At 71.2% G+C, this 57,671-nt stretch carries 43 protein-coding genes and 2 pseudogenes (1 of these 45 running past the window's edge); 25 read left to right on the plus strand and 20 right to left on the minus strand.

Features of this window, described 5'->3' with window-relative positions:
* Window positions 1–343: 343 nt before the first annotated feature.
* From ACFVYL_RS21950 to ACFVYL_RS21960, 3 genes are all read left to right on the plus strand, one after another.
* Complete coding sequence (locus tag ACFVYL_RS21950; RefSeq protein WP_389718652.1) at window positions 344–2,842, plus strand: beta-glucosidase; 2,499 nt, start codon at window positions 344–346, stop codon at window positions 2,840–2,842.
* Window positions 2,839–4,521: a carboxylesterase/lipase family protein gene (locus ACFVYL_RS21955; protein ID WP_389718654.1), complete on the plus strand. Its 1,683-nt coding sequence runs from the start codon at window positions 2,839–2,841 to the stop codon at window positions 4,519–4,521. Before ACFVYL_RS21950 ends, ACFVYL_RS21955 begins: the two co-directional genes overlap by 4 nt.
* Window positions 4,522–4,609: 88 nt before the next feature.
* Entirely contained in the window at window positions 4,610–5,293 is a 684-nt protein-coding gene (locus tag ACFVYL_RS21960; protein ID WP_389718657.1) for a DedA family protein, read from the plus strand.
* Window positions 5,294–5,302: 9 nt separating this feature from the next.
* On the opposite strand, the gene ACFVYL_RS21965 is transcribed toward ACFVYL_RS21960, so the two are convergent.
* Entirely contained in the window at window positions 5,303–5,836 is a 534-nt protein-coding gene (locus ACFVYL_RS21965; protein ID WP_389718659.1) for a gamma carbonic anhydrase family protein, read from the minus strand.
* Between the two features lie 142 nt (window positions 5,837–5,978).
* On the opposite strand from ACFVYL_RS21965, the gene ACFVYL_RS21970 reads away from it, so the two are divergent.
* Together ACFVYL_RS21970 and ACFVYL_RS21975 are read left to right on the plus strand one after the other, a co-directional pair.
* Window positions 5,979–6,716, plus strand: coding sequence for an acyltransferase (locus tag ACFVYL_RS21970; RefSeq protein ID WP_389718662.1), 738 nt, complete (start codon window positions 5,979–5,981; stop codon window positions 6,714–6,716).
* Window positions 6,717–6,874: 158 nt separating this feature from the next.
* Window positions 6,875–7,459 (plus strand): helix-turn-helix domain-containing protein, encoded by a 585-nt coding sequence (locus ACFVYL_RS21975; protein WP_389718665.1) that lies wholly within the window; start codon window positions 6,875–6,877, stop codon window positions 7,457–7,459.
* A 43-nt stretch (window positions 7,460–7,502) separates the two neighbouring features.
* On the opposite strand, the gene ACFVYL_RS21980 is transcribed toward ACFVYL_RS21975, so the two are convergent.
* From ACFVYL_RS21980 to ACFVYL_RS21990, 3 genes are all read right to left on the minus strand, one after another.
* Window positions 7,503–8,675, minus strand: a complete 1,173-nt coding sequence (locus ACFVYL_RS21980; RefSeq protein WP_389718667.1) for an acyl-CoA dehydrogenase family protein — start codon at window positions 8,673–8,675, stop codon at window positions 7,503–7,505.
* Window positions 8,672–9,871: a CaiB/BaiF CoA transferase family protein gene (locus ACFVYL_RS21985; protein WP_389718670.1), complete on the minus strand. Its 1,200-nt coding sequence runs from the start codon at window positions 9,869–9,871 to the stop codon at window positions 8,672–8,674. The genes ACFVYL_RS21980 and ACFVYL_RS21985 overlap by 4 nt, the downstream gene beginning before the upstream one ends.
* Before the next feature lie 122 nt (window positions 9,872–9,993).
* Entirely contained in the window at window positions 9,994–11,019 is a 1,026-nt protein-coding gene (locus ACFVYL_RS21990) for a LacI family DNA-binding transcriptional regulator (protein ID WP_389718672.1), read from the minus strand.
* Between the two features lie 361 nt (window positions 11,020–11,380).
* Between ACFVYL_RS21990 and ACFVYL_RS21995 the strand changes: the two genes are divergently transcribed.
* From ACFVYL_RS21995 to pulA, 7 genes and pseudogenes are all read left to right on the plus strand, one after another.
* The gene (locus ACFVYL_RS21995; protein ID WP_389718675.1) at window positions 11,381–12,652 is read left to right on the plus strand and encodes an extracellular solute-binding protein; all 1,272 of its coding nucleotides are present in this window, start codon (window positions 11,381–11,383) and stop codon (window positions 12,650–12,652) included.
* A gap of 35 nt (window positions 12,653–12,687) precedes the next feature.
* A complete protein-coding gene (locus ACFVYL_RS22000; RefSeq protein ID WP_389718678.1) occupies window positions 12,688–13,698 on the plus strand; it encodes a carbohydrate ABC transporter permease in 1,011 nt (336 codons plus the stop codon).
* Window positions 13,695–14,570 carry a sugar ABC transporter permease gene (locus ACFVYL_RS22005; RefSeq protein ID WP_389718680.1) on the plus strand — a complete coding sequence of 292 codons (876 nt, stop codon included), beginning with the start codon at window positions 13,695–13,697 and terminating at the stop codon, window positions 14,568–14,570. Before ACFVYL_RS22000 ends, ACFVYL_RS22005 begins: the two co-directional genes overlap by 4 nt.
* Before the next feature lie 125 nt (window positions 14,571–14,695).
* The gene (locus tag ACFVYL_RS22010) at window positions 14,696–16,399 is read left to right on the plus strand and encodes a glycoside hydrolase family 13 protein (RefSeq protein WP_389718682.1); all 1,704 of its coding nucleotides are present in this window, start codon (window positions 14,696–14,698) and stop codon (window positions 16,397–16,399) included.
* The gene (locus tag ACFVYL_RS22015; protein ID WP_389718684.1) at window positions 16,387–17,460 is read left to right on the plus strand and encodes a LacI family DNA-binding transcriptional regulator; all 1,074 of its coding nucleotides are present in this window, start codon (window positions 16,387–16,389) and stop codon (window positions 17,458–17,460) included. Before ACFVYL_RS22010 ends, ACFVYL_RS22015 begins: the two co-directional genes overlap by 13 nt.
* A 99-nt stretch (window positions 17,461–17,559) precedes the next feature.
* A pseudogene (locus ACFVYL_RS22020) lies at window positions 17,560–18,957 on the plus strand (alpha-amylase family protein); the annotation flags it as partial.
* Window positions 18,958–19,075: 118 nt separating this feature from the next.
* Window positions 19,076–21,796 carry a pullulanase-type alpha-1,6-glucosidase gene (gene pulA, locus ACFVYL_RS22025; protein ID WP_389718687.1) on the plus strand — a complete coding sequence of 907 codons (2,721 nt, stop codon included), beginning with the start codon at window positions 19,076–19,078 and terminating at the stop codon, window positions 21,794–21,796.
* Here pulA and ACFVYL_RS22030 read toward each other — a convergent pair.
* A complete protein-coding gene (locus ACFVYL_RS22030; RefSeq protein WP_389718690.1) occupies window positions 21,786–22,838 on the minus strand; it encodes a chitinase in 1,053 nt (350 codons plus the stop codon). The genes pulA and ACFVYL_RS22030 overlap by 11 nt on opposite strands.
* Before the next feature lie 208 nt (window positions 22,839–23,046).
* Window positions 23,047–23,502: an Lrp/AsnC family transcriptional regulator gene (locus ACFVYL_RS22035; RefSeq protein WP_389718695.1), complete on the minus strand. Its 456-nt coding sequence runs from the start codon at window positions 23,500–23,502 to the stop codon at window positions 23,047–23,049.
* A 141-nt stretch (window positions 23,503–23,643) separates the two neighbouring features.
* Between ACFVYL_RS22035 and ACFVYL_RS22040 the strand changes: the two genes are divergently transcribed.
* Together ACFVYL_RS22040 and aspA are read left to right on the plus strand one after the other, a co-directional pair.
* On the plus strand, window positions 23,644–24,681 hold the full coding sequence (locus ACFVYL_RS22040; protein ID WP_389718697.1) for an asparaginase: 1,038 nt from the start codon (window positions 23,644–23,646) through the stop codon (window positions 24,679–24,681).
* 271 nt (window positions 24,682–24,952) lie between these two features.
* Window positions 24,953–26,368, plus strand: a complete 1,416-nt coding sequence (aspA, locus tag ACFVYL_RS22045) for an aspartate ammonia-lyase (protein ID WP_389718700.1) — start codon at window positions 24,953–24,955, stop codon at window positions 26,366–26,368.
* A 124-nt stretch (window positions 26,369–26,492) separates the two neighbouring features.
* Here the strand turns inward: aspA and ACFVYL_RS22050 are convergent, their stop codons facing one another.
* Both ACFVYL_RS22050 and ACFVYL_RS22055 read right to left on the minus strand, forming a co-directional pair.
* Window positions 26,493–27,176, minus strand: a complete 684-nt coding sequence (locus ACFVYL_RS22050) for an HAD family hydrolase (RefSeq protein ID WP_389718702.1) — start codon at window positions 27,174–27,176, stop codon at window positions 26,493–26,495.
* Between the two features lie 26 nt (window positions 27,177–27,202).
* Window positions 27,203–27,685, minus strand: coding sequence for an Lrp/AsnC family transcriptional regulator (locus ACFVYL_RS22055; RefSeq protein ID WP_389718704.1), 483 nt, complete (start codon window positions 27,683–27,685; stop codon window positions 27,203–27,205).
* A 104-nt stretch (window positions 27,686–27,789) separates the two neighbouring features.
* Here ACFVYL_RS22055 and ACFVYL_RS22060 point away from each other — a divergent pair, with 104 nt between their 5' ends.
* A complete protein-coding gene (locus tag ACFVYL_RS22060; RefSeq protein WP_389718706.1) occupies window positions 27,790–28,329 on the plus strand; it encodes a hypothetical protein in 540 nt (179 codons plus the stop codon).
* Window positions 28,330–28,334: 5 nt separating this feature from the next.
* On the opposite strand, the gene ACFVYL_RS22065 is transcribed toward ACFVYL_RS22060, so the two are convergent.
* The 3 genes from ACFVYL_RS22065 to ACFVYL_RS22075 form a co-directional block, all read right to left on the minus strand.
* Window positions 28,335–29,675 (minus strand): ricin-type beta-trefoil lectin domain protein, encoded by a 1,341-nt coding sequence (locus ACFVYL_RS22065; protein WP_389718709.1) that lies wholly within the window; start codon window positions 29,673–29,675, stop codon window positions 28,335–28,337.
* Between the two features lie 104 nt (window positions 29,676–29,779).
* Window positions 29,780–30,790: a LacI family DNA-binding transcriptional regulator gene (locus ACFVYL_RS22070; RefSeq protein WP_389718712.1), complete on the minus strand. Its 1,011-nt coding sequence runs from the start codon at window positions 30,788–30,790 to the stop codon at window positions 29,780–29,782.
* 192 nt (window positions 30,791–30,982) lie between these two features.
* A complete protein-coding gene (locus ACFVYL_RS22075) occupies window positions 30,983–35,326 on the minus strand; it encodes a discoidin domain-containing protein (RefSeq protein WP_389718715.1) in 4,344 nt (1,447 codons plus the stop codon).
* 409 nt (window positions 35,327–35,735) lie between these two features.
* Between ACFVYL_RS22075 and ACFVYL_RS22080 the strand changes: the two genes are divergently transcribed.
* The 4 genes from ACFVYL_RS22080 (at window position 35,736) to ACFVYL_RS22095 (ending at window position 40,632) form a co-directional block, all read left to right on the plus strand.
* The gene (locus tag ACFVYL_RS22080) at window positions 35,736–37,103 is read left to right on the plus strand and encodes an ABC transporter substrate-binding protein (RefSeq protein WP_389718718.1); all 1,368 of its coding nucleotides are present in this window, start codon (window positions 35,736–35,738) and stop codon (window positions 37,101–37,103) included.
* Window positions 37,103–38,053, plus strand: coding sequence for a carbohydrate ABC transporter permease (locus tag ACFVYL_RS22085; protein WP_389718721.1), 951 nt, complete (start codon window positions 37,103–37,105; stop codon window positions 38,051–38,053). The genes ACFVYL_RS22080 and ACFVYL_RS22085 overlap by 1 nt, the downstream gene beginning before the upstream one ends.
* 4 nt (window positions 38,054–38,057) lie before the next feature.
* Complete coding sequence (locus tag ACFVYL_RS22090; RefSeq protein WP_389718723.1) at window positions 38,058–38,939, plus strand: carbohydrate ABC transporter permease; 882 nt, start codon at window positions 38,058–38,060, stop codon at window positions 38,937–38,939.
* A gap of 73 nt (window positions 38,940–39,012) precedes the next feature.
* Window positions 39,013–40,632 (plus strand): alpha-amylase family glycosyl hydrolase, encoded by a 1,620-nt coding sequence (locus tag ACFVYL_RS22095; protein WP_389718726.1) that lies wholly within the window; start codon window positions 39,013–39,015, stop codon window positions 40,630–40,632.
* A gap of 13 nt (window positions 40,633–40,645) precedes the next feature.
* On the opposite strand, the gene ACFVYL_RS22100 is transcribed toward ACFVYL_RS22095, so the two are convergent.
* Together ACFVYL_RS22100 and ACFVYL_RS22105 are read right to left on the minus strand one after the other, a co-directional pair.
* A complete protein-coding gene (locus tag ACFVYL_RS22100; RefSeq protein WP_389718729.1) occupies window positions 40,646–42,166 on the minus strand; it encodes an MFS transporter in 1,521 nt (506 codons plus the stop codon).
* 101 nt (window positions 42,167–42,267) lie between these two features.
* Window positions 42,268–43,443 carry an alpha-hydroxy-acid oxidizing protein gene (locus ACFVYL_RS22105; RefSeq protein WP_389718731.1) on the minus strand — a complete coding sequence of 392 codons (1,176 nt, stop codon included), beginning with the start codon at window positions 43,441–43,443 and terminating at the stop codon, window positions 42,268–42,270.
* A gap of 249 nt (window positions 43,444–43,692) precedes the next feature.
* On the opposite strand from ACFVYL_RS22105, the gene ACFVYL_RS22110 reads away from it, so the two are divergent.
* Complete coding sequence (locus tag ACFVYL_RS22110) at window positions 43,693–44,109, plus strand: ATP-binding protein (protein WP_389718733.1); 417 nt, start codon at window positions 43,693–43,695, stop codon at window positions 44,107–44,109.
* Between the two features lie 256 nt (window positions 44,110–44,365).
* On the plus strand, window positions 44,366–45,319 hold the full coding sequence (locus ACFVYL_RS22115; protein ID WP_389718736.1) for a GNAT family N-acetyltransferase: 954 nt from the start codon (window positions 44,366–44,368) through the stop codon (window positions 45,317–45,319).
* A gap of 40 nt (window positions 45,320–45,359) precedes the next feature.
* On the opposite strand, the pseudogene ACFVYL_RS22120 reads toward ACFVYL_RS22115, so the two are convergent.
* The 6 genes and pseudogenes from ACFVYL_RS22120 to ACFVYL_RS22145 form a co-directional block, all read right to left on the minus strand.
* Window positions 45,360–46,055, minus strand: a pseudogene (locus tag ACFVYL_RS22120) (dioxygenase); the annotation flags it as partial.
* A gap of 51 nt (window positions 46,056–46,106) precedes the next feature.
* The gene (locus ACFVYL_RS22125) at window positions 46,107–47,093 is read right to left on the minus strand and encodes an AraC family transcriptional regulator (RefSeq protein ID WP_389718738.1); all 987 of its coding nucleotides are present in this window, start codon (window positions 47,091–47,093) and stop codon (window positions 46,107–46,109) included.
* Window positions 47,094–47,265: 172 nt separating this feature from the next.
* The gene (gene narI / locus ACFVYL_RS22130) at window positions 47,266–47,979 is read right to left on the minus strand and encodes a respiratory nitrate reductase subunit gamma (protein WP_389718740.1); all 714 of its coding nucleotides are present in this window, start codon (window positions 47,977–47,979) and stop codon (window positions 47,266–47,268) included.
* Window positions 47,976–48,614: a nitrate reductase molybdenum cofactor assembly chaperone gene (gene narJ / locus ACFVYL_RS22135; protein WP_389718743.1), complete on the minus strand. Its 639-nt coding sequence runs from the start codon at window positions 48,612–48,614 to the stop codon at window positions 47,976–47,978. The genes narI and narJ overlap by 4 nt, the downstream gene beginning before the upstream one ends.
* Complete coding sequence (gene narH, locus ACFVYL_RS22140; protein WP_389718746.1) at window positions 48,611–50,263, minus strand: nitrate reductase subunit beta; 1,653 nt, start codon at window positions 50,261–50,263, stop codon at window positions 48,611–48,613. The genes narJ and narH overlap by 4 nt, the downstream gene beginning before the upstream one ends.
* A complete protein-coding gene (locus ACFVYL_RS22145; RefSeq protein WP_389718749.1) occupies window positions 50,263–53,922 on the minus strand; it encodes a nitrate reductase subunit alpha in 3,660 nt (1,219 codons plus the stop codon). The genes narH and ACFVYL_RS22145 overlap by 1 nt, the downstream gene beginning before the upstream one ends.
* A gap of 264 nt (window positions 53,923–54,186) precedes the next feature.
* On the opposite strand from ACFVYL_RS22145, the gene ACFVYL_RS22150 reads away from it, so the two are divergent.
* Window positions 54,187–54,981 (plus strand): thioesterase family protein, encoded by a 795-nt coding sequence (locus ACFVYL_RS22150; RefSeq protein WP_389718752.1) that lies wholly within the window; start codon window positions 54,187–54,189, stop codon window positions 54,979–54,981.
* Between the two features lie 7 nt (window positions 54,982–54,988).
* On the opposite strand, the gene ACFVYL_RS22155 is transcribed toward ACFVYL_RS22150, so the two are convergent.
* Window positions 54,989–55,537 (minus strand): cupin domain-containing protein, encoded by a 549-nt coding sequence (locus ACFVYL_RS22155; protein WP_389718755.1) that lies wholly within the window; start codon window positions 55,535–55,537, stop codon window positions 54,989–54,991.
* Window positions 55,538–55,617: 80 nt separating this feature from the next.
* Here ACFVYL_RS22155 and ACFVYL_RS22160 point away from each other — a divergent pair, with 80 nt between their 5' ends.
* The 3 genes from ACFVYL_RS22160 to ligD form a co-directional block, all read left to right on the plus strand.
* Window positions 55,618–56,469, plus strand: coding sequence for a LysR substrate-binding domain-containing protein (locus tag ACFVYL_RS22160; protein WP_389718757.1), 852 nt, complete (start codon window positions 55,618–55,620; stop codon window positions 56,467–56,469).
* 271 nt (window positions 56,470–56,740) lie between these two features.
* Window positions 56,741–57,427 carry an HAD family hydrolase gene (locus ACFVYL_RS22165; RefSeq protein WP_389718759.1) on the plus strand — a complete coding sequence of 229 codons (687 nt, stop codon included), beginning with the start codon at window positions 56,741–56,743 and terminating at the stop codon, window positions 57,425–57,427.
* A 45-nt stretch (window positions 57,428–57,472) separates the two neighbouring features.
* A protein-coding gene (gene ligD / locus ACFVYL_RS22170; protein ID WP_389718762.1) for a non-homologous end-joining DNA ligase crosses the window boundary here: on the plus strand, window positions 57,473–57,671 show its 5' end (the start). 746 nt of this gene lie beyond the right edge of the window; 199 of the gene's 945 nt are visible here — the first part of the coding sequence; it begins with the start codon at window positions 57,473–57,475; the stop codon falls past the right edge of the window.

The following is a 57,671-nucleotide window of genomic DNA, read 5'->3' on the forward strand; positions in this document are numbered from 1 at the left end:
CTGGGCCGGCCCGCGGCCCCCCACCCCCCGCCTCTAAACGGGCCCCGGCCCCCCGGGGCACCCCCCTTGCGCGGCGGGGGGGCCGGCGGCGGGGCCGGCGCCCCCGCCCCCGGGCCTCTTGCCGTGCGCCGCTCGTGCGCCGCGCTGCGCTTCTTGTTCAACTCATTGACACGAGTCATCTCCGGTCATAGTTTTCCCGCCGCCACACGTGGTGCCTAACGGGGTGTCAAGTCGGTTCTGCCGCATAGTGCGTTCAAAGGCCGAACAGCGACCCGCCGTTGGCACGTGTACACGCTTCACACAGTCGTGTTCGCGCATCAGGCACAGAAGGAAGTGACGGCTCATGTCCGACTCCGTGTCCCGCTCCGTGTCCCGGCGGTCAGCCCTCGGGCTGGCCGCCGGTGCGATCACCGTGGCAGCCGCGGCCACCGCCGGCGTGGCGGTGCCCTCGCACGCGGCCGCCCGCACCAGACAGGGCCCCGGCGCGGGCCCGCGCGTCGAATCCCTCATCGGCAAGCTCACGCTCGACGAGAAGATCTCCCTGCTGCACGGCGCCACCGACCCCAAGAGCCTCGGCCAGGCGGGATACGTCCCCGGCGTGCCGCGCCTGAAGATCCCGCCGCTGCGCCTCGCCGACGGCCCCGCGGGCGTCCGCGTCACGGCCCGCGCCACCGCCCTGCCCGCCCCCGTCCTGCTCGCCTCGGCCTTCGACCCCGTACTCGCCCGCCGCTACGGCCAGGTCATCGGACGCGAGGGGCGCGCACTGCAGCAGGACGTGCTGCTCTCGCCCATGGTCAACCTCATCCGCACGCCGTACGCGGGCCGCAACTTCGAGACCTTCGGCGAGGACCCGCTGCTCGCCGCCGACCTGGTGTCCGCCGAGATCAAGGGCATCCAGGGCGAGGGACTCATCGCGACCGTCAAGCACTTCGCCCTGAACAACCAGGAGAAGGACCGCATGTCCATCGACGTGCGGGCCGACGAACGGACCATGCACGAGATGGAGCTGCGCGGGTTCGAGGCGGCCGTCGCCGCGGGCACCGGCGCCGTCATGGGCGCGTACAACAAGGTCAACGGCACCTTCGCCTGCGAGAACAAAACGCTGCTCGACGACATCCTGCGCGCACGCTGGGGCTTCGAGGGCTGGGTGATGACCGACTGGTTCGCCCAGCACAGCACCGCCGCCGCCCTCGCCGCCGGGCTCGACATGGAGATGCCGGACGACGCCTACTACGGGGCCGCTCTGAAGAAGGCCGTCAGGAACGGCAGCGTTCCCGAGGCGCACGTCGACCGTTCGGTGCGCAGGATCCTCCGCGTCATGGACCGGTTCGGGCTGCTCGGCAAGAGCGTGCCGCCGCGGCCGGGGCGCGACGCGAAGGCCGGTGCGGCGATCGCCCTGGAGGTCGCCAAGGCGGGCGCCACGCTGCTGCACAACGCCCGCGGAACCCTGCCGCTGACCGGCCGCGCCGCCCGCGACATCGCCGTCATCGGCCCCACGGGCCGCTACCCGTTCGTCAGCGGAGGCGGCAGCGCCCACGTCGTCCCCGACCGCGCGGACAGCCCGCTCCACGCCATCACCGCACGGGCCGGGCGCGGCGCCGACGTCACGTATGCCCTGGGCGAGGACCTCTACGGCAAGGCCATCCCGCGACGCGCGCTCACCCCCGGCTTCGATACGGAGGGCCAGCGGGTCGCCGCCGGGAAGGAGTGGACGTACGAAGGGACGCTGACGCCCGCCGAGGCGGACGAGTGGACGCTCGTCGTCCACTACTCGGGCGAGCGGCCCAAGGTGGAGCTGGACGGCACCGAGCTCTATCCGACGCTGCCGGGTGTCGGCGAGTACTTCTCCGGCGGCCTCGTCTCCAGCGCGCCCGACGGGCTGAACGTGCGCCGGGCCACGCTGCGCCTCACCGGCGACGGGCACCGGCTGAGGATCAGGGCGAAGGGCGGCGAGAAGGGGCAGACGTTCCGGCTCCGCCGCGTCACCGGCGGCACCCGCGCGGCGGACGTCGCCGAGGCGGTACGGGCCGCGCGCGGCGCGCACAGCGTGATCCTCTTCGCGTACGAGGACGCGACCGAGGGCCAGGACCGCACGACCGTCGCGCTCCCCGGCCACCAGGAGCACCTGATCCGGGCGGTGACCGCCGCCAACCCGCGCACCACCGTCGTCCTGAACACCTCGTCGGCGACCTCGATGCCGTGGCTGGAGCGGACCGCCGCCGTGCTGCAGATGTACTACCCCGGCCAGGAGGGCGCGGCCGCCACCGCCGCCGTCCTGTTCGGCGACTGCGACCCCGGCGGCCGGCTCACCCAGTCCTTCCCGGTGGACGACGACCACCACCCGATGGCGGGCGACCCGCGCCGCTACCCCGGCGTCGACGGCGTCGAGGAGTACTCGGAGGGCATCCACGTCGGCTACCGCTGGTACGACGCCGAAGGAGTGCGGCCGCTCTTCCCCTTCGGGCACGGCCTCTCGTACACGACCTTCGCCTACCGGGATCTCGCCGTTCGCAGGGCGGGGCTGGGGCTGGACGTGAGCTTCACCGTGGGCAACACCGGCGGCCGCGACGGCGTCACCGTCGCGCAGGTCTACGTCGGCCCCTCGCCCGACCTGGAGCTGCCCCAGGCCGAGCGGGCGCTCGGTGGCTACCGGCGGCTCGCGCTGCGTGCGGGGGAGCGGCGGCGCGTCACCGTCCACGTCGACGGGCGCGCCCTGTCGGCGTGGGACGTCGAGCGTCATGGATGGGTGCGCGGCACCGGTCGGCGCACGGTGCAAGTGGGCACCTCCGCGGGCGACTTGATCCTCTCCGCATCCACCGTCGTCAAGGGAGGCGGCTCATGAGGGATAACGGCAGTGGCAGTGGCAGGGGCAGGGGCGGCGCGGGTGGGCGGGTGCGACGCCTCGCGTCGGTCGGGGCCGTCCTGGTGGCGGCCACCGCGGCAGCCCTCGTGCCGCTGCCGGCCGAGGCCCAGAGGGGAGCCGAGACCCGGCAGGGCGGCCCGGCCGCCGCGGACAGCACGCTGGTACGCACCGACGCCGGCTGGATCCGGGGCGAGGTGACCGCCGAGGGCCGCCAGTTCCTCGGCGTCCCCTACGCGCGCCGGCCCGTCGGGAGCCTGCGCTGGCGGGAGCCGCGCCCGGCGAAGGCCTGGCACGGGGTGCGCGGGGCGACAGCCTTCGGCAACCGCTGTGTGCAGAGCGCGAGTTGGGACCCAGGCTATGAGAACCCCACCCACACCGAGGACTGCCTCGACCTCAACGTCTACACGCCGAAGGGCCGCGCCGCGCACCGCCCCGTGATGGTGTGGCTGCACGGCGGCGGGCTGACCGCGGGCGCGGGGCGGGACATCGTGCCCGACGCCTTCGCCCGCCGGACCGGCGCTGTCGTCGTGACCGTCAACTACCGCCTCGGAGCGATGGGGTTCCTCGCGGCCGCGGGCCTCGACGGCGAGGCTTCCGACGGCGTGTCCGGCAACTACGGGCTGCTCGACCAGCAGGCCGCGCTGCGCTGGGTCCGCGCCAACATCGGCCGGTTCGGCGGCGACGCGGGCCGCGTCACCATCGCGGGCGAGTCCGCGGGCGGCCGGTCCGTCTGCACGCTGCTCGCCTCACCGACCGCCCGCGGCCTGTACCGCGCGGGCATCGTGGAGAGCGGCGCGTACGGTGACTGCGCGGGCCGCGAGCGACGGCGGGCGGCCGGTGACGGCAGAGCGTTCGCGAAGAAGGCGGGCTGCCCGGATCCGAAGACGGCCCTCGCCTGCCTGCGGGGCAAGTCCGCCAAGGAGATCCTCGCGGCGCAGGGCGGCTTCGACTGGGGCCCGGTCGTGGGCGGCGCGTTCCTGCCGGTGCAGCCCGCGCAGGCGTACGAGAAGGGGAGCGCGGCAGGGGTGCCCGTGCTGAACGGCGCCAACAGCGACGAAGGCCGCCTGTTCGCCTTCGGGCGGTTCGACGGGAAGGGCGAGCCGCTGACCGCCGAGCGGTACCCGGCGGCGCTCACCGAGGAGTACGGTCCCGGGCTCGGCCGTCGTGTCCTGCGGACCTATCCGCTCACGGAGCACGCCTCGCCCACGCACGCGTACGGCGCGGCGGTCGGCGACCGGATGTTCGCCTGCACGGCGCTGCGCATGGACAGGGCGCTCGCGGGCCGCGGGCCCGTCTACGCCTACGAGTTCGCGGACCGCACCTCGCCGCCCTTCGCGTCGCTGCGGAAGCTGGAGACCGACTTCGACTTCGGCGCGACACACGTCAACGAAGTGCAGTACCTCTTCAAGCACTTCGGCCTGGACTCGCCGTTCAACGCCGAACAGCGGGCACTGGCGCGGCAGATGGTGCAGTACTGGGGCTCCTTCGTCCGCACCGGCGTGCCGCGCGCCGAGGACGGGCCCGCCGCGCCCGACCAGCGGACCCGGCCGGGACGGGTGCTCTCCCTGCGCACCGCGTCGGCGGGCGGGACCGCGATCAGCACGACGGTGCACGACGAGCACCGGTGCGGCCTCTGGGACGCCGTTCCGGCCGAGTGAGGCCGTCCGGGTAGGCTGCCCGGCGTGCGCGTCCGTGGGGGGGAGCGCACGCCGGGCACACACACTTGGACCACGGGAGGAACCGGCGTTGCACGTTCAGGAGTGGCTGGAGCACGTACCAGCCGTCAGCATCTACGCGCTGGTGGGCCTCGTCATCGGACTGGAGAGCCTGGGCATCCCGCTGCCCGGTGAGATCGTCCTGGTCTCCGCGGCGCTGCTGTCCTCCCAGCACGGGGACCTCAACCCGGTGATCCTCGGGGCGTGCGCCACCGTGGGCGCCATCGTCGGCGACTCCATCGGGTACGCCATCGGACGCAAGGGCGGCCGGCCGCTCCTTGCCTGGCTGGAACGGAAATTCCCCAAGCACTTCAGCGCCGCCCATGTGGCGAGCGCCGAGCGCTCCTTCCAGAAGTGGGGCATGTGGGCGGTCTTCTTCGGCCGCTTCGTCGCCCTGCTCCGCATCTTCGCCGGGCCGCTCGCGGGCGTCCTGCGCATGCCGTACTGGAAGTTCCTGATCGCCAACGTGCTCGGCGGCGTCATCTGGGCGGGCGGCACCACCGCCGTCATCTACTACATCGGCGTCGTCGCCGAGGACTGGCTCAAGCGCTTCTCGTACGTGGGGCTCGGCATCGCCGTGCTGATCGGCATCGGCTCGATGCTGCTCGTCAAGCGCCGGGCGAAGAAGGCGGCGGCCGAGCTGGCGGCCGAGGAGGCCGCCGGAGCCGATGAGACCACGGCGGCCGAACCGCGCCCCGTCGCCGCCACCGACTGAACCGCCTGGTCAGCCCGGCGCGTGCGCGTCGCGGTGGGCTTTGACCAGCTCCAGGTACATCGTGCCGTTGAGGGTGATCCCCGCGCGTTCCTCGTCGGTGAGCGCCCTGCGGACCGTCGCGGGCACCCCCGCGACGAGCGAACCCGGCGGCACCTCCATGCCCTGCGGCACGAGGGCCTGTGCCGCCACGAGGGAGCCGGCGCCGATCACCGCGCCGTTGAGGACGGTCGCGCCCATGCCGATCAGGCAGTCGTCCTCGACGGTGCAGCCGTGCAGGACGGCGTTGTGCCCGACCGAGACGCGTTCCCCGATCGTGATGGGGAAGCCGGGGTCGACGTGCAGGCTGCAGTTGTCCTGGATGTTGCTGTCGGCGCCCACGACGATGGGCCCGCAGTCGGCGCGCAGCACCGCGCCGTACCAGGTGCTCGCCCCGGCGTGCAGGGTCACCTCGCCCAGCACGACGGACGTCGGCGCGGTGAACGCGTCCTGGTCGATCTTCGGGACCTTGCCGCCGATGCCGGTGACGAGTGCCTCGTGGCCCATCGGGTCTTCCCCTCTTTTGTCCGTCCGCGGTGCGTCGCGCCTGACGGCACCGTACGGGACGCCGCGGCGGCAGCCGCCGCGTGGGGCGAAGATCACAGGCCGGCGGCCTCCAGGGCCTTGCGGCACTGAGTAACGTGAGCGGGTGCCGAAGAACAGGAACACGTTCTCATCGCTTGCCGCCGGGCCCCGCCGGCTTGCACAGCGCGCCGTCCACGCGGGCTGGGAATGGGTGCAGCGCACCGGTGCGGTGACGGCCGCGCACCCCGGGAGGCTGCGATTCGGCGCGATCGGCGAGGGTACGCGGCTGGCCTTCCCGCAGGGCACCGTCTTCGGGGAGCCGTGGATCACCGTCGGCGACCACTGCATCGTCGGCCAGCACGTCACGCTCACCGCAGGCATGATGCCCGACCTCGACCTCGGCCCCGAGCCGATCCTGCGCATCGGCAACGGCGTGGTGCTCGGCCGCGGCAGCCACGTCATCGCCGACACGACGGTCTCGATCGGCGACGACTGCTACTTCGGCCCCTACGTGTACGTGACATCGACCAACCACTCCTACGACGACCCGCACACGCCCATCGGCAAGCAGTGGCCCCGCATGGAGCCGGTGGAGATCGGCCCCGGCTGCTGGATCGGGACGGGCGCGGTGATCCTGCCGGGCGCCCGGATCGGCCGCAACGTAGTGGTCGCCGCGGGCGCGGTCGTCCGGGGCGAGGTCCCCGACCACGCGGTGGTGGCGGGCGCGCCCGCCCGGGTCGTGCGCACCTGGGACGCCGACCAGGGGTGGCAGCCTCCGCTGCGCACGCCCGCACCGGTGCCGATTCCCGACGGCGTGACGCCGGAACAGCTGATCGCGCTCGGGGAGTTGGGGGAGGGCTGACACGGGGGCGGGGTGCGGGGCCGCGCAGTACGGTGTGGTGAACCATCTGGGATCATCAGGTGGACCGCGTGGTGGCTGTTCGCGCCGCACGGTGGTTGCTAGCACCGCACGGTGGTTCCCACTCCGTGGCCCCTGTCATCCGAAATCTGGACGGAAATGTGTCGGACCTCGATCAGCTGACCCAGTCGCTCGCCCGCAGCCTCAAGCGCAGACGCAACGAGAGGGGCTTCACCCTCGACGCCCTGGCGGCGCGCGCGGGCGTGAGCCGCGGCATGATCATCCAGATCGAGCAGGCCAGGACCAACCCGAGCGTGGGCATCACCGTGAAGCTCGCGGACGCCCTGGGCATCAGCATCACGACCCTCCTCGACTACGAACAGGGCTCGCAGGTCCGGCTCGTGCCGCCGGAGCAGGCGGTGCGCATGTGGTCCACCGAAGCGGGCAGCAGCACCACGCTGCTCGTCGGGACCGAGGCGCGCGGCCCCTTCGAGCTGTGGTCCTGGCACCTGGCGCCGGGCGAGGGCAGGGACTCCGACGCGCATCCGCCCGGCACCGTCGAGCTGCTGCACGTCTCACGGGGCGAGCTGACGCTCGTCGTGGACGGCGCGGAGCACGTGCTGCCCGCTGGAACGTCCGTGACCTTTGAGGCCGATGTGGCGCACGGCTACCACAACAAGGGCGCCGAGCCCGTCGAGATGACGATGTCGATCTCGGTGCCGCCGGCCCACGCGCCCTCGCACTGAGGGCCTGTCTTTGAACCCCAGGCGAGGGTTCAAAGGCAGGGTCTCACGGGTCGAGACCGCCGCGCGCCACGAGCTGACGCGCGATCACATTGCGCTGGATCTCATTGGTCCCCTCGCCGACGATCATCAGCGGCGCGTCGCGGAAGTAGCGTTCGACGTCGAACTCCGTCGAGTAGCCGTGGCCGCCGTGGATGCGGACCGCGTCGAGGGCGATCCGCATGGCCGTCTCCGACGCGAAGAGCTTGGCCATTCCCGCCTCCATGTCCACGCGCCGCCCCGCATCGGCCGCGCGGGCCGCGTGCAGGGTGAGCTGGCGGGCCGCGGAGAGCGAAGTGGCCATGTCCGCCAGGTAGTTGCCGATGGACTGGTGCTGCCAGATCGGGACGCCGAACGACTCGCGCTCCTGGGCGTAGCGCAGCGCGTCCTCGAACGCGGCGCGGCCCACCCCGAGGGCGCGGGCCGCGACCTGCAGTCGTCCCGTTTCCAGGCCCTTCATCATCTGCGTGAACCCGCGGCCCTCGACGCCGCCGAGCAGCGCGTCGGGCGGGGCGCGGTAGCCCTCGAAGGTCAGCTCGCAGCTCTCCACGCCCTTGTAGCCGAGCTTCGGCAGATCGCGCGAGACGGTCAGGCCCGGGCCGTGTTCGACGAGCAGGACGGAGATGCCGCGGTGGCGGGGTTCGGCGGCCGGGTCCGTCTTGCAGAGCAGCGCGATGAGCCGGGAGCGGCGGGAGTTGGTGATCCATGTCTTCGCGCCGTCGACGACGTACCCGTCGCCGTCCTCGGCGCGGCGCGCGACCGTGCGCAGCGCCTGCAGGTCCGAGCCGCCGCCCGGCTCGGTCAGGGCCATCGTGGCGCGCACTTCGCCGGTGGCCAGCCGGGGCAGCCAGTGGCGCCGCTGCCGCGGGGTGCCGAAGTGCAGGAGCATCTTGGCGACGACCGTGTGGCCGCCCATGGCGCCCGCCAGACTCATCCAGCCGCGCGCCAGTTCCTCGGTGATTAGGACGTAGCACGGCGTGGAGACGGGCGTCCCGCCGAACTCCTCGGGGACGGCGAGGCCGAAGACGCCGAGCTCCTTCATCCCTTCGATGAGCGCTTCGGGGTAGGTGTCGGAGCGCTCCAACTCCCGTACGACCGGCCTGACCTGGCGGTCGACGAAATCCCGCACGGTGGTCACGACCAGCCGTTCGTCACAGGGGAGGTCGTCGAGGGTGCTCACCGGCAGACCCCGTCCTCGTACAGCCGGGCAATGGCGTCCGGCGTGCGGCCCAGCTCGGTGAGGATCGCGTCCGTGTGCTCCCCGGCCGCGGGCACGGGGCCCATCCGCGGGGCGACACCGGAGAGGATGGCCGGTGGCAGCAGGGCCTGTACGGATTCCTGGGTGCCGGGCACGTGGATGTCCTGCCAGCGGCCGCGTTCGGCGAGCACGGGGTGGGCCAGGAACTCGTGGACCGAGTTGACCCCGGCGTTGGCGATGCCCGTGCGGTCGAGCAGCTCCATCGCCCGGTCGCCGTCGAGCTCGGCGAAGCGTACGCGGATGAGCGCGTCGAGCGCGTCACGGTGGGCCACGCGGGCGGTGCCGGTGGCGAACCGCGGATCGTCCGTCAGCTCGGGGCGGCCGAGGAACTCGCGGCACAGCGCCGCCCATTCGCGCTCGTTCTGCACCGAGAGCAGCACGTCCTTCCCGTCGGACGCGGTGAACGGGCCGTACGGCGCGACCGTCGCATGGCGCGCACCGACGCGCGGCGGCTGGCTGCCGCCGTAGCGCGTGTAGTACGCGGGCTGGCTCATCCACTCGGCGAGCGCGTCGAAGAGGGACACCTCGACGGTGGGCGCGCGGCCCGTCGTCGCCCGGGTGTACAGCGCCGACAGGATGCCGCTGTACGCGTACATCCCGCCCGCGATGTCGGCCACCGAGATCCCCACGCGTACCGCCTCGTCCGGGGTGCCGGTCAGCTGGAGGAGCCCGGTCTGGCACTGCACGAGCAGGTCGTACGCCTTGCGGTCCGCCCAGGGCCCGTCCGTGCCGTAGCCGCTGACGGTGCAGGGGATGAGGGACGGATGGCGTTCCTGCAGCTCCTCGGCGCCCAGGCCCATGCGGGCGGCGGCGCCGGGGGCCAGATTCTGCACGAACACGTCGGCCTGCGCGAGCAGTTCCTCGAGGATCTGCCGTCCGTCCGCCGACTTGAGGTCGAGGGTGAGCGACTCCTTGGACCGGTTGAGCCAGACGAAATAGCTGGCCTGACCGCGCACGGTCGTGTCGTAACGACGGGCGAAGTCACCGCCGGGCCGCTCGACCTTGATGATCCGGGCCCCGAGATCGGCGAGCTGCCGGGTGGCGAAGGGCGCGGCGACGGCCTGCTCAAGGCTGACGACGGTGATGCCGGCGAGGGGGAGGGAGTGGGGAGGAGGCATGCCGCGTCTGTACCCCGCGGGCCGTGTGGCTCATACATGTGTGCGTGGTGATCTGCGACAAGGGCAACGACGGCCCCATCACCCACAGGACAGCACCGGTGGCCGTGGCGTTTTCCGTGGGTTCAGCCTCGGCCTTTGATGCCCGACCCCGTGGAGCCCCGCACCACCAGCTCCGGCATGAAGGCGAACTCGCCGTGCGGGGCGGGGGTTCCGCCGATCTCTTCGAGCAGGGCGCGGACCGCCGCCTGGCCCATCGCCTGGACGGGCTGGCGGATCGTGGTCAGGGGCGGGTCGGTGAACGCGATGAGCGGGGAGTCGTCGAAGCCGACCACGGAGATGTCCCGGGGGACGCTCAGGCCCACGTCGCGGGCGGCTCGGACGGCGCCGAGGGCCATCATGTCGCTGGCACACACGATGGCCGTGCAGCCGCGGTTGATGAGGGTGGTGGCCGCGGCCTGGCCGCCCTCCAGGGTGTAGAGGGAGTGCTGGATCAGGTCCTCCGACTCCTCGTCCGAGAGGCCGAGGCGTTCGAGGAGGCCGAGGCGGAAGCCCTCGATCTTGCGGACCACGGGGACGAACCGCTTGGGGCCGACCGCGAGGCCGATCCGGGTGTGGCCGAGCGACGTCAGGTGGGTGACGGCGAGGCGCATGGCGGCGCGGTCGTCGGTGGAGACGAAGGGGGCCGCGACCTCGGGGGAGAAGCCGTTGACCAGGACGAAGGGGACGTCCTGGCCGCGCAGCGCCGCGTAGCGCGTCATGTCGGCGGTGGTGTCGGCGTGCAGGCCGGAGACGAAGATGATGCCGCTGACCCCGCGGTCCACGAGCATCTCGGTGAGTTCGTCCTCGGTGGAGCCGCCCGGTGTCTGGGTGGCGAGCACCGGCGTGTAGCCCTGGCGGGTCAGCGCCTGCGCGATGACCTGGGCGAAGGCGGGGAAGATCGGGTTGTCCAGCTCGGGTGTGATGAGGCCGATGAGTCCGGCGCTGCGGCGGCGCAGCCGCACGGGCCGTTCGTACCCGAGGACGTCGAGGGCGGCGAGCACCGCCTCGCGGGTGGCCGCGGCCACCCCGGGCTTGCCGTTGAGGACGCGGCTCACGGTGGCTTCACTGACCCCCGCGTGGGCTGCGATGTCGACAAGCCGTGCAGTCATGGCACTGGACTGTACCTGTCGGCGCAGGGATTGCACACTGCCGGTGAAAGCTTGCGGAAAGTGCTGTCTTGCAAGAGCCTTGCAGACACCTTCAACACCTCCGCCAGGCCTGGCCGTTACCGCCCGCACCCGGCTGACCGGCCTCGATGCCCCACCCCACAGCCCTGTCAAGCGCGGCAGCGGCAACGGTAAGGACACGCAGAAGTAACGATCGCCGGGCCTTGCAGAAATTTTCCGCAAGCTCTTTCGGCAACATTCCAACGCTGTTACGTTCCTGGCAACCCGGCGCCGCGTCCAGAGCGGCCAGCAGGAGGCACCTCCTCGTCTCCCCGTGATTCCGGGATCAGTTGAAGGAGTTCACATGCGGCGTGGCATAGCGGCCACCGGGCTGATCGCGGCCCTGGCCCTGACAGCGGCAGCGTGCGGGAGCGGCGACGAAGACAGCGGCGGCAGCAAGGGCGGAAAGCTCTCCGGCACCGTCACCTTCTGGGACACCTCGAACGACGCCGAGAAGGGCGCGTACGAGAAGCTCGCCAAGGGCTTCGAGAAGCTGCACCCGGACGTCAAGGTCGACTATGTGAACGTCCCGTTCGGCGAGGCCAACGCCAAGTTCAAGAACGCCGCGGGCGGCAACTCCGGCGCCCCGGACGTGATGCGCACCGAGGTCGCCTGGACCCAGGACTTCGCCTCGCTCGGCTACCTCGCCCCGCTCGACGGTACCGTCGCGCTCGACAAGCCGGACGACTACCTCCCGCAGGCCGCGGCGAGCACGAAGTTCAAGGGCAAGACCTACGCCGCGCCCCAGACCATCGACACCCTGGCGCTCTTCTACAACAAGAAGATGCTCAAGGCCGCCGGGGCCGACGTGCCGAAGTCCTTCGACGAGGTGAAGTCCGCCGCGAAGAAGATCAGGTCGAAGTCCGGCAAGACCGGTCTCTACCTGCGCGGCGACGACCCGTACTACTACCTCCCGTACCTCTACGGAGAGGGCGGTGACCTGCTGGACACCAAGAACAAGAAGGTCACGGTCGACGACGCCGAGGGCACCAAGGCCTTCTCGGTGATGAAGGACCTGGTCGACTCCAAGGCGGCGGTCACCGACGCGAGCGACGGCTACAACAACCAGCTCAACGCCTTCAAGGACGGCGACGTCGCGATGGCGCTCGACGGCCCGTGGTCCATCGAAGGCGCCCTGAAGGGCAAGGAGTTCAAGGACGACAAGGGCAATCTCGCAGTCGCCCCTGCCCCGGCCGGCAGCGCGCGCCAGGGTGCTCCGCAGGGCGGCTGGAACCTCGCCGCGTACGCCGGTTCCGGGAACCTCGACGCGTCGTACGAGTTCATCAAGTACATGAGCTCCGCCAAGGTGCAGCAGCAGACCACCGAGCAGCTGAGCCTGCTGCCGACCCGCACGTCCGTCTACGACGTGAAGTCCGTCAAGGACAACCAGATGGTGCAGTTCTTCAAGCCCGCCGTGGCCAAGTCCGTGCAGCGGCCGTGGATCCCGGAGGCCAACGCGCTCTTCGAGCCGATCCGCCTGCAGCTGGAGAAGGTGCTCAGCGGCAAGTCCTCGCCCGAGCAGGGCGCCAAGGGCATCGGCGACGCCTACCGCAAGCTCCTCAAGGGCTACAAGTAAAAGGGCTACGAGTAAGAGGAAGGGCAGACCGACCCATGGCTGTCGAGACCGGCCGGTCGGTGGCGAAGGCCGCGGATGCCAGGAGCATCCGCGGCCGCGGCCGCCGTCCCGCCAAGAACCCGGGAGGGCTGCGCAGGGCGCTGGCCACCCACTGGTACGCGTGGGCCATGGTTGCCCCCGTGGTGATCGTGATCGGCGTGATCGTCGGCTACCCGCTGGTGCGGGGCATGTACCTCTCGACGACCGACGCCAACGAGGCGAACGTCGAACGGCACATCGGCGTCAACGACATCCCGGCCACGTACAAGTCCGTCGGTCTCGACAACTACGCGTCGATCCTGTCCGACGGCGTCTTCTGGGACCGCCTCACCTGGACCGTGGTGTGGACTGTCTCCTGCGTCGCGCTCTCCTTCGCGCTCGGTCTCGGGCTCGCCACGATGCTCAACCGCAAGCTGACGGGGCGCTCCTTCTACCGGATGGCGCTGATCCTGCCGTGGGCGGTGCCGGCCTTCGTCTCGGTCTTCACCTGGCGGCTGCTCTTCAACGAGAAGAAGGGCATCCTCAACAAGATCCTCGAAGGCGGCGGCATCGACGCGGTCCCGTGGCTCAACGACCCCACCTGGGCGAAGCTTTCGGTGATCACCGTCAACGTCTGGCTCGGCGTGCCGTTCATGCTGGTGGCCATGCTCGGCGGCCTGCAGTCCATCCCGGGCGAGCTGTACGAGGCGGCCGAGATGGACGGCGCGGGCGCCTGGCAGCGCTTCCGGCACATCACGCTGCCGGGGCTGCGCTCCGTGGCCAGCACGGTGATCCTGATCAGCGGCATCTGGACCTTCAACATGTTCCCGGTGATCTTCCTGCTGACCAGGGGCGGCCCGGGAGACGCCACCGAGATCCTCGTGACGTACGCCTACCGGCTCTCGTTCGTCGTCAGCCCCCGCGACTTCGCGGGCTCGGCGGCCTGGGGCGTGCTCATCCTGGCCCTCCTGTCGATCATCGCGGTGGCCTACCGCCGCGCGCTCCGCAAGCAAGGAGAGGTGTGGTGACCACCGTGCCGACCGGCATCGAGAAGAAGAAGCGCAAGCCCAGGGGGCGCGACGAGCGCGGGCCGCTGGCCTCGGTCGCCCTGCACCTGACGCTGCTGCTCGCCGGCGCCGTCGCCGTGGGGCCTCCGCTGTGGCTCCTGGTCACCTCGTTCAAGCCGGAGAGCGAGGCCTTCTCCACCGACCTGGTGAAGGACTTCACCTTCGGCAACTACGACCACGTCCTGAACGACACCGAGTTCCCCAACTGGCTCCTCAACTCCCTGATCGTGGTGGGCCTGACCACGGTGATCGGCGTCTTCATCGCCGCCACCACCGGCTACGCGGTGAGCCGCTTCAGGTTCCCCGGCATGCGGCCGCTGATGTGGCTGCTCCTGATCACCCAGATGTTCCCGGTCGCGGTGCTGATCGTGCCGCTGTACAACCTCCTGGCCAGCCTGGGCCTGCTCAACCAGCCCATCGGCCTCGTCGTCACGTATCTGACGATCGCCGTGCCGTTCTGCGCCTGGATGATGAAGGGGTACTTCGACACCATCCCCGTCGAGATCGACGAGGCCGGCCGGGTGGACGGGCTCAACCCCTTCGGCACCTTCTGGCGGCTCATCGTGCCGCTCGCCAAGCCGGGCCTGGCCGTCACCGGGTTCTACAGCTTCATCACCGGATGGGCCGAGGTCGCCTACGCCTCCGCCTTCATGACCGGCGAGGAGAACCTCACGCTCGCCGGTGGACTGCAGACCTTCGTCAACCAGTACACCAGCGACTGGGGTTCGCTCACGGCCGCCGCCGTCATCGTCGCGGTGCCCGCCGCGATCATCTTCGGCTTCGCCCAGCGTCACCTCGTCTCCGGCCTGACCGCGGGCGCGACGAAGTCCTGAGAGCCTGCCTTCGAACCCCCGCCTGCGCCCCGACGCCCGGCACGCACGGTGCGCACGCCACGTCGGCGGCGCCGGACCGACACCGTCCGGCGCCGCCCCCACCACACTCGATCCCCAGGGAAGACATGACCCAGCACCTCGCTGCCCCTGCCGCCCCCACCACCGAGACGCACACGGACTGGTGGCGCGGCGCGGTGATCTACCAGGTGTACCCGCGCAGCTTCGCCGACGGCAACGGCGACGGCATGGGCGACCTGGCAGGCATCCGCAGCCGGCTGCCGTACCTCAGGGACCTCGGCGTCGACGCCGTCTGGCTCAGCCCGTTCTACGCGTCCCCGCAGGCCGACGCGGGCTACGACGTCGCCGACTACCGGGCCATCGACCCCATGTTCGGCAGCCTCCTGGACGCCGACGCGCTCATCCGCGACGCCCACGAGCTGGGCCTGCGCATCATCGTGGACCTGGTGCCCAACCACTCGTCCGACCGCCACGACTGGTTCCGGCGCGCACTGGACGAGGGACCCGGGTCCCCGCTGCGGGAGCGCTACCACTTCCGCCCCGGCAAGGGCGCCGACGGTCAACTCCCGCCCAACGACTGGGAGTCCATCTTCGGCGGGCCCGCCTGGACCCGGGTGCCCGACGGCGAGTGGTACCTGCACCTCTTCGCGCCCGAGCAGCCCGACTTCAACTGGGAACACCCCGCCGTCCGGGACGAGTTCCGCTCCATCCTGCGCTTCTGGCTCGACATGGGCGTGGACGGCTTCCGCGTCGACGTGGCGCACGGCCTGGTCAAGGCGGCCGGTCTGCCCGACATCGGCAGCCGCGACCAGCTCAAGCTGCTCGGCAACGACGTCATGCCGTTCTTCGACCAGGACGGCGTGCACGAGATCTACCGCAGCTGGCGGCAGGTGCTCGAGGAGTACGCGGGAAGCGAATCAGGGCCCGAAGAGCCATCCTCAGAAGGGCGGTGGTGGGAGCCGGGTGGGCGGATCCTCGTCGCCGAGGCGTGGACCCCGACCGTCGAGCGCTCCGCCCACTACGTGCGGCCCGACGAGATGCACCAGGCCTTCAACTTCCAGTATCTCGGCACCTCGTGGGACGCCGCCGAGCTGCGCCAGGTCATCGATGTGTCGCTGGCCGCGATGCGTCCCGTGGGCGCGCCCGCCACCTGGGTGCTCTCCAACCACGACGTGACCCGGCACGCCACGCGCCTCGCCAACCCGCCGGGTCTCGGCACCCAGCTGCGGACCGCGGGCGACCGCGCGCTCGGCCTGCGCCGGGCCCGCGCCGCGACCCTGTTGATGCTCGCCCTGCCCGGCTCCGCCTACCTCTACCAGGGCGAGGAGCTCGGTCTGCCCGACGTCACGGACCTGCCCGACGAGGCGCGTCAGGACCCGTCGTTCCACCGGGCCGAGGGGCAGGACGGGTTCCGGGACGGCTGCCGGGTGCCCATCCCGTGGACCGTCGAAGGGCCCTCGTACGGCTTCGGGACGGGCGGCAGCTGGCTGCCGCAGCCCGCCGACTGGGGCAAGCTGAGCGTGCAGGCGCAGACCGGCGACCCCGGCTCGACCCTGGAGCTGTACCGCAGTGCGCTCGCCGTGCGCCGCGCGCAGCCGGGGCTCGGCGCGGGCGGGGCGATCGAGTGGCTCGACGCCCCCGACGGCGTGCTCGCGTTCGCCAGGCCGGGCTTCGTGTGCACCGTCAACACCACCGCCGAAGCCGTACGGATCCCGGCCCCCGGCCGTGTCCTGCTCGCCGTCGAGGAGCCGGAGGTCGTCGACGGGAGCGTGCGGCTGCCCGCCGACACCACCGTCTGGTGGGCGGTGTGACCCTCCCCTCCGTGCCGCGGGACGCCCATCGGGGCGCCCCGCGGCTCCTGGACCTCGCGGCCCGGGCCGGCGTCAGCGAGGCCACCGCGAGCCGGGTGCTCAACGGCAAGGCGGGGGTGGCGGCGGACACCCGGCGCCGGGTCCTCGCCGCCCTCGCCGCCCTCGATGTTCTCGGTTACGAGCGCCCCACCCGGCTGAAGCGGCGCAGCGCCGGTCTGGTGGGCCTGGTCATCCCCGAGCTCACCAACCCGATCTTCCCGGCCTTCGCGCAGGTCATCGAGCAGGTCCTTGCCGGACACGGCTACACCCCGATGCTCTGCACGCAGATGCCGGGCGGCGCCACCGAGGACGAGCTGGTCGAGCAGCTGGAGGACCGCGGCGTCAGCGGCATCATCTTCCTCTCGGGGCTGCACGCCGACCTGACGGCCGACACCGCGCGCTACCGCGAACTGGCCCGCCGGGGCGTGCCGTTCGTCCTCGTCAACGGCTACAACGAGGGCATCCCGGGCTCCTTCGTGTCGCCCGACGACCGCTCGGCCGTGCGGATGGCGGTGCGCCACCTCGTCGACCTGGGGCACGAGCGGATCGGCCTGGCGATCGGCCCGACCCGGTACGTTCCCTCCCTGCGCAAGGCGGAGGGGTTCGCGGCGGCGCTGCACACCATGCTCGGCGTGGCGCCCCGGGAGGCCGAACGGCTCGTGCAGCGCACCCTGTTCACCGTCGAGGGCGGGCAGGCCGCGGCCGGCGCCCTGCTCGACCTGGGGTGCACGGCGATGGTCTGCGGCAGCGACCTGATGGCGCTCGGCGCCGTCAGAACCGTGTGCGAGCGCGGCCTCGCCGTGCCCGGCGACGTCTCCGTGGTCGGTTTCGACGACTCCCAGCTCATCGCCTTCACCGACCCGCCGCTGACCACGGTCCGACAGCCGGTGCGGGCGATGGCGAGCGCCGCGGTGGGCGCCCTCCTTGAGGAGATCGACGGAAATCCCGTGCAGCGCACGGAGTTCGTCTTCCAGCCGGAGCTGGTCGTGCGCGGGTCCACCGGGGTGTGTCCAGAGGGTTGACCCCGTCCTGGGGGCGCCATACGGTCCAACCCGCAACAACTTGTGCTGACTTGCTGCAAGAAGTTGCCGCAGGTTCCCCCCAACGCGCAGGAGGTACCCATGACCGGCCGGATCGTCAGACGCCGCAGGCCCATAGCGGCCGCGCTCGCCCTGCTGGCGGGGGTGGCGGGCAGCGTCGTCGCCGGAGCCCCCGGCGCCCAGGCCGCCCCGCCCGGCGCCAAGGACGTCACCGCCGTCCTCTTCGAGTGGAACTTCGCCTCGGTGGCCAAGGCCTGCACGGACCGGCTCGGCCCGGACGGCTACGGATACGTGCAGGTGTCGCCGCCCCAGGAGCGCCTCAAGGGCGACGCCTGGTGGGCCGCGTACCAGCCGGTCAGCTACAGGATCGGCTCCCGGCTCGGCGACCGGGCCGCCTTCAGGAGCATGGTCGACACCTGCCACTCCGCCGGGGTGAAGGTCGTCGCCGACGCGGTGATCAACCACATGACCAACGCCTCCGGCACCGGCTCGGCGGGCTCCGCCTTCTCCAAGTACGACTACCCCGGCACGTATGCGGCCGCCGACATGGACGACTGCAAGGCCGACATCAGCGACTACCGGGACCGCTGGAACGTCCAGCACTGCGAACTGGGCGGCCTGGCCGACCTCGACAGCGGCGAGGAGTACGTGCGCGGCCGCATCGCCACGTACCTGAACGACCTCCTCTCGCTCGGCGTGGACGGCTTCCGTGTGGACGCGGCCAAGCACATACCCGTCGACGACCTGAAGAACATCAAGTCGCGGCTGAGCAACCCCGGCGTGTACTGGAAGCAGGAGACCCTGTACGGCGCGGGCGAGGCGGTCTCCCCGAGCGAGTACACCGGCACCGGCGACCCCCAGGAGTTCCGCTACGCCTGGGACCTCAAGCGCGTCTTCAACGACGAGAAGCTCTCCTACCTGAAGAACTTCGGCGAGGGCTGGGGCTATCTGCCCAGCGGCACGGCCTCGGTGTTCGTCACCAACCACGACACCGAGCGCCACGGCCAGACCCTCAACTACAAGGACGGCGCCAACTACACGCTCGCGCACGTCTTCATGCTGGCCTGGCCCTACGGTTCCCCCGACGTCCACTCCGGCTACGAGTTCAGTGACACCGACGCCGGGTCGCCGCGCGGCGGGCAGGTGAAGGCCTGTTACAGCGACGGCTGGAAGTGCCAGCACGCCTGGCCGGAGATCCGCGGCATGGTCAAGTTCCGCAACACCGCTCGCGGCGCGTCGGTCACCGACTGGTGGGACAACGGCAACGACGCCATCGCCTTCGGCCGCGGCAACAGGGCGTACGCCGTCATCAACCACGAGGGCTCCGCCGTCGACCGCACCTTCCAGACCTCCCTGGCGGGCGGTACGTACTGCGACGTGCAGAGCGGCAGGAAGGTCACCGTGGACGGCTCGGGCCGGTTCACCGCGTCGGTCGCCCCGAACACCGCGCTCGCACTGCACACCGGCGCCAAGAACTGCTGAGCGCCCCCTTGACCGGCCGCCCGGCCCACCGTTGCCCTCGCAGCCGGGCGGCCCCGCAGCCGGGCGGCCGCACCCCTTCCCCGTAACCCTCGCCTCCCCACAAGGAGAACCCTCCGTGACCGGCTCCCCGCGCCGTACCGCCGTGACCGTGGCCCTCGCCCTGCTCGCCGCCGCCGCGCCGCTGACCGTGACGGCGGCGGCCGCACCGCTCGCCGCTCCGGCGTCGTCCGCCTCGGCCGAGCCCGCCGACGGCCTGGACCTTTCGACGTCGCGGGCCCAGTGGATCGACCGGTCCACCCTCGCCTGGGACACCGGCAGGGGCACCGCCCACGAGCTTCTTTACGCGCCTCACGGTGGCCTCACGATCAAGGACGGCGACCTCGACGGCGCCGCCCACCGGATCCGCCTCAGCCGGACCGACGGCGGCCTCACCGACGCCCAGAAGACCAAGTACCCGCACCTCAAGGACTACGCCGCCTTCACCGTCGACCCCCGGGACCGCGCCCGCATCCGCTCCGCTCTCACCGGCCAGCTCGTCGCCACCGCACGCTCCGCCGACGGCACCCTGCGCGCCGCCACCGGCGTCCAGACCCAGGGCGTCCTCGACGACCTGTACGCCACCGCGGCCGCCGGGGCGGCCCTCGGCCCCCGCTTCACCCACGGCCGCCCGACCCTCTCCGTATGGGCCCCCACCGCACAGCAGGTCTCCCTGGACATCGACGGACACCTGGTCCCGATGCGCCGCGACTCCGCTTCGGGCGTCTGGTCGGCGAGCGGGCCCCGGAGCTGGTCGGGGAAGGCCTACCGTTACGCGGTGAAGGTCTGGGCGCCGAACGTCGGGAAGGTCGTCACCAACAAGGTCACCGATCCCTACTCGACCGCCCTCACCAGCGACTCCGCGCGCAGCCTCGCCGTCGACCTCGACGACCCGGAGCTCGCGCCCGCGGGATGGCCCACGCTCCGCAAACCGAAGGCGACCCCGCTGCGCGACGCGCAGATCCAGGAGCTGCACATCCGCGACTTCTCCGTCGAGGACCGCACGTCGGGACACCCCGGTCAGTACCTGGCCTTCACGGACGAGAAGTCCGACGGGATGCGGCACCTGCGCCGCCTCGCCCGCGCCGGGACCTCGTACGTGCACCTGCTGCCCGCCTTCGACTTCGGCACCGTCCCCGAGCGTGCCTCCGGACAGTCCGCACCCGACTGCGATCTGCCGTCGTACGCCCCCGACTCCGACGAACAGCAGGCGTGCGTCTCCAGGAGTGCCGCGGGGGACGCGTACAACTGGGGCTACGACCCGCTGCACTACACCGTTCCCGAAGGCTCGTACGCGAGCGACCCCGACGGCACCCGCCGCACGGTCGAGTTCCGCAGGATGGTGCAGGGCCTGAACGGCTCGGGTCTGCGCACGGTGATGGACGTCGTCTACAACCACACCGTGGCGAGCGGTCAGGCCGACAAGTCCGTCCTCGACAAGATCGTGCCCGGCTACTACCAGCGCCTCGCGGCCGACGGCACGGTCACCACCTCCACCTGCTGCGCCAACACGGCGCCCGAGAACGCCATGATGGGCAAGCTCGTCGTCGACTCGATCGTCACCTGGGCCAGGCAGTACAAGGTCGACGGATTCCGCTTCGACCTGATGGGACACCACCCCAAGGCGAACATCCTGGCCGTCCGCAAGGCCCTCGACGCGCTGACCGTGGCGAAGGACGGCGTCGACGGGAAGAACATCGTCCTGTACGGCGAGGGGTGGAACTTCGGTGAGGTCGCCGACGACGCCCGCTTCGTCCAGGCCACCCAGCGGAACATGGCGGGCACCGGCGTCGCGACGTTCTCCGACCGGTCGCGCGACGCGCTGCGCGGCGGCGGTCCCTTCGACGGCGACCCGGGCGTGCAGGGCTTCGCGAGCGGCCTGTACACCGACCCCAACTCATCGAGGGCGAACGGCACTCCGGCCGAGCAGAAGGCCCGCCTCCTCCACTACCAGGACCTCATCAAGGTCGGCCTGACGGGCAATCTCGCGGGCTTCCGCTTCACCGACTCGGCGGGCCGCGAGGTCGAGGGTTCCGAGGTCGACTACAACGGAGCGCCCGCCGGATACGCGGCTGCCCCCGGCGACGCGGTCTCCTACGCGGACGCACACGACAACGAATCGCTGTACGACGCGCTCGCCTTCAAGCTGCCCCGGGGCACGACGGCGGCCGACCGCGCCCGTATGCAGGTCCTCGCGATGGCCACCGCCTCCCTCTCCCAGGGCCCGGCGCTCTCCCAGGCGGGCACGGACCGGCTGCGCTCGAAGTCCCTCGACAGGAACTCCTTCGACAGCGGCGACTGGTTCAACGCCATCCACTGGAACTGCCGGGCGGGCAACGGCTTCGGCCGCGGTCTTCCGCCGGCCGCCGACAACAAGGACAAGTGGCCTTACGCCACCCCCCTGTTGGCCTCCTCGGCGACGCTGACCCCCGGCTGCGCGGAGATCGAGGGCGCGTCGGCCGCGTATCAGGATCTGCTGAGGATACGGACGACCGAACCGGCGTTCTCGCTGGCGACGGCCGGGCAGGTCCAGTCGGCCCTCTCCTTCCCGCTCTCCGGCACCGAGGCCGAGACGCCGGGTGTCATCACCATGAAGCTGGGTGACCTGGTGGCCGTGTTCAACGCGACCCCGCAGGAGCAGCGGCAGCGCGTCGCCTCCGCCGAGGCGACGCGCTATGCCCTGCACAGGGTGCAGGCTTCCGGCGCCGACCGGACCGTGAAGTCGGCGTCCTACGAGAGGAGTTCAGGCACATTCTCCGTGCCCGCACGGACCGTCGCCGTCTTCAAGATCAGCCGGTGAGCCGCTTGAAGTTGTCCCCGAAGGTCCAGCCCTTCGACCCGTCCCAGTTGATGGACCAGGTCATCAGGCCCTTCAGGGCGCCGCTGTAGTGGTTCCAGGCCTGGGACACCAGGCTCGGGGACATGTAGCCGCCGCCGGCGCCCGGCTGGGCGGGGAGGCCGGGGACCTGCTTGTCGTAGGGGACCTTGATGGTGGTGCCCTGGATGACCAGGCCCTTGTTGAGGCAGTCGGTCTGGGCGGTGAAGCCCTGGACGGTGCCCGCGGAGTAGGAGTCGCCGGAGCAGCCGTACATGCTGCCGTTGTAGTACTGCATGTTGAGCCACCACAGGCGGCCGTTGTCGGCGTACTTCTTGACGATGGGCAGGTAGGCGCCCCAGATCGAGCCGTACACGACGCTGCCGCCGGTGACGTACGCCGTCTCGGGGGCCATCGTGAGGCCGAAGCCGGCCGGCATCTTCGCCAGCACGCCGTCGATGATGCGGATGAGGTTGGACTGCGAGGCGGAGAGCTGGTTGATGTTGCCGCCACCCACGAGGCCGGTCTCGATGTCGATGTCGATGCCGTCGAAGTTGTACTTCTTCAGGATCGGCACGATCGTCTCGACGAAGCGGTCGGCGACGCTGCTGGAATTGAGGTCGATCCCGGCCGCCGCGCCACCGATGGACATGAGGATGGTGGCGCCGTCCGCCTTGGCCTGGCACATCTCGGCGGGGGTGGCGACCTTCACCGTCGCGTCCATCCCGTCCTCCCACAGGACGGTGCCGTCCGAGCGGATCACGGGGAACGCCGCGTTGATCACGTTGTAGCCGTGCTGCTTGATGCGGCTGTCGGTGATGGGGGTCCAGCCGAAGGGCGGGTGCACGCCGTTGGAGGCGCCGTCCCAGTTCTCCCAGTACCCCTGGAGCACCTTGCCCGCGGGCTTCGACTTGGTCGCGCAGGTGTCTCCGGCGGGGGCGGCGGGGGCCGCGGCGGCGGCCGGTAGTTGTGCGACACAGGCCAGCGCGATGGCCGACCCCAGCAGGCGTAACGTCCGACCGAACACGCGGGGCTCCTTGGCTGCGAGGGGGGAGGAGGAGACGTGCGTGGTGCGAGGCGTCACGCTAGGCAGGTCCGGACCAGCCGTCAATAGGTCTGTACCAAAGGGGGGGTGGAGGCTCGGTGGTGCGTGCCGCGGACACCACCAGCTACCCACCACCAGCCACCGGCCGCCAGCCGTCTGCTGTCGGTGGTCGCTGGTCGGTGGTCGGTCGTCAGCCGTCCACCGGGAGTCCCTGCGGTTCCTTGATCCGCTTCATGATGATCTGGGAGTTGACCTCGGTGACGCCCGCCAGCGCCGTGAGCCGCTCGATCCAGAGGCGCTCGTACGCGGCGAGGTCCCCGACGGCGATGCGCAGCAGGCAACCGGGGCTCCCGAACAGGCGGTACGCCTCGATGACGTCCGGGATGTCCTTCAGGGCGGCCTCGAACGCCTCGACCGTCTCGCGGTCGCGCCGCACCTCGATGGAGACCAGGACCTCGAACCCCCGGCCGACGGCTTCCGGGGCGACGACCGCGCGGTACCCCTGGATCACGCCGTCCAGTTCCAGCTGGCGCACCCGGCGCATGCAGGGCGACGGGCTGAGGCCGACCCGCGCGGCCAGCTCCTGATTGGTCAGCCGGCCGTCGCTCTGCAGTTCGCGCAAGATATTGCGGTCGATCTCATCCATGGCGCAATTATCCCCTACTTATATTGCAAACTCGCCGGAACTTGGCAAACACATTGCGTAATGTTCGATCTATCCTTGCGCCGGGACCGTCCGCCACTCGGGGGGCTCGTGGTCCACAGGATTCCTGGGAGGTACGCAGACGTGGAAGCACAGGCGCGACGGATCGTCGTCATCAGCACCGGCGGGACGATCGCGAGCCGCTGGCAGGGGACCGGCTTCGCCGCCGACGCCCCCGGCCGCGAGGTGCTCGCCACGGCCTCGATACCCCACGGCATAGCCTCCGAGGTCATCGACCTGTTCAACGTGAACAGCCCGCGCCTCACCTCCGCCCAGCAGCTCACCCTGCTGCGCACCGTGCGCGAGGTGTTCGCCGACCCCGGCGTCGACGGCATCGTCGTCACTCACGGCACGGACACCCTCGAAGAGTCCGCCTACCTGCTCGACCTGCACCACGACGACCCCCGCCCGGTCGTCTTCACCGGCGCCCAGAAGCCGCTCGGCGCCGAGGACGGCGACGGTCCCGGCAACCTCTACGACGCGCTGCTCACCGCCGCCACCGTGCGTGACCTCGGCGTCCTGGTCGTCTTCGACGGCAAGGTGCACGCCGCGCGCGGCACCGTGAAGACCCAGACCCTCGCGGCCGACGCCTTCGCCGACCCGTCTGGGCCGCCCGTCGGTAAGGTCGGCTTCGGCAAGGTCTCGATACTGCACCGCCCGGCCCGCCCCGAGCCGCTGCCCGTGCCCGCGGCCGTCCCGACCGGATCCCTGCCGCGCATCGACATGGTCATGCACCACGTCGACGCCGACCCGCTGTTCCTGGAGACCGCGGTCGAGGCGGGCGCCGAGGGCATCGTGCTCGTCGCCACCGGCGCGGGCAACGCGACCCCCGAGTTCGTCGCCGCCGTCACCGCCGCCATCGAGCGCGGCGTCGTGGTCGCGCTCACCACCCGCGTCCAGGGCGGCCCCGTCACCGAGATCTACACGCACGGCGGTGCCGTCGACCTCGCGGCCGCGGGCGCGGTGCTCACCGGCACGTTGCGCGCGGGCCAGGCGCGCACGGCGCTGCTCGCCGCGCTGCTCTCGGCCGGCGACCCGGGCGTGCGCACGGCTCAGCTGCGCCGCATCGTCGGTGAGCCGGCACCTGCGGTCACGAGCGACGCCACCGGCCGGGCCGCCTGAGAGCCTGTGTCATATCCCCGGCCGGGCGGCCGCCGCCTGGCACGCACGCTCGCCGCGTTGCCGAAAAGCCCTAGTAGCTCCGCTACGAGGACTTCCCGGCGCCTTGCGATCGCACGCACCAGACGACGCCCGCTGATCCGACCGGGGATATGACACAGGCTCTGACGCTTCCGCCTCGAAGGACCGATGAGAACGCTGCGGGCCGTTGTGGCTGGTCGCGCAGTTCCCCGCGCCCCTGACGGGGCGCTCCGCGCCGGAAGAGAACAACACCATGAGCCCCACCCCGTCCCTCGCCCCCGCCCTCCGCCGTGAGCACGATCTGCTCGGCGACCGCGACGTCCCCGCCGACGCCTACTGGGGCATCCACTCCCTGCGCGCCACGGAGAACTTCCCCATCACGGGCATCCCGATCTCCGTGTACCCGCAGCTGATCAACGCGCTCGCCGCCGTCAAGGAGGCCGCCGCCCGCGCCAACGAGGAGCTGGGGCTGCTCCCGAAGGCCAAGGCCGACGCGATCGCCGCGGCCTGCCGGGAGATCCGCGAGGGGCGCCTGCACGACCAGTTCGTCGTCGACGTCATCCAGGGCGGCGCCGGCACCTCCACCAACATGAACGCCAACGAGGTCGTCGCCAACCGGGCGCTTGAGCTCCTCGGGCACCCCAAGGGCGCGTACGAGCACCTGCACCCCAACGAGGACGTCAACCTCAGCCAGTCCACCAACGACGTCTACCCGACCGCCGTGAAGGTCGCGACGGTCAGCGCGGTGCACGGGCTGCTGCGCGCGATGTCGTACGTGCAGGACGCGTTCGCGGCGAAGGCGCTGGAGTTCCGTGACGTCCTGAAGATGGGGCGTACGCAGCTCCAGGACGCCGTGCCGATGACGCTCGGCCAGGAGTTCTCCGCGTACGCGGTGATGCTCGACGAGGACCGCATGCGGCTCGCCGAGGCCGTCGAGCTGATCCACGAGATCAACCTCGGCGCCACCGCCATCGGCACGGGCCTCAACGCCCCCGCGGGGTACGCCGAGACGGCCCGCCGTCACCTCGCCGAGATCACCGGCATGCCCCTGGTGACCGCCGCCAACCTCGTCGAGGCGACGCAGGACTGCGGCGCGTTCGTGCATCTGTCCGGCGTCCTGAAGCGGATCGCGGTCAAGCTCTCCAAGAGCTGCAACGACTTGCGGCTTCTTTCGTCGGGGCCGCGAGCGGGGTTCAACGAGATCAACCTGCCGCCGGTGCAGGCCGGTTCGAGCATCATGCCGGGCAAGGTCAACCCGGTCATTCCCGAGGTCGTCAACCAGGTCGCCTTCGAGGTGATCGGCAACGACGTCACCATCACGATGGCCGCGGAGGCGGGCCAGCTGCAGCTCAACGCCTTCGAACCGATCATCCTGCACTCGCTGGCGAAGAGCATCACCTCGCTGCGCGCGGCCTGCGAGACGCTCGCCGCGCGGTGCGTGGCGGGCATCACGGCCAACACGGAGGTACTGCGTCACTCCGTGGAGACGTCCATCGGCCTGGTCACCGCGCTCAACCCGCACATCGGCTACACCGCGGCCACGGAGATCGCGCAGGAGGCGCTCAGTACGGGGCGTGGCGTCGCCGAACTCGTACTGGAAAAGGGGCTGTTGCCGCCGGAGCGGCTGGCGGAGCTGCTCACTCCTGAGCGGGTGGCCGGCGCGGCCTGAGCGGTCCCTCCGGGCCGGGTCACTTCTGCGGCTGTGGCTGCGGCTGTGGCTGCGGCTGCGGTTGCGTCGTGGCTTGGCGCGCGGTTCCCCGCGCCCCTGATGGGGTGCCCGTACTGGGACGCCCTTACTGGGGCGCCAGGATGTTCAGTGCCGCCTGGGCCGTGAACTCGGCCTGGCCGCCGCGGAAGAGCAGTTCCGCCTGCGCGAACGACGGGTCGTCGGCGTGCGCCGCCACGTAGGGGATCGCCACACAGCGCATCCCGGCCGCGTGCGCCGCCATCGCCCCCGGCGCCGCGTCCTCGAAGACGACGCAGTCCGCGGGCGCCGCGCCGAGCAGGGCGGCCGCCGCGAGGAACACGTCCGGTGCGGGCTTGCCGCGCGGGACCTCCTCGGCGGAGACGAACGTGGTCAGCTGGGCGGCGAGGCCCGTGCCGTCCAGGATGGCGCCGATGGCCGCGCGGGAGGACCCGGACGCGACGGCCATCGGCACGCCCGCGTCGTGGAGCCGCTCGACGAGCCCCCGCATCTCCGGGTAGACGGGGGTCGCCGCGCGCGCCAGAGCCAGATAGCGGCGGTCGAGGTCGGCGAGGAGCTCGGTCACCGGCGCCTCGATCCCGTACTCACGCTTCCACAGCGCGAGCGTCTCGAGGGAGCTGATGCCGACGTATCGCTCGTTGTCGGCCCAGGTGTACTCCCGGCCCGTGAAGTCCGCGAGCAGGGCCCGCGAGGCTTCGTAGTAGTTGGGCTCGCTGTCCACGAGGGTGCCGTCGAGGTCGAAGACGACCGAGGTCGTGCCGAAGGTGCTCATGACCTCCAGCATGCCAAACGGCCTGGTCAACCCGGTCCGGCAGCCGACCTGCCCACCGACTCGACCAGCGGGAGCAGCCGGTGCGGCACCCGCTCCCGCAGCGCCATCTCGGTCCGGGTGCGCACCACGCCCGGCAGGTTGATCAGCTGCTGGACGACATCTTCGAGGTGGCCGTTGTCCCGGGCCGCGACCCGGGTCAGCAGATCGCCGCCGCCCGTGATGGAGTGCGCCTCGATGATCTCGGGCACGGCGGCCAGCGCGTTCCCCACCTCGTCCAGGTGCCCCTGCGTGACCTCGATGTGCACGAACGCGAGCACGGGGTGACCGAGCGCCGCGGGGGAGAGGAACGGCCCCGTACCGGTGATCACCCCGTCGCGCTCCATGCGGTCGAGCCGGGCTTGCAGGGTGCCGCGGGCGATACCGAGCACGCGCGCGTACTCGCGCAGACTGGTGCGCGGCTGCTCCAGCAGCAGCCGCAGGATGCGGGTGTCGAGTGCGTCGACGGTCATGGCGCGAGGTTCTCCCAGGTGAGCGGGGCCGATCGCAGGCGACTGTAGCCGCTGCCCCCACCCGCGCGGCTGCGCCGTCCCGACCACGGGAGGATCATGGATTCATGAACGGCATACGCAGGTCCGCGGCGTCCCGTCTCCCGGCCGCCGCGCTGACCGCATGCCTCCTGGGCACCGGCGGCAGCCTGGCGGCAGCGGCCCCTCCGCCGCCGTCGGCCGTCGCGGAGGCCGGCGCTTGGGGAGACACGAAGAAGTGGGGAGACGGGTTGGCCGTCACCGTGTCGAAGCCGGTGAAGTTCACGCCGGCATCGTTCGCCGTGGGGCATGAGTCGAAGAACCAGGCCGTGAAGTGGCGCATCAAGGTGCACAACGGCACCGACGAGCCCTTCAATGGGGCGCTGATGTCGGTGTACGTGAAGTCCGGTGACGACGGCGAGGGGTGCTCCCAGATCTACGACGGCAAGCTGGGCAACGGAATCGAGGGCAGCGTGTCACCGGGCTCGTCCGGCACGGCGGAGTTCGCCTTCGACGTGCCGCCCGGCCACCTGAACAAGGTTGATCTCGAGGTCAGGCCGCAGGTCGATCTCGACGGGCGGCACTGGGTCGGCGAGGTCAAGGACGCGGTGGTCGCGCGGCCGCGGTGAGGTGGTTACTTCGGTGTGGCCCAGAGTTGGCGCTTGTACGTGTTCGCCGAGTGCAGTTGGACCTTCGTGCTGTTGGCGGTGGAGCCGCCCGTCACGTCGAGGACCTTGCCGGACGCGACGTGCACGATCTGGCCCTTCGCGTTCACCGACCAGCGCTGGGACGCGCCGCCGTTGCAGTCGGAGAGGGAGATCTTGTTGCCGTTGGTGCTGAGGTTGCGGTAGTTGTCCAGGCACTTGCCGAGCGCGCGGAACGCGCCGTCCTTCTGCAGGATCCACGACTGCGCCACGCCGCCGTTGCAGGTGTAGAGCTGGATCTGCGTGCCGTTGGCCGCCTTGCCGCCCTTGACGTCGAGGCACTTGCGGCCGATGCCGGTCACCTTGCCCTGCGGGGGAAGTACCGCGCCGCCGCCGCGCGCCAGATAGCGCAGGCCCTTCATGTCGAACTGCTGGACATAGGTGCCCGCGCGCTTGTCCTGGTAGGCGGTGGTGGGCGTGCACATCACCGGGAACTCCCTCGAGTCGGTGCCCTTGACGCAGTCGCCGCGCGTCGCGCTGCGGTTGGCGTGCGTGAGGCCCATCGTGTGCCCGAGCTCGTGGCTGATGTGGTTGCGCATGTACGTCTCGCCCATGGAGGGCGCCGGCTTGCCGTCGGCGGTGAAGAACTCGTCGTCGATGTACGCGTGCCCGCTGGTCACCGTGTCGGCGACGGACGAGGAGAAGAGCCCGCAGCTCAGGTTCTTGCTGCCGGAACCGTCACGGACGACCTTCCAGCCGGTGGAGCCGCCGTCCGCGGGCGGGACGCACGGCCGCTTCAGCAGTCCGACGACGATCTCGCCCCTGGGCCTCTTGTAGTCCCAGCCGACCGGGTTCGTGTCGACGGCGATGGGCAGGTTCGTCACGCGACGCAGGTCCGCCGCCGACCGCTTCACGTAGGGGGCCAGCCAGTCCGCGGCCTTCTTGTCGTAGAACTTGATGGTGTAGCCGGTGCCGAGGTACTTGGACTGGCCGCCCGACTTCCACCCCACGCCGTGCGGGGGAGCGGCGGCGGCCCGCCTCGACGAGTCCGCGGAGGGCGCGACGGGGGCCGTCTTCAGGGTCATGACCCCGTTCCGGAACGCCGTCCCGTCCGTGCCGGAGGCGCCGAAGTCGTCCGTCTCGGCGTGGCCCGCGGCCGCGTGCGTGGTCCGCGGCTCCTTGTCGCCGGAGCCGGAGCCGGAGCCGGAGCCAGTGCCCGTGCCGAACGCGGCGGGCGACAGCTGTACCCCCGCCACGACGGCGGCCGCGACACCCACCGCGGCCATGGCGATGCGGCGCTTGCGCGCGCCGCGCTTCCGTATGGAACTCAAGTCCCCGTTGTCCTCTCACTGAACAGCAATGTGCCGAACAGATGATAGGTGTGAAGTGCCGGGGCTGTAGCTCCAGTTGGGGCGAGGTAGAGGCTGCGGCGGGTTCAGCCCGACGACAGTTGCGCGGTCGACCCGCGGACGACGAGCTCGGGCTCGAAGAGCAGCTCGCCGGGGTGGGCCTGGGTGCCCTGGATCTGGGCGCACAGCAGGTCGACCGCCGCGCGGCCCATCGCCTCGATGGGCTGGCGCACCGTCGACAGGGGCGGCTCCGTGCAGGTCATGAAGGCCGAGTCGTCGTACCCGACGACCGAGACGTCGGTGGGGACGGAGAGCCCCCGGCGGCGGGCCGCCCTGATGGCTCCCAGCGCGAGCGGGTCGCTGCCGCAGACGATGCCGGTGACCCCGCGCCCCAGCAGACGGGTGGCGGCGGCCTGGCCGCCCTCCAGCGAGAAGATCGACCGTTCCACGAACTCGTCGGCCAGCTGCATGCCCGCGGCCTTCGCGACGAGCCGGGCGGCTTCGAGCTTGCGGCGGGAGGGGACGTGGTCGGACGGGCCGAGCAGCAGGCCGATCCGCTCGTGTCCGAGCGAGGCGAGATGGCGCCAGGCCTGCTCGACGGCGACGGCGTCGTCGCACGCGACGCAGGGGAAGTCGAGGCCCTCGATCGACGCGTTGATGAGGACGACCGGGATCTTCCGCTCCGCGAGCTGGTGGTAGTGGTCGTGCGGGGCGTCGGTCTCGGCGAAGAAGCCCCCCGCGAACACGACGCCGGAGACCTGCTGCTGGAGCAGGAGCTCCACATAGTCGGCCTCGGAGACACCGCCCCTGGTCTGCGTGCAGAGCACGGGTGTGAGCCCCTGCTGGGCGAGGGCGCCGCCGATGACCTCGGCGAACGCGGGGAAGATGGGGTTCTGCAGCTCCGGCAGGACGAGGCCGACGAGCCGGGCGCGCTCCCCGCGCAGCTGCGTCGGCCGCTCATAACCGAGGACGTCCAGCGCCGTCAGTACGGACTGTCGTGTCGCTGCGGAGACACCGGGCTTGTTATTGAGGACACGGCTGACCGTGGCCTCGCTCACCCCCACCTTCTTCGCAACTTGAGCAAGTCGTCGCGTCATATGCGCAACCATATAGCAAGCACCGCAAGCGAGTTACGGTCCTGTGCGCCACTTTCTTCAGCGGGTTGTTGAGGTGTTGCAAGCAGGTAGGGAAGATGCAGGGAGGGAGGAAAGCAGGCAGGGAGGGAAGCCGGAGAGCCCCGGCCGCCCGTGTTCCGGACGGCCGAGGCCCGCTGCTCCCTTCCGCGCCGGTCAGGGCTCGATGTTCAGCTTGAAGGTGGAGGTGGTGTTCTTGATGTCCTGCGCGTTGTCGTTCACCTTCAGGTTGTGGATGGTGGCTTCGCCCACGGCGGGGCCCTGCCCGGCCTCCGGCATCTCATTGGCCCAGACGCCGAAGCCCGACTTGTGGTCGAAGGCGTCGCCGCTCTTGTGGGCGCCCGTGATGGTGATGTCCCGCAGGATCGTGTCCTTGACCGGGAACTGGGGCTGTCCGCCCACGTAGTTCGTCTGGAACATGATCCCGTGGTACGTCGGGTCGGTGATGTCGACGTTGTTGACGCGGATTCCCTGGAAGACCTTCGAGGCGGAGAACAGCCAGATCCCCGGGAAGGTCTGGCCGTTCCAGAAGTGGCCGCCCGCCCGCTCGATGGAGACGTTCTCGAAGGTCGTGGGATCGGTGCCGAAGCCGTTCATCGGGTAGTTGAAGTCCAGGGAGCTGATCGTGATCCCGGAGTAGACCAGGGTGTCCGCGATGCGGATGTTGCGGAAGGTGTTGTTGTAGCCGCCGTAGACGGCGACACCCGCCGCGCGCCAGGTCAGCAGCGAGGTCAGGTTCTCGTAGACGTTGTTCTTCATGTCCGCGCCACCCGCGTCGATGGCCGAGAACAGGGCGAAGCTGTCGTCGCCCGTCGCCCGGGCCTCGTTGTTCGCGACGAGGTTGTCCGTGCTGCCGTTGGTCATGTTGATGCCGTCGGCGAACATGTCACGGATCCGCGCGTTCTTGATGGTCATGCGGTCCGTGTTGGCGCCCCAGTACAGGCACACCATGTGTTCGTTCCAGATGTCGTCGATGGTGATGTCGGAGACGTTCTGGAAGTCGAACACCTTGCCCGGACCGTCGATGCGCGACGTGTAGTTGCCGAAGTAGGCGAAGCCCGAGAAGGACGAGCCCTTCGCGCCGGCGTCGGCGCGGAACCCGATGTCGGTGTTCTGCTGGGCGGCCGGTGCGTGGAAGCGGGTGTACCAGGGCCCGGCGCCCGTCACCTGCACGGCCTTGCCGTAGACCTGGAACTTGCTGCTGGTCTCGTAGTCACCGGGCGGCAGGTACACGCCGGTCAGCTTTCCTGTGGTGTCCATCCGGACCTTGTCCAGGGCGTTCTGCACGTCCTGGTGCGCGAACCCGGCGGGGACGACGTACGCGCCCGGGTCCGGGTTGGCCTTCGGCGCGGTCTTCTCCAGGTCGACGAAGTCGATCGCGTAGCGGGAGGTGTTGGCGCCGTCCTTCTGAAGCTTGATCTTGCTGCCGGCCGGGACCGTCTCGCCGAGCAGGAGGTGCGCCTCGTCGTAGATGTGCCGGGCCGGGCCGTCCCCGGGCGCGTTGCCGGGCGAGGCCTCCGCGCCGTACAGCCAGGCGTACTTGGAGGTGAGGTCGATCGCCTTGCGGAAGACCCCGTCGACGTACACGTTCAACGTCGCCTCGGTCCCTCCGCCGCCCGGTGCGTCCGGGATGGAGAAGCGGGTGACCAGGGTGTTCGTGGGCCGGTCGGCCGTGAACTCCACCGAGGACCCGGTCGAGTCGAGCGTGACGGCCCTGCGGCCCGAGGCCTCGCCCGCCAGGTCGCCGATGGTGCGGTTGGGGCCGACGGCCTTCGCGCCGCCGGCGAGCACTCCGTCCTCCGCCTCGTAGGTGTCGTACGGCGTGGCGGCGCCGCGGCCGACGAACAGCGGCCGGGTGCTCGTGTTGTTCTCGCGCTTGGCCGGGATCTCGTTGGCGTCGCCGGCGAGGACGACCTCGACCGTGTAGCGGCCGTTGGCGGCCGTCCACGCGCCGAGCTTGACCGGGGCCGTGGTGTCACCCGCGCCGATGACCCCGTTGTACGTGCCGGTCAGGGTCTTGACCGTGTCGCCCTTGGCGTTCCGCAGGGTCAGCGTGATGCCATGGGCGCCGGACGCGGAGTCCTGCGTGCCCTGATTCTTGATCGCGACGCTGAAGGCGGCCTCCTTGCCGCCCGCGGGCGCGCTCGGCGTCCAGCTCACCGGCGACGCGACCAGGTCGGAGCTGCGCACCGGCTTGACACTCAGCGGTGTCGGACTGGTGCGGGTGTTGTTCCCCTCGTCCTGCTCGATGACCTTGTCCGCCTCGTCGACGGTCGCGGCGAACGCGTATGAACCCGCGTCGCGCGCCGGGGCCCTGACGCTCACGGTCGCCGATTCGCCCGCGCCGAGAGCACCGACCGGCGCCGCGCCGGCCTTGTCACCCCCGAGCCGGAACGTGACGTCACTGGCGGCGGACGCCTCCTTGCCGCCGTTGTACACGGTCGCGCCGAGGGTCAGCTCGTCGGACTCGTTCGGCGCTTCGGGGGCGTACGTCAGCTTGCTGACCGTCAGGTCGGGGTTGGGTGCGGGTGTGCCCATGACCTGGAACTCGGCGACCTGCCCGGCCGTCGCCCCGCTGTTCGCGGTGAACTTCAGGCGGACGTCGGCGACCCGTGCGGAGACCGGGACGGTGACGGTGTTCTGGTTGCCGGAGGGGGTGAAGGAGTACTCCTTGGCCTCCTTGAGCGTGGTGAACTCCGTGGCGTTCTGCTTGCGGCCGAGGACCTCCACCGTCTGGGTGCGCGGGCCCCAGGCGGGGTCCGGACTGAGCTTCACGACGACCGAGTCGACGTCAGCGTCGGCCCGCAGCTTCACGGTCAGCGTGTTCGGGTAACTGCCCGCGGCGCCCTCCCAATAGGTCGACGTCTGCCCGTCGTTGGCGTTCTCCGCGACATAGGTGTGGATCACCGAGGACGCGGTGATCGGCTTGCCCTCGGCCAGGTTCGTGCCGGCGCCCGCTCCTGGGCGGGTCACGGTGTTGCTGAAGGCCGAGACGTTCCCCGCCGCGTCGCGGGCGCGCACCGCGTAGGACACCGTGTCACCGGCGGCCCGCTCATCGGTGTACGTCGTGACGTCGCCGCCGAGGGTCCTGAGCGGCTTGCCGTCGGCGTAGACGTCGTACGCCGTGACCTTCACGTTGTCCGTGGAGGCGCCCCAGACCAGCTTGATCTCGCCACCGGAGGGCTGGGTGAAAGCGAGGTTCGCGGGTGCGGTGGGGGCCTGGGTGTCGCCCGAACTGCCCTTTCGTACAACGGAGTTGCTGTTCGGTGAGGCGTTGCCCGCCGCGTCGCGGGCCCGGACGTAGTAGGTGACGGTGGCGCTCGCGGGCTGCGTGTCCGTGTACGTACGCACGTCCCCGGCGACGCTGGTGCGCAGCTCCCCGTCGGCGTACACGTCGTAGGCGGTCACGCCCTTGTCGTCGGCGGCCGCGTCCCAGGTGAGCTTGGGCCGGCCGGGATCGGGCTCGGTGAGGGTGAGGTTCTTGGGCGCGGTGGGCGCCTGGGTGTCGCCGCTCGCCGGGCCGTAGATCTCCAGCTCGGACAACTGCCCCGCGTTCTGGGCCGTGTTGGCGCTGATCAGGACGCGCACGTAACGGGTGGTGGTGGTGTCGAAGGAGAGTGTGGCGGAGTAGTCTGTCGCGTCGCTGAAGGCGTAGTCCTTCGCCACGGCCAGGTCGGTGAAGTCCGTGCCGTTGCCGCTGCCCTGGAGCTTCAGGGTCTGGCTACGGGTGTTCCAGCCGACGGGCACACGCAGCACCACCTGGTCGACGCGGGACGAGGCGCCGAGGTCGGCCTGGATCCACTGCGGCAGCGTGCCGTTCTCGCTCTCCCAATAGGTGTCACGATTGCCGTCGTTGGCGTGCGCGGCGACGTGGTCCCCCGTGTGGCCGGAGGCCTTGAGGGTCTTGCCCCGCGCCAGGTTCTGGGAGGCGTCCTGCGCCGCGTGCACCCGCAGGCCGGAGAGCTGGGCCGCGGGCCAGCCGGTGTTGGCGGTGATGTGCAGGCGGACGAAGCGGGTCTGTGCGGCGGGAAAGCGGACCGTCACCGCGTTGCCGCTGCCGGGCTCGAAGGAGTGCGATGCCGACGCGGCAAGTGTGCTGAACCCGGTGCCGTCCGGGCTGCCCTGGACCGCGAGCGTCTGCTTGCGGGCCTCCCAGGCCGGGGGCAGTTCGAGGACCACCTCGTCGACGCGAGCCGTGCGGCCGAGGTCCACCTGCACCCACTGCGGCAAGTCGCTGCCCGAACTCTCCCAGTAGGTGGCCGGGTTGCCGTCGGTGATGTTCGCCGCCCCGTACTCGGCCTTGCTGCTGCTCGCCTTGGCCGGCTTGCCCGCCGCCAGGTCGGGTCCGCCCGCCGCGGTGGCGGTCAGTGCGGGTAATCCCAGCAGGAGCAGGGTGGCGGCGAGGGAGGCGGCGAAGGACCGCCATCTCCGGCTGGTCGGCCGTTCCCCTCGGGGTCTTCGTGTCGGCGTCCTGCCCTGAGCGGGCCTGATGCGGCTCATGGGTCTCACAACTCCCTCACGTGGGTCGGCGCGCAAGATTTGGCGCGGAGAAGTTGGAGAGTTGCAGAGAACTGTCAATCTGGCCACAGCAGAAGCGGAACTTGTGACCGTGCTGCTCCGGCCCCGCTGTCCTGGCTGGTGGGGCCATGTGGCGCCGCGTCGGGGAGGGGTGGTGCCGGGTCACCCCTGGTCCGGCCCTGAGGGTGAACTGCCCTTGGTGGCAAGGGCGATCAGGGTTTTGCAATGTATGCGCGAGATATTGTGCTGGTCTGTCGCCGGTGGTTGAGTGTGCGCCGCACCCGACAGCCACAGCACCGCGGCGGACCGGCCGTGCCCGTCAGGGCCGACCGCGCGCCGCCGGCCCGGCGCGCCTTCGCGCCGTGGAGCACGACCCGGAGGGGGTCTCCCGATGTCATCCATGAGCAGCCGTACGCTCGCACTCGCCACCGTCACCGTTCTCGCGCTGGTCGCGACGTCCGCCTGCGGCACCAGCAGCGACGAATCCGACGCGGACTCGGGCGGCAGGGTGAAGCTCGACGTCAACGGGCAGCCGCCCAAGACCCAGGCCTTCGAGCGCACGCTCTTCGACCGGCACGTGGCGCGGTTCGAGAAGGCCAACCCGGACATCGACATCGTGCCGCACGAGGGCTTCATGGACCCGAAGACCTTCAACGCGAAGCTGGCGGGCGGCAAGTTGGAGGACGTCTTCTACGTCTACTTCACCGACACCCGGTCCCTGATCGAGAAGAAGCAGGTCGCGGACATCACCGACGCCGTCAAGGACATGCCGCGCCGCGGTGACATCCAGGACCCGCTGATGAAGATCTTCCAGGACGAGCAGGGCCACCAGTACGGCCTGCCGACGTCGAACTACTCGATGGGCCTCGTCTACAACCGCGCGCTCTTCGAAAAGGCCGGTCTCGACCCCGACCAGCCGCCGAAGACCTGGGCGGACGTCCGCAGGGCGGCCAAGAAGATCGCCGGTCTCGGCGACGACAACGTCGGCTACGCGGACTTCTCCAAGAACAACCAGGGCGGCTGGCACTTCACCGCGGAGCTGTACTCCCGCGGCGGCCGTATCGCCCAGGAGAGCGGGGGCACCTGGAAGGCGGCGTTCAACACCGCCGCGGGCAGGGCGACTCTCCAGGACCTGCACGACATGCGCTGGAAGGACGGCTCGATGGGCAGCAAGCAGCTGCTCCAGGTCGAGGACGTCCAGCGGATGATGGGGTCCGGCAAGCTCGGCATGTACGTCTCGGCGGCCGACAACATCACCGTCATCGCCAAGCAGTTCGGCGGGAAGTACGAGGACTACGCGCTCGCCCCGGTACCGGACGCGAAGGCCACGCTGCTCGGCGGCGAGGGCTACATGTTCAACGCCAAGGCGTCCCCGGCGAAGATCAAGGCCGGTGTCAAGTGGATCCAGTGGCGCTACCTCAACCCCGGCCTCATCGAGAAGAACGTCACGGACTACGCCGAAGCCAAGCTCCCCGTCGGCATCCCGATGCCCATGGTCCCCGACATCTTCGAGGGCTCCGTCCGCGACCGGATCGAAAAGGTCAAGCAGGACAACGCCAACATGCCGACCGGCAACTACCAGGCCTTCATGCAGGCCGCGCCGAAGGTGCCGGGCGTGATCGAACCCCCCAGGGCCCAAGAGGTCTACGCCGTCCTCGACTCCGTGATGCAGGCCGTCCTCACCAAGGAGGACGCAGACATCGACGCCCTCCTCGACCGCGCCGAGGACAAGGTCGACGCGATCTACGACGCCTCCTGATGAGCATGTCGCTCAAGGCCCCGCCCCGGGACGAGGCCGCGCCCGTGCCGCCGCCCGCCCCCCGAAGGCGCCTCGCCGCCCGGCGCCGCGCTCTGCGTGAGGACCTGACGGCGTACGGGTTCCTCTGCGCCGCCGTGGTGATCTTCGCGCTGTTCTCGTGGTGGCCGATCGTCCGGAACGTGATCCTCGGCTTCCAACACGTCAACTTCGTCACCGGGAACACCTGGGCCGGCCTCGCCAACTTCGAGAAGCTGTTCAACGATCCGCTCTTCCTCACCGCCTGGAAGAACACCGGCCTGTTCACCTTGTACGCGCTGCTGCTCGGCTTCGCCGTGCCGTTCCTGACGGCGGTGCTCCTCAACGAGTTCCGGCACGCGCGGGCGTACTTCCGGGTCCTGGTCTACCTGCCGGTGATGCTGCCGCCCGTGGTCGTGGCCCTGATGTGGAAGTGGTTCTACGACCCAGGACCCGGACTGCTCAACGAGATCCTCCGCACACTGCACCTGCCGACCTCGGCCTGGCTGGACTCCTCGTCCACCTCACTGATCTCCCTGGTCACCGTCTCGACCTGGGCGAACATGGGCACCACGACCCTGATCTACCTCGCCGCGCTGCAGACCATCCCCGGCGAGCTGTACGAGGCGGCCGAGCTGGACGGCGCCAGCGTATGGCAGCGCCTGCGCCACGTCACCGTCCCGCAGACCCGGTTCGTGCTCCTGGTCCTGCTGCTGCTCCAGATCGTCGCGACCATGCAGGTGTTCACCGAGCCGTACGTGATGACCGGCGGCGGCCCCGAGGACTCCACGGTGACCGTGATGTTCCTGGTCTACCGGTACGCCTTTGTCTACAACGACTTCGGCACCGCCAGCGCGCTCAGCCTGCTGCTCCTGCTCGTCCTGGCCGCCTTCTCCGCCCTCTACCTGCGGATCACCCGCGCCGCCGAGGAGTGACCGGATGCCCGCCTCGACGCGCACGCTCGTACGCCCCGCCGTCCTGCGGACCCGCAAGGGGCGACTCGTCTACTGGTCGCTGCTCGCCGTCACGCTCGCCCTGTTCACGCTGGCCTTCGTCGTACCGCTCTACTGGGCGGCGACCGGCGCCATGAAGTCCTCCACGGAACTGGCGCAGTCCCCGCCCACCTATGTACCGGAGTCCTGGCACCCGGAGAACTACGCCAAAGCCTGGCGGGAGATGGACCTGGCGGACTACTTCCTGAACACCGTCGTCCTGGCCGGCGGGGCCTGGCTGGTGCAGCTGGCGGTGCAGGTGCCCGCCGCGTACGCGCTCTCGAAGCTGCGCCCGCGGTTCGGGAACGTGGTGCTCGCGCTGATGCTGCTCACCCTGATGATGCCCGCCACCGCACTCCTCGTGCCGGTCTACCTCACCGTCGTCGACGTACCCCTGTTCCACCGCAACCTGATCAACAGCCCGAGCGCGGTCTGGCTCCCGGCCGCCGCCAACGCGTTCAACATCTACATCCTGAAGAACTTCTTCGACCGGATCCCCGACGAGATCCTCGACGCGGCGAAGATGGACGGCGCGGGACCGCTGACGACCCTGTGGCGCGTGGTGCTCCCGCTGTCCCGGCCGATCCTCGCCGTCGTCTCCATCCTCTCCATCGTCACGGCCTGGAAGGACTTCCTCTGGCCGCTCCTCGTGCTGCCGGACCCCGCCGAGCAACCGCTGAGCGTGTTCCTCCAGCGGGTGGCGTCGGACACCCCGCTCAACTCCCTGGTCGCGGGGCTCGTGATGGCCTCCCTGCCGCTGATCGCGCTCTTCCTCGTCTTCCAGCGCCAGATCATCGCGGGCCTGGGCGCCGGGAGCCTCAAGGGCTGAGCGGCGTCCGCCTCCCTCCGCACCCACCCCCCGCCCACAGGCCCGTACGCGTCTCGTACGAAAGGACACTCATTTGTCCAGCACGGAGTGGTGGCGCAGCGCTGCCATCTACCAGGTGTACGTCCGCTCCTTCGCCGACGGGAACGGCGACGGCACCGGCGATCTCGCCGGCGTCCGTGCCCGCCTGCCCTACCTGGCCGAACTGGGCGTGGACGCACTGTGGTTCACGCCGTGGTACCTGTCGCCGCTCGCGGACGGCGGCTACGACGTCGCCGACTACCGCGCCATCGACCCGGTCTTCGGCACCCTCGGCGAGGCCGAGAAGCTGATGACCGAGGCCCAGGAGCTGGGCCTGCGCTGCATCGTGGACATCGTCCCGAACCACGTCTCCGACCAGCACGCGTGGTTCAGGGCGGCCCTCGCGGCGGGCCCCGGCTCCCCGGAACGGGAGCTCTTCCACTTCCGGCCGTACTCCGAGGAGCCGCCCAACGACTGGGTCGGCGAGTTCGGCGGGGTGCCGTGGTCCCGCGCCCCGGACGGCGAGTGGTACCTCCACCTCTTCGCGCCCGAGCAGCCCGACCTCAACTGGAACCACCCCGAGGTCCGCAGGGAGCACGAGGAAGTGCTGCGGTTCTGGTTCGAGCGCGGCGCGGCCGGCGTGCGGATCGACTCCGCGGCGCTCCTCGCCAAGGCCGACGGGCTGCCCTCGATGGACCCCGCCCGTCCGCACCCCTTCCACGACCGGCCCGAGCTGCACGACATCTACCGCTCCTGGCGGCGGATCGCCGACGCGTACGGCGCCGCGCTCATCGGCGAGATCTGGCTGCCGGACGCGGAGCGGTTCACCCGCTACCTGCGCCCGGACGAGCTGCACACCGCGTTCAACTTCGACTTCCTCTCCCGCCCCTGGGACCCGGCGCAGCTGTGGGAGTCGATCGATCTCACCCTGAGCACCCACGCCCCGGTCGGTGCCCCGGCCACCTGGGTCCTCGCCAATCACGACGTCACCCGGACGGTCACCCGCTACGGCCGGGCCGAGGACACCGGCTTCGCCTTCGAACGCAAGCGGTTCGGAGTACCCACCGATCTGGAGCTCGGCACCCGCAGGGCCAGGGCCGCGGCCCTGCTCACCCTGGCGCTGCCCGGCTCCGTCTACCTCTACCAGGGTGAGGAGCTGGGGCTGCCGGAGGTGGAGATCCCCCGGGAGCTCGTCCAGGATCCGATGCACGCGCGCTCCGGCGGAGTCGACCCGGGCAGGGACGGCTGCCGGGTGCCGCTGCCCTGGGACGGCGCCCCGGCCCCGAGCTGGCTTCCCGTGCCGCCCGGCTGGTCCGGGCGCGCCGCCGAACGGCAGGCGCGGGACCCGGACTCGATGCTCTCCCTGTACCGGACGGCACTGCGGCGAAGGCGCTGCCTGGGGGAGGCGGGGCCGCTGCGCCGGCTGCGCACGGACGAGCCCGGGTTGCTCTGCTTCGCCCGCGCCTTCGAGCGCGACGAGAGTGACGAAAGTGACCTGAGTGACGGTGGTAACGGCTCCACCTGGGTCACGCTGGTCAACTTCGGCCCGGACGATGTGGCGCTGCCGGCCGACTCCGAACTCCTGCTGACCAGCGGCCCCTTGTCCGCGCGGGGGCTGCTGCCGCCCGACACAGCGGTATGGCTGCGCAGGAGGGGGTTCAAAGACAGTCACTGAGCAGCCGCTCGCGTCAGTGGGCGTTCTCCGTCGGGCGCAGGCTCTTGGGGATCTTCGCCCAGGTGAGCGCCGCGGCCACCAGCGGCAGCGCGGCCGCCATCAGGAACGTCGGCGTCATCCCCGAGGTGAACGCGTCGGAGGCCCGCGTCAGCAGGACGCTCCCGGCCGGTCCTGTGAGCTCGGAGGCCACCCGCGCCGCCTCGCCGATCGAGTCGCTCACGGCGGCCGTGGTGTCGGCGGGGAGACCCAGCTCGGGCAGGTTCACGCGGTACAGCGCGGTGGCGACGCTGCCGAGGATCGCGACGCCCATCGCCGCGCCGAGCTCGTAGCAGGTCTCCTCGACGGCCGCGGCACCGCTGACGTCCTCGGCCGGGGTGGCGGCCATCAGTGTCACGGACGCCGCGGTCGTCGCGACGCCGACCCCGCAGCCGAGCACCGCGAGCGCCACGGCGACCTCGCCGTAGCCCAGCGGCCCCGACAGCTGCAGCAGCCACGGAAGGGCGAGCCCCGCCGTCATCATCACCAGACCGCCGCCCATGACGTGCCGGATCGGCAGCCGGTGCATCAGTGCGGGCGTGACCAGCGAGGTGAGAACCAGGCCCAGCGGCGCAGGCAGCAGCCGGATGCCCGCCTCCAGCGGGGTGTAGCCCTGTCCGTACTGGAACCACTGGGTGATCAGGAACAGTGCGGAGCCCAGCGCGATCATGCCGAGGAAGATCGAGGCGGCGGCGATGGCGAAGGGCCGGGACGCGAAGAGGCGTACCCGCAGCAGCGGGTGGTCGAGGCGCAGCTGGCGGCGGACGAAGACTGTGAGCGTCGCGGCGGCGAGCACGAGGAGCGCCCAGGCCACCGGGTCGGCGGGCCCGCCCTTGCCGAGCTGCTTGATGCCGCCCGCGAGGGCGAGCATGCCGACGACGGACTGGCCGACGCCCCACCAGTCCCAGCGGCCCGCACGGGGCTGGTGGGACTCGGGCAGGATCCACAGGCCGAGCGCGATGATCACCAGCGCGACCGGGACGTTGACCAGGAACGCGGAGTGCCAGCCGTCGTGCTGGACCAGCAGGCCGCCGACGACCGGGCCGAGCGCCATGCCGCCACCGAAGACGGCGGACCACACGGCGTAGGCGAGGGCGCGCTCGCGGGCGTCGGTGAAGACCCGCCGCAGGATCGACAGGGTGGCCGGCATGATTGCCGCGCCGCCCGCGCCGAGCAGCGCACGGGCGGCGATGACCTGCCAGGCGGCGGTCGCGAAGACGGCGAGCAGGGAGGCCAGGGCGAAGACGCCGAAGCCGATCAGGAGCAGCCGCTTGCGGCCCCACCGGTCGCCGAGCGCGCCCGCGGTCACGAGGAGACCGGAGAGCACCAGGGCGTAGCTGTCGATGATCCACAGCTGCTGCACGGAGCTGGGCCGCAGATCGGCGACCAGGGACGGGAAGGCGACGTTCAGGATCGTGGTGTCCATGGCGATCAGCAGGAGGCTGCCGGAGAGGATCGCGAGGACGGCCCAGCGCCGTGGATCACGTTGCGGGGTCATGTGGTGTAACACCTCAATTTCGAATGAGACAGCAATGTCTCACATGAAACGTAAAGGTGTCTACTGGGGAACCTCGGCCCACTCCCGTCGCCCCACTCCTGTCACCCCACGCGCTGGAGTGCCTCCGGTGTGAGGTCCGCGAGGCTCGGGTAGCCGTCGACGGCCATCAGCAGGTCGGCCTCGGCGAGGAGCGAGCGCAGGACGTGGGTGACGCCGTCCGCCCCGCCGATCCCGAGACCGTACGCGTACGGGCGGCCGACGCCGACGGCGGTGGCGCCCAGCGCGACGGCCTTCACGATGTCCGCGCCGCCGCGCACCCCCGAGTCGAAGAGGACGGGCAGCCCGTCGGCGGCCTCGACGACCGCCGGGAGCACGTCGAGCGCGGGCAGCCCGCCGTTGGCCTGGCGGCCGCCGTGGTTGGAGCAGTAGATGCCGTCCACGCCGCCGTCCCTGGCCCGCCGCACGTCCTCGGGGTGGCACAGCCCCTTCACGATCAGCGGCAGCGACGTCAGGGAACGCAGCCACGGCAGGTCGTCCCAGGTCAGCGGGTTGCCGAAGACCTGCACCCACTTCAGGACCGCGGACTGTACGTCCTGTTCGGGTGCGGCGGGCAACTGGGCGCGGAAGACCGGGTCGCTCGTGTAGTTGGCCAGGCAGTGGCCGCGCAGCTGGGGGAAGTTGGCCGTGCTCAGGTCGCGGGGGCGCCAGCCCGTGATCCAGGTGTCCATGGTGACGACGATCGCCTTGAACCCGGACTTCTCCGCCCTGCGCACCAGACTCTCGGCGAGCGCCCGGTCGGTCGGCGTGTACAGCTGGAAGAAGCCGGGCGTCCCGCCGAGCTCGGCGGCGACCGACTCCATCGGATCGGCGGACAAGGTGGACGCGATCATGGGGACACCGGTCCGCGCGGCCGCCCGCGCGGTCGCCAGATCCCCGTGCCCGTCCTGCGCGCAGATGCCGAGGACCCCGATGGGCGCCATGAACAGGGGCGAGGGCAGCCTCATGCCGAACAGGTCGACGGACAGGTCGCGTTGCGAGGCCCCGACGAACATGCGCGGTATCAGCCCCCAGCGCTCGAACGCGGTGACGTTGGCGCGCTGGGTGAGCTCGTCGCCCGCGCCACCGGCGACGTACGAGACGACGGAGGGCGCCATCGCGGCCTGCGCGCGCGACTCCAACTCGTCGTACGACATGGGGTACGCGGGGACGACACCGCGTAGCCCGTCGAGGTAGATCTCGTCCTGATAGTCCTTGTAGGGGCGGGGCATCGGGTTCATGGGAGGGGAGCCGCCTTTCCCGGCGCGGAGTAAGGGCGGCCCAGTGTCGTTTGATGTTGACGACAGGGTCAATGCACGGTGCGTCAGAGCCCATGCGCGGTGAGGGAAGCGTCGGCGGGCGGATTGGGGATCAGTCTGCGAGGGCATCACCGTGGGGCAGGACCGTCGCGCACCGGATGCCGCGACCCCGGTGGCGACGTTGATCGCGGGTGGACGCCGGTTTGTCTTCTGGGAGGGGAGTGAGCTGCCATGCGTGCGCACCAGCGCGCCCATCGGCCCACGGAACGGGTGGAGTACGCGTTGCCGCCGGAGCTCGCGTCGGCGGGCCGGGCACGGAGGCTGGCCTCCACGTTTCTCGCCGGAACCCGGCGCCGCAAGACCGAGGTAGCCGCCGAGCGCGTGGATGACGCCACACTCGTCGTCTCCGAGCTCGTGTCCAACGCCGTGCGGTACGCGGACGGTGGCTGCCGCCTGAGCGTCGAGGTCACCGGCAACCGGGTGACCGTCCAGGTCACCGACGCAAGCCCGGAGCGTCCGCGCTTCCAGAAGGCGAGCGTCGACCGAGAGGGCGGCCGAGGCCTCACGATGGTGCGGGAACTCGCCCACCGCCTGGAGGTCGTGGGCGCACACCGGGGCGGAAAGACGGTGCGGGCCGTACTGGCCTGAAGTCGCCGCCCGGCCCCCGCCGGGGCCGGGCGCTCGGGCCGGAGTTCTTCACCCATTTCCTCGGACCCGCGGAGGACTCCGGTGCTCCGTGACCGTGCGGTCGCCACGTTCGCCGCGGCCGACCAACCTGAGGGCCCTTCTGACGGGCACCCAGACCCGCACTCCACGCCGGGCCCGTACGCATGACGCCCGGCGGCCCGGCCCTTACGGAGAAACTCCCTTGCGAGCGGGCTCCCCGCCACCGGACAGTGGAGCCATGTCCACCTCCCTCGTACCGCCCCCCGGCCTGACCGTGCGCCCCGCGACGCTCGGCGACGCGGCCGCGGTGTGCGCGCTGCTGAACGAAGTCGATCTGCTGGAGGTGGGCCGCGCCGACACCGAACTGTCCGCCGTCGAGAGCGACTTGACCCGCCCCGAGGTGGACCTGGAGCGCGACTCCTGGCTGCTCTTCGACGGCGGTCTGCTCGTCGGGTACGGGCTGGTGTGGGACGAGTCCGCGGGCGAGCGCGTCGACATCGACCACTACGTCCTGCCCGGCCGCCCGGCGGGGGCCCTGCACCTGCTGGAGCTGATGGAGGCCCGCGCGGGCGAGCGCGCCGTGGCCAACGGCGCGGCCCGCGCGGTGGTGCACCTCCACCTGACCACCGAGCCCACCACGGACCCCCAGGCGCTGCGCGCGCGGGGCTGGCGCACCGTGCGCCGTTACAACGTGATGAGCCGTCGACTCCGGCCGGAAGGCGACCGGATACCCGTGCCGCCTCCCGGCGTGACCCTGCGCCCCTGCCTGGCCGATGAGGACCGCCGACGCGCCCACGCCCTGTTGCAGGAGACCTTCCAGGAGCACTTCGACCACCAGCCGCGCACCTACGCGCAGTGGCTGGGCGACATCGACGCCGCACGCGTCGACTGGTCCCTGATGTGGGTCGCCCACCTCGACGGCGTGGGCGACGCGGCCGTCCTGCACACCCACGACAACCGCCCGTCGATGGGCTGGATCGGCAGCCTCGGCGTCCTGGCCGCGGCCCGCGGGCGCGGCCTCGGCAGCCACCTCCTGCGCCACGCCTTCGGGCACTACGCGGCACTGGGCCGCGACCGGATCGGCCTGGGCGTGGACACCGACAACAGCAGCGGCGCGCTGTCCCTGTACGAACGGCACGGCATGACGCTCGACCACGCCGTCGACACATGGGAGCTGATACGCCCGGTCTGAGGACCCGGACGAGGCCCCGGACGGCCCTTTGCCGCGTCTACTGCGGCACGTTCAGGACGAAGTCGAAGTCCGCCTCCTTCGCGTTGCCGACGGACCGTACGTTCATGAGCAGCCGGGCGTCGAAGATCGGGTCCGTGTTGTTGCGCGGCTCGCCGGGGAAGTACAGCTGCGTGGTGAGGATCGGGCGGCCCGGTGCCTGCACCTTGACGTGCAGGTGGCGGGTGCGGCCGGGGTAGAGGCCTGGCACGACCGTGGTGAGCTTGAACGCGCCGTTGGCGTCGGTGAACTGGTGCCCGCGGAAACGGAATCCCGTGTTGTCGTACGTTCCGTAGGCGTCCGCCTGCCAGAAGTCCAGCAGGGTCCGGGCTATCGGCTTGCAGCCGAGCCCGAAGACGTAGCCGGTGACGGTGAGCCGCACGCCCGGGGTGCCGGGCTGGACGAGCGAGGTGCGCTGCGGGGAGTTGGGCTTGAAGTACGGGCCCTCCATCTGCGGGATCGTCGGGTCGTCGCCGTCGTCACAGGTCGGCGTCGCCTCCAGGGCCTCGCCGCGCTCGTGGATGGTCCGCGCCAGGGCGGGCCCGCCCATGAGGGTCACGGGCAGGGCCATGCCCATCGCGGCGGCGGCCCGCAGGACCGTCTTGCGGCTGGGGCCTCTGCTGCCGTTGACCGGGCCGGGGGTGCCGTCTTCGTCGGGGGCGCCGTCGGCTGTGCCGGGGGTGCCGATCTCGTGGTCCATCGCTCCTCCTGAGCCTGAAAGGGGTGGGCGGGTTCCGGATCGGCTATGAAGCTATGCGGGGGAGGAGGGCCCGGCGATGGACTCCAGCCGGTGGTCGTGGTGAATATCGCCGCCGCCGCGGCGGAAGCTCCCCGGGCTCGCGCCGGTCTCGCGGCGGAAGAAGCGGCAGAAGTAGGCCGGGTCACCGAACCCGACCCGGTCGGCGACCTGACGTACCGACAACTCCGTGCGCAGCAGGAGCCGTTTGGCCTCGTGCACGCGGGTCTGGCGGATCAGTTCGCCGGGGGTGCGCCCGGTGGACGCCTTCACCGCCTCGCTGAGATAGCTCACCGAGACACCGAGCCGTTCCGCGCACGAGCGCACCGACTGCAGGGCGCCTTCGGAGGAGCCGAGCAGCGTCACGAACTCCTCGGTCACCGTGACGGGGCGGGAGCGCGGGAGCGCGACCGGTGCGTCCGCGTGGGGCGACGCGAGCGGCACCGCCGCCGCTCGGGGCGCGGGGAGCCGGGCCGCCCGCACCACGAGGACGTGCAGCAGGGCCCGCAGGACGCTCTGGAACCCGTGGGCCCCCGACCGGTACTCGCCGTCCAGATCGGCGACGAGGTGCGCCGTCCATCCTGCCGCGTCCTCGGGCAGGTCGATCCAGGAGCGCCGGGCGAGCGTGCGCAGGACGTACCGGTCGGCGGGGTGGTCCACGAGGAAGTCGTCGGTGAAGAGGATGACCTGGCCCTCCAGACCGGTGACGTCCTCCCACTGGTGGACCTGGCCGGGCGCGATGAAGCACAGGTTCGGCGGCCGCAGCGTGAACCGGCTCAGGTCGACGACGTGCCCGCCGGTGCCGCCGGTGACGTGGACGATCTCGTGGAAGGTGTGCCGGTGCGGGAAGGACGCGCGTGACATGGGCCCGATGGTGTCGAACGTGCCGATGGCGAACGGCAGGGCATTGGGCATCGGCACCTGCAGCCGGTGGGTCGGCATGCCGTCCTCGCCCGGCTCCCCGTTGTTCCCCTCACCCGGCAGAACCGTTGTGCCGCGCATGCGCAGTGCTCCTCATCGGCCGAAGGCTGGTCCGGACCATCCGGCTCCCCACCATGGCATGCGGGACCCGGACGGACAGGACTGCGATTGCGCCGAAACCACGGAGGGAACGCGTACGCGGCCAGGAAGTCGGCGCCGCCCGACCGGTGCTGCAGGTGGGCGCACCGGCAGCCTAGCGGCGCGCCGCCTCAGTGCCGCGTGCCGCCGGGACGCCCCGGGAGCGGTAGACGATGTAGGGGCGGGCCAGGTAGCCGAGCGGGGCGGTGAAGGCATGGACGAGCCGGCTGAACGGCCACAGGGCGAACAGGGCCATGCCGAGCAGCGCGTGCACCTGGTAGGCGAGGGGCGCGTCGGCCATGGCCGTCACGTCGGGGTCGAGGGCGAACAGGGAGCGGAACCAGACGGAGACGCCGAGCCGGTAGTCGTAGGAGTGGGGCCGCAGGGTGGTGGCCGTGGCGGTGAGGCCGGCCAGGATCACGCAGAGCAGGACCGGGTGGACGGCGCGGTCGCTGCGGCTGGTCGCGGCGCGCACGGCGGGCACGCGCAGCCGCCGCAGGAGCAGGATCACGAGCCCGGCGAGGGTGGCGAGGCCCGCGGCGCCGCCCACGAGCAGGGCGTTGGCGTGGTAGAGCCACTCGTGGACGTGCGCCTTCTCGGTGAGCGACTCGGGCACAAGGAGTCCGATGGCGTGCCCGGCCACCACGAAGAGGAGGCCGTAGTGGAACAGCGGGCCGCCGACGCTCAGCAGACGGTGTTCGTGCAGTTGGCTGGAGCGGGTGGTGAAACCGAAGCGGTCGTAGCGGTAGCGCCAGGCCGTGCCGGTGATCAGCACGACGAGGACGAGATAGGGCAGCACGCCCCACAGGGCGATGTGCAGGTGCTTCACCGGGCAGCCTCCTGCGCGTGCGGAGCGTCGGGTACCGGTCGGAGCCGGGGGAAGGGCAGCGGAACGAGACCGACCGACTCGGCGGGCGGCCCCGTGCGGGCAAGGCGCAGGGCAGCCTCGCGGGTGGCCGGGCCGGTCCCCGGCAAGGTGTCGCAGACCGCCTGGACGACGTCGGCGTACGGGCTGCGGTGCGCCGTCAGGCCGAAGCGCAGCAGTTCCAGGGCGGCCCGGTGCTCGGCGAGCAGCCGCGTTCCGGCGTCCGGGACGCGGGCGGCGAACTCCAGCATCAGGGGCAGGAAGTCGGGCAGTTCGTCCTCGGGCGGCCGCCAGCCGTGCTCGCGGTACAGGGCTTTGAGCCCGGCCAGGGTGGGCCCGCGCCTGCGGGTGTCGCCGTCGGTGTAGTACGTCAGATACAGACAGCGCCGGCGGCTGCGGTCGAACGTGGCGACGTACCGGGCGGCGAGCGCGAGCGGGTCCGTGTCGCCGACCTGTTCGCAGAACCGCTCCAGGAGACGGATCCCGGTCCCCGGCACGGGCTCCAGCGCCGTACGGACGGTGTGCAGCCGCCGCGGCCAGTCCAGGTCGGGGTAGCCGAGCAGCAGAGACGCGGCTTGACGGACGACGGCGCGGCTCACTCGGCGCCGCCCTCGGTGCGCGGGAACAGCCCGTCGGGGCGCCCGCGGCCGTTCCAGTTGAGGAGGTTGACCCGGTCGCGCAGCGATGTCCCGGCATGTTCCGGCTCCCTGCCGGGGGAGCCGGGGGAGCCGGGGGAGCCGGGGACGGTGTGGAACGCGTCCGCCTCGTACATGCCGGGCCCGCCGTAGCCGTCCAGGCTGCAGCCCGCGTCGAGGTCGTCGGCGGGGGTCCTGGCCGTGTAGCTGGTGGGGACGACGTAGCGCTCGTCGTACTTGGCGAGGGCGAGCAGCCGGTACATCGCCTCGATCCCGTCGGCGTCCATGCCGACCGCGCGGGCGATGGCGGGATCCTGCTCCTCGCCGAGGTTGACGCGCCGCATGTGGGAACGCATCGCGGCCAGGCGGCAGAGCGCCGCCTCCACCGGCGCCGGATCGCCCGCGGTGAACAGTTCCGCGAGGTAGGCGACGGGGATGCGCAGCGAGTCGATGGCCGCGAAGAGCTTCGCCGGGTCCTCTCCGTCGTGCCCGCTGGCGGTCAGGGACTCGACGACGGGGGACAGCGGGGGGACGTACCAGACCATGGGCATGGTGCGGTACTCCGGGTGCAGCGGGAGCGCCACCCTGTACGTGCTGATCAGGGCGTGCACGGGGGAGCGACGGGCGGCGGTGATCCAGTCGTGCGGGATGCCGGAGGCCTCGGCGGCCCGCGCCACCTCGGGGTCGCCGGGGTCGAGGAAGCACTCCAACTGGGCTTCGTACAGGTCCTGTTCGTTCTCGGTGGCGGCGGCCTCGCCGACCTTGTCGGCGTCGTAGAGGATCACGCCGAGATAGCGAAGACGCCCCACGCAGGTCTCGGAGCAGACGGTCGGCTGGCCCGCCTCGACGCGGGGATAGCAGAACGTGCACTTCTCGGCCTTGCCGGACCGGTGGTTGAAGTAGACCTTCTTGTACGGGCAGCCGCTGACGCACATGCGCCAGCCCCGGCAGCGGTCCTGGTCGACGAGGACGATGCCGTCCTCGATGCGCTTGTACATGGCGCCGGACGGGCACACCGCCACGCACGAGGGGTTGAGGCAGTGCTCGCAGATCCGCGGCAGGTAGAACATGAACGCCTGCTCGTACTCCAGGCGCACCTGCTCGTTCATCTTCTTCAGCATCGGATCGCCCGCGATGTGCGCGGGCCCGCCGCCGAGGTCGTCGTCCCAGTTCGGCCCCCACGTCACCGCGGTGGGCTCGCCGTCGATCTGGGAGCGGGGCCGCGCGGTGGGGACGTCGTCACCGAGCGGCGCGGAGATGAGGGTCTCGTAGTCGTACGTCCACGGCTCGTAGTAGTCGCCGAGCGAGGGCAGCTCGGGGTTGGCGAAGAGCCGGGCCAGGCGGCGGGCGCGGCCCCCGCTGCGGGGCACCAGGCGGCCGTGCTTGAGCTGCCAGCCGCCCCGCCACTTGTCCTGGTCCTCGTAACCGCGCGGGTAGCCCTGGCCGGGGCGGGTCTCGACGTTGTTGAACCAGACGTACTCAGTGCCCGAGCGGTTGGTCCAGGTCTGTTTGCAGGTGACCGAGCAGGTGTGGCAGCCGATGCACTTGTCGAGGTTCATGACCATCGCCACTTGTGCCATGACCCGTCCGATGGTGGCTCCGTCACGGGGCATCAGTACTGAACCTCCTGGGCGCGGCGCCGGATCACGGTGACCGCGTCGCGCTGGTTGCCGGTGGGACCGTAGTAGTTGGGGGCGAAGGAGAGCTGGGCGTGGCCGCCGATCAGGTGGGTCGGCTTGATCAGGAGTCTGGTGAGGGCGTTGTGGACGCCGCCGCGCCGTCCTGTGGCCTCGGACTTCGGCACGTTCACCAGCCGTTCCTGGACGTGGTACATGAAGACCGTGCCGGGCGGCATGCGGTGCGAGACGACGGCGCGGGCCACGACCACGCCGTTGTTGTTCCGCGCCTCGATCCAGTCGTTGTCCGCCACGCCGATCGCCTCGGCGTCGGCCACCCCGAGCCAGATGACCGGGCCGCCGCGGGCCAGCGTCTGCATCAGCAGGTTCTCCTGGTACTCGGAGTGGATGGACCACTTCGAGTGCGGGGTCAGATACCGCACGGTCACCGACCGCCCCCCGCCGTCCGCGGCCGGCTGCTCGCCGAGCTCCGCGAGGTCCAACGGCGGCCTGTACACGGGCAGTTGCTCGCCGTACTCGGCGATCCAGGGGTGGTCGAGGTAGAAGTGCTGGCGGCCGGTGAGGGTGTGCCAGGGCTTGAAGTGCTCCGTGTTGATCGTGAACGGCGCGTAGCGGCGCTCCGGGCCCTCCTTGCCCGACCACTCGAAGCTCGCCCCGACCTGCACAGGCCGCGCCTGCGTGTCCGAGAACGTGATGCGCCGCTCGGCCACCGACGCCGCAAGCTCGCCGAGCCCCGTGTCGGCGCCGCAGCGCTCGGCGAGGCGCTCGAAGCCCTCGGCGGCGAGGCGGCCGTTGGTCGTGCCCGAAAGGGCAAGGATCGCCTCGCACATCTTGACGTCCGTGTCGAGGAGGGGCAGCCCGCGCACCGGCGCGCGGTGCGCCGTGCCGCAGCGGCCCGCCAGCCAGTCGATCTCCGGCTGCGGGCGCACGGTCACCCCCTTGACCGTCATGCCCTGCTGCCCGGTCAGCGGCCCGAGCGCGGCCATCTTGTCGCCGATGGCGGTGTAGTCCCGCTCCACGAGGGTGAACTGCGGTCCGGTGGGCCCGTCGGGCGGGGCCTCACCGGGGGTGTCGTGCAGCAGCGGGGCGGCGACGAGGTCGTGGGCCACGCCGAGGCGGCCCTCGGCGAGCCGGCTGACCTCGGCGGCCAGACCGTGGAAGATCTCGAAGTCGGTGCGGGCCTGCCACGGCGGGTTGATCGCGGGGGAGAAGGCGTGCACGTAGGGGTGCATGTCGGTGCTGGACAGGTCGTGCTTCTCGTACCAGGTCGCCGCGGGCAGCACCAGATCGGCGAAGAGCCCGGTGGACGTCATGCGGAAGTCGAGGGAGAGCAGCAGGTCGATCTTGCCGCGCGGCGCCTCGTCCCGCCAGGTCACCTCGCGCGGCCGCTGCTCCGGCAGGGCCTCCTCGGCGCTCGCGTTGTCGGACGCTCCGAGCAGGTGCCGCAGGAAGAACTCGTTGCCCTTGGCGGACGAGCCGATCAGGTTGGCCCGCCACACGGTGAGCACCCTGGGCCAGTTGGCGGGGTCGTCGGGGTCCTCGCAGGCGTACGACAGGCTCCCGGCGTCGCGTTCGGCGGCCACCCACTCGGCGGGGTCGGCGCCGGCCTCGTGCACGCGCCGCCCGAGGTCGAGCGGGTTGGCGCCGAACGTCGGGTACGAGGGCATCCAGCCCTGCCGCACGGAACGGGACACCAGGTCCGCGGTGTGCAGGCCCGCGAGGCCGCCGGGCGCGGTGGGCGCGGCGAGGGTGTCCGCGGTGAACTTCTCGTAGCGCCACTGGTCGGTGTGGAGGTACCAGTACGGCGTCCCGGCCATCTGCCGCGACGGGCGCACCCAGTCCGACGCCGTGGCCAGCTGCTGCCAGCCCGCGTACGGGCGCACCTTCTCCTGCCCCACGTAGTGCGCCCAGCCCCCGCCGTTGACGCCCTGACAGCCGGTGAGCAGCAGCAGGGACAGGAACGACCGGTAGATGGTGTCCGAATGGAACCAGTGGTTGGTGCCCGCCCCCATCACGATCATGCAGCGGCCCCGCGTCTGCTCCGCGGTACGGGCGAACTCCCGCGCCGCGCGCACCACCGCCTGCGCCGGGACCGAGGTGACCGCCTCCTGCCAGGCCGGGGTGCAGGGCGTGGCCGCGTCCTCGTACGACACGACCGCCGCCGCCCCCAACCCGGCCCGGGCGACGCTGTACTGAGCCAGCATCAGGTCGAAGACGGTGGTCACCAGGCGCCCCTCGACCTGCAGCGCCGGAACCGTGCGCCGCACCGTCGCCCCTTCCTCGTCGAAGCGGGGCAGCACCACCTCGGCCGTCTCGGCACGGGGGTGGCCGTAGAGGGTCAGGAGGGGGTCGATGTCGCCGAGGCCGAGGTTCCAGCGGCCTTCGCCGTCCTTGCCCCAGCGGTCGCCCAGGGTGCCGTTGGGCACGACCGGCCGGTCGGTGGCCGTGTCGTAAAGGACGGGCATCCAGCGCCGCGACTCCGGCGCGGCCTCCTTGGCCAGGTCCAGATCGCGGGCGGTGACGAACGCGCCGGGCGCGCGGGCACCCGTGCCGCGCTCGTCGAGCGCGACGAGGAAGGGCAGGTCGGTGAAGCGTTTGACGTAGTCCGTGAAGTACGGCACCTGCCGCTCCACGAAGCACTCCCGCAGGATCACGTGCCCCATGGCCATCGCGAGGGCGCCGTCGGTGCCCGGGTGCGGATGCAGCCACTCGTCGGCGAACTTCGTCGCGTCCGCGTAGTCCGGCGAGACCACGACGACCTTCTGGCCCCGGTAGCGCGCCTCGGCCATCCAGTGGGCGTCGGGCGTACGGGTGACGGGGACGTTCGAGCCCCACAGCATCAGATACGCGGCGTCCCACCAGTCGCCCGACTCCGGTACGTCGGTCTGGTCGCCGAACACCTGCGGGGAGGCGATCGGGAGGTCCGCGTACCAGTCGTAGAAGGAGAGCATCGGGGCGCCGATGAGTGAGTGGAAGCGGGCGCCGACGGCGTGCGAGGCCATCGACATCGCCGGGATCGGCGAGAACCCGGCGATGCGGTCGGGCCCGTACTCCTTGAGGGTGTGCACGTGCGCGGCGGCCGCGATCTCCAGGGCCTCGTCCCAGCCGATGCGCACCAGGCCGCCCTTGCCGCGGGCCGACTGGTAGCGGCGCCGCTTGTCCGGGTCGCCGGTGATCTCCGCCCAGGCGGCCACCGGGTCGCCGCCGAGCCGGCGCTTCGCGTCCCGGAACAGCTCCACGAGGACGCCGCGCGCGTGCGGGTAGCGGACGCGCGTGGGGGAGTACGTGTACCAGGAGAACGAGGCGCCGCGCGGGCAGCCCCGTGGCTCGTAGTCCGGCCGGTCCGCTCCCGCCGAGGGGTAGTCGGTCGCCTGTGTCTCCCAGGTGATCAGGCCGTCCTTGACGTATACGTGCCAGGAACACGAGCCGGTGCAGTTCACTCCGTGGGTGGAGCGCACCACCTTGTCGTGTGCCCAACGCTCCCGGTACGGCTGGTCGTTGACGCGCTGGTCGGTGCGGAACACCGCCCGGCTCCCGGGCGTGGTCGGCGCCCTCTGCATCAATTGCCCGGCGGCAAAAAGGCGTTCGGCGGCATCCGCCGCGATCCGCTCCGCCTTTGCCCTGCCACGTCCCATGCCACGGACTCCCCTCGGGGACCGGCCTGCCGGAACGGTCACCTCCGGCACGCGCCTCTCGACGAACGAGGATCAGACTCCTCTCGCCCGGCGCGTGATGTGGATCTCAATCGGGCCAGTTGGTTGTACCTAGAAGTTATTTTTCTTGCTCTTGACAATGGGCGTTGCGGTACGAGGCCGGACTAGCACGGTTCCTTTACCCCAGGGGCTCCGTGCCGCGGCCCGCCGGAACCCGTCACGCCGAGCACCGGAGGTACGCACCCCTTGAACACCGGCAGCTACTTCGAGCCCATCGACGACCACCGCTACAAGCCCACTTCGCACGCGGGCGGCGCCTGGGCCACCGACGAGTACCACTTCAGCCCGGTCGGCGGCCTCCTCGTCCACGCCATCGAGCGGCATCTCGACGCACGGCCCGCCACCGGCCTGGTCCTCTCCCGGATCAGCTTCGACATCCTCGGCCGCCTCGCCCTCGACGAGTGCGAGATCCGGGTCGAGACCATCAGGCCCGGCCGCACCATCGAACTCGTCGAGGCCGTCGCCCTCATCGCAGGCCGCCCCGTCGTACGGGCCCGGGCCTGGCTGCTCGCCTCGTGCGACACCGGGGCCGTGGCGGGCGGCGACCCCGAACGGCTCCCCGCGCCCGAGGGGCTGACGCCCTGGGACATGGGCGCCGTGTGGCCGGGCGGGTACATCGCCTCCCTGGACGTCCGCCCGGTGACGCCCCCGCGGCCGGGCCGCGGGACGGCGTGGATCTCCACCCCGCTCGACCTCGTCGCCGGACGGAGCGCGGGCCCGCTGGCGTCCTACATCGCGCTCGTCGACACCGCCAACGGCATCGCCGCGCGCCAGTCGCCCACCGCCTGGATGTTCCCCAACGTCGACCTCACCGTCCACCTCCACCGGCAGCCCGAAGGCGGCTGGACGGGGCTCGACACCACGGTCACCTTCGGCCCCACCGGGCAGGGCATCACCAGCACGGTCCTGCACGACGTCACCGGGCCGGTCGGCCACGCGCAGCAGATGCTCACCGTCCGCCCGATGCCGAAGCAGGGCTGACGGCCGGTCAGGCAGGCTCGGTGGCGAAGCGGCTCATCGCCTGGATGCCGGCCTCCGGGGCCATCGGCTCGCCGCCCTCCAGCGCGTCCCGCAGATCCCGGAAGTACTGCACGTACAGATCCGGTGTGAACGTGCTGAGCATGACGGCGGGCTGGCCGGTCACGTTGGCGAAGGTGTGCGGGGCGCCCGCCGGGACCATCACGAACGTGCCCGGCGTGGCGTCGTGCTCGTCCCGCCCGACCGTGAAGCGCACCGATCCGGTGATGACGTAGAAGCCCTCGTCGTGCTGGGCATGGCGGTGCTGCGCAGGCCCCGGCGTGTGCGGCGCGAGGACGGACTCGGCCATCCCGAGGCGATGCCCGGTGTTGCTGCCGTCCTCCAGAACGCGCATGCGGGTGGTGCCGAGGACGATCGTCTCGCCCTCGCCCGGACGGACCACGGACACGGCGGGGCGGGCGCTTCCGGTGTTCCCGCTGTTCCCGGTCTTCCCGCTGTTCCCGCTGTTCCCGCTGTTCCCGGTGTTCTCGGTCTCGGTGTTCCTGCTCTCGTGAGTCATGCCCCGATTCCACCGCCGGAGCTGGCCGGCCGTCCAAGACCTGTTCCGGGGCGTCGATACCGCATGGGTATCGTGACGGCATGGAGCTGCGCGCGCTGCACTACTTCGTGGCTGTCGCCGAGGAACTCCACTTCGGCCGGGCCGCCACCCGGCTGCACATGAGCCAGCCGCCCCTGAGCCGGGCGATCAAACGGCTGGAGACCGAACTCGGCGCCACCCTGTTCCACCGCTCACCGGCCGGCGTCACCCTCACCCCCGTGGGAGCCGTCCTGCTCGACGAGGCGCGCGCCCTGCTCGACCGCGCCGAGCGGGTACGCCTGCGCGTGGCCGCCGCGGCCGGCAGCGTGACCGTCACCGTCGGCGTCCTGGGCGGCGCCACCGACCCGGGCGTGGCCCGGCTGGCCGCCGCCTACCACCGGCTGCACCCGCGGGTGGAGGTCCGCGTCCGCGAGAGCGACCTGACCGACCCCGCCTGCGGCCTGCGCGCCGGACGCGTCGACGTCGCCCTCACCCGCGGGCCGTTCGACACGACCGGGCTCACCGTGCGCGAGCTGAGCGCCGACCCGGTGGGAGCACTGCTGCGCACCGACGACCCGCTGGCCCGCCGCGACGCCCTGCCCCTGGCCGACCTCGCCGACCGCCGCTGGTTCGTTTTCCCCGAGGGCACCGACCCCGCCTGGCAGTCGTACTGGAGCGGCGGCGCACCCCGCACAGGACCGGTCGTGCGAGCCGTCCAGGAATGCCGGCAGGCCGTCCTGTGGAACGGCACGGTCGGCATGACCCTCCTGGCCGACGAGCCCGCGGACGGGCTCACGGTGGTGCCGCTGCTCGACATGGCGCCGAGCCGCATGGTGGTGGCGTGGGCCGAGGGCGACGCGAACCCGTTGATCCGCTCATTCGTCCGGACCGCGATCGCCGCGTACCGCGCGTGAGCGGGGCCGGGGCGCAGGCGGAGGGTCCCAGGCGGGGCCCGAAGACAGGCTCTGAGGTGGACGACGCCCCGTGTGACAGGTGACCGGCGGGGTACCCGCTGCGTGCGGCGCGCCGGTTCACCCATCGGGTCCGTCCAGTGTGTGGCGCGTCGTGAACTGCGTGAACCTGTGAGAGGGACCCGTACGAAGGAGCGCCGCGCACCATGACCGTCCACTTCCGCCGCATCCGCCCGCACCGCAGCAGCGCCCTTCTCCAGGCCCGGAGCGGCGTGTGAACGCCGGGCGCGCCGCACGCGCGGCGCTGTTCGACGTCGACGGAACCCTCGTGGACACCAACCACCTGCATGTGACGACCTGGTGGGAGGCGTTCCGCCAGGCAGGTCACCGGGTGTCCACGCACGCCATCCACCGGTCGATCGGACTCGGCTCCGGCGATCTCATCGAGCACCTGCTCGGAGAGGACCGCGACAAGGAGCAGGACGAGGGGATCAGCTCCGCCCACAAGGCGCTGTACGGCGCCTACTCCGACCGCCTCGCCCCGCTCGACGGGGCACACGATCTCCTGCACGCTCTGGCGGACCGCGGCTGGCGCAACGTCCTCGCCACCTCCGCCGGAGGCCGCGAGCTCGACGCCCTGCGCCGGGCGATCGACGCGGACGAGGTGATCGTGGGGACGGCGAGCGCGGACGACGTGGCCGAGGGCAAACCGGCCCCGGACCCCGTGCACCGGGCGCTCGAACTGGCCCAAGTGGCCCCCGGCGACGCCGTCTTCGTCGGGGACACGGTCTGGGACATGCGGGCCGCGGCGCGGGCCGGCGTCCGTCCCGTCGCCCTCCTGTCGGGCGGTATCCCGCGCGCCGACCTGGCGGAGGCCGGCGCGCTGGCGGTCTACCGGGACCCCGCCGATCTCCTCGCGCGGCTCGACGACAGCGTCTTCGTCCCACTGGAAAGCGACTGACCGGGTACGCCCGTACGAAGGAGCCCGTACGAAGGAGGCGGTGACATGAGCCCCACCCGTGAGCTGCGGGTCGGCCGGCGCACGGTCGAAGTGAAGCGGGCCGGGAAGGAGCTCTTCCCTCGCGACGGCATCACCAAGGCCGACCTCGCCGAGTACTACCGCCGGGTGGCCCCGCGGATGCTGCCCGAGCTGCGCGGCAGACCCCTCATGCTCGAACGGATGCCGGACGGGATCGAAGGGGACC

This window comes from Streptomyces sp. NPDC058308 (genome assembly GCF_042880275.1).
Taxonomy (GTDB): domain Bacteria; phylum Actinomycetota; class Actinomycetes; order Streptomycetales; family Streptomycetaceae; genus Streptomyces.

Coding starts and splice junctions, on each gene's coding strand:
- ACFVYL_RS21950 (WP_389718652.1), top strand. CDS start 344: ATGTCCGACTCCGTGTCCCGCTCCGTGTCCCGGCGGTCAGCCCTCGGG.
- ACFVYL_RS21955 (WP_389718654.1), top strand. CDS start 2,839: ATGAGGGATAACGGCAGTGGCAGTGGCAGGGGCAGGGGCGGCGCGGGT.
- ACFVYL_RS21965 (WP_389718659.1), bottom strand. CDS start 5,836: ATGGGCCACGAGGCACTCGTCACCGGCATCGGCGGCAAGGTCCCGAAG.
- ACFVYL_RS21985 (WP_389718670.1), bottom strand. CDS start 9,871: ATGCCTCCTCCCCACTCCCTCCCCCTCGCCGGCATCACCGTCGTCAGC.
- ACFVYL_RS21990 (WP_389718672.1), bottom strand. CDS start 11,019: ATGACTGCACGGCTTGTCGACATCGCAGCCCACGCGGGGGTCAGTGAA.
- ACFVYL_RS21995 (WP_389718675.1), top strand. CDS start 11,381: ATGCGGCGTGGCATAGCGGCCACCGGGCTGATCGCGGCCCTGGCCCTG.
- ACFVYL_RS22000 (WP_389718678.1), top strand. CDS start 12,688: ATGGCTGTCGAGACCGGCCGGTCGGTGGCGAAGGCCGCGGATGCCAGG.
- ACFVYL_RS22010 (WP_389718682.1), top strand. CDS start 14,696: ATGACCCAGCACCTCGCTGCCCCTGCCGCCCCCACCACCGAGACGCAC.
- ACFVYL_RS22035 (WP_389718695.1), bottom strand. CDS start 23,502: ATGGATGAGATCGACCGCAATATCTTGCGCGAACTGCAGAGCGACGGC.
- aspA (WP_389718700.1), top strand. CDS start 24,953: ATGAGCCCCACCCCGTCCCTCGCCCCCGCCCTCCGCCGTGAGCACGAT.
- ACFVYL_RS22050 (WP_389718702.1), bottom strand. CDS start 27,176: ATGAGCACCTTCGGCACGACCTCGGTCGTCTTCGACCTCGACGGCACC.
- ACFVYL_RS22055 (WP_389718704.1), bottom strand. CDS start 27,685: ATGACCGTCGACGCACTCGACACCCGCATCCTGCGGCTGCTGCTGGAG.
- ACFVYL_RS22060 (WP_389718706.1), top strand. CDS start 27,790: ATGAACGGCATACGCAGGTCCGCGGCGTCCCGTCTCCCGGCCGCCGCG.
- ACFVYL_RS22070 (WP_389718712.1), bottom strand. CDS start 30,790: ATGACGCGACGACTTGCTCAAGTTGCGAAGAAGGTGGGGGTGAGCGAG.
- ACFVYL_RS22075 (WP_389718715.1), bottom strand. CDS start 35,326: ATGAGCCGCATCAGGCCCGCTCAGGGCAGGACGCCGACACGAAGACCC.
- ACFVYL_RS22080 (WP_389718718.1), top strand. CDS start 35,736: ATGTCATCCATGAGCAGCCGTACGCTCGCACTCGCCACCGTCACCGTT.
- ACFVYL_RS22085 (WP_389718721.1), top strand. CDS start 37,103: ATGAGCATGTCGCTCAAGGCCCCGCCCCGGGACGAGGCCGCGCCCGTG.
- ACFVYL_RS22090 (WP_389718723.1), top strand. CDS start 38,058: ATGCCCGCCTCGACGCGCACGCTCGTACGCCCCGCCGTCCTGCGGACC.
- ACFVYL_RS22100 (WP_389718729.1), bottom strand. CDS start 42,166: ATGACCCCGCAACGTGATCCACGGCGCTGGGCCGTCCTCGCGATCCTC.
- ACFVYL_RS22105 (WP_389718731.1), bottom strand. CDS start 43,443: ATGAACCCGATGCCCCGCCCCTACAAGGACTATCAGGACGAGATCTAC.
- ACFVYL_RS22110 (WP_389718733.1), top strand. CDS start 43,693: ATGCGTGCGCACCAGCGCGCCCATCGGCCCACGGAACGGGTGGAGTAC.
- ACFVYL_RS22115 (WP_389718736.1), top strand. CDS start 44,366: ATGTCCACCTCCCTCGTACCGCCCCCCGGCCTGACCGTGCGCCCCGCG.
- ACFVYL_RS22125 (WP_389718738.1), bottom strand. CDS start 47,093: ATGCGCGGCACAACGGTTCTGCCGGGTGAGGGGAACAACGGGGAGCCG.
- narH (WP_389718746.1), bottom strand. CDS start 50,263: ATGCCCCGTGACGGAGCCACCATCGGACGGGTCATGGCACAAGTGGCG.
- ACFVYL_RS22145 (WP_389718749.1), bottom strand. CDS start 53,922: ATGGGACGTGGCAGGGCAAAGGCGGAGCGGATCGCGGCGGATGCCGCC.
- ACFVYL_RS22155 (WP_389718755.1), bottom strand. CDS start 55,537: ATGACTCACGAGAGCAGGAACACCGAGACCGAGAACACCGGGAACAGC.
- ACFVYL_RS22160 (WP_389718757.1), top strand. CDS start 55,618: ATGGAGCTGCGCGCGCTGCACTACTTCGTGGCTGTCGCCGAGGAACTC.